Source organism: Paraburkholderia sp. BR13439 (assembly GCF_040948805.1).
Taxonomy (GTDB): Bacteria; Pseudomonadota; Gammaproteobacteria; order Burkholderiales; family Burkholderiaceae; genus Paraburkholderia; species Paraburkholderia youngii.
The window spans coordinates 1-56545 of the sequence record NZ_JBFPKN010000020.1 but is presented as its reverse complement, the minus strand read 5'-3'; the positions used below and the strand labels follow the sequence as shown (position 1 = coordinate 56545).

Genomic DNA, 56545 nt, shown 5'->3' with positions numbered 1-56545 from the left:
CGAACGCGGTGCGCCACGGCACCTGATCGAGCCGTATCGATACGGCGCCGCGCACTTTGTCGCTGGCGACGATGTTCAGGCCGGTGAACTCGGCGAACGCTTTCAGGACCGCGCCGAGTTGCGCATGCTGGAAGTTCAGCGAAATCGGCTTGTTGCCCGCGGGAAGACCCGAGTCGGCACCGGCCGCTGCGTCGGCGAGGCGCGGCCGCGGCGGCAGCGGAACCGGTGGGCCCTCGAGACTGGGCGTGCCGGCGCCGTCGTCGCGGGCGGTAACGGCGGGTTGTTTTGGCGACGGTGGCAGGATCTGGCCGTTGGCGTCGTCGTCGGGGGAAGCGTCGGGCGCTATCGCGGCACGCGGGGCCGGCTCGAGGGTGTCCGGGTCCGAGGTCGCGCTTGACGCAGAAACATAGCCGAACGGATTCGCGGCCTGGCCGATGCCGCCGCTCGGCAGCGGCGCTGTCTCGTGGGCGGGATTGGCCGATACGGGTGGATCGTCGAGCGCCGCGTAAGTCGGCAACGGCGGTAGCAGCGGTGACGTCGCTGCCTGTGCGACCCCAACGCCCAGCGTCGCAGCGACGTAGAGCCCGAAACACAGCCCGCAGACGACACGGACCTCGCGTTCGCCCCGCAACATCGCCACTCTCAATCGCGTGAGTGTGCGCATCATGACGCCTCCGTCTGCATCAGCGTCAGCGTGCGCGTCGCGCCGCCGTTCGCGAGCGTAATGCCTAGCGCGTCGAGCTGCGTGACCCGCTCGACGCCCAGTTGCTGGCCGGCCGCGACAGTCGTCGTGCCGTCTGGCGTGTCGAGCAGGGCGAGCCCGCGGGTACGATCCCGCAGCAAACCGATAAGCCGCAACTCGGAAACATCGCCCGGCTCGCCGCTCGCGGAGATCTGCGGCTTCGCGAACGGATCGAAGAATACGAGGCCTTCGTCGTCGGCGGCGGCCTCGTCGGCGTCAGCGCTTACGCCGGCGCTCGCAGCCGGGGTTGCGGACGCCGGCCGCAGCGCGTCGTACACCTGCAGCGTCGCGGCCACCGCGAGACCTTTGCCGTCCTGCTTGACGGTCACATCGGCGGGAACGATCAGCACCGGCAGTTGCGCGAGCCCGTGGAAAAACGCCATCAGGTGGACGAAGTCCGTGCGCGCGGTGAGCTGCAGCTCGCGCTTGCGCTCGACGCCCTCGCCGCTCGCCGCGCCCGGTTCGACCGCGAGCAACAGGACGCCGCTCTGCGTGGCCAGCTCGGAGACGATGCGCACGTCGTCGGCGGAATTCCACGGCACGGCGCTCGACACCGTGGCCGGCATCGCCGCGGCTGCACGGCGCAGCGACGGCAGCTGCGCTAGCGCGTGCCGCGCCTGCGCGAGACGCTGCGTGCCGAGCGAAAGCGCGGCGCGGCTCGTTTCCAGTCCGGCGAGATCGGCCGTGTTCCAGCCGTACGCGCCGAAGGCGAACACGAGCGCGGCGATTGCCGTCGCGACGAGCCAGCGACGGTGCGAGCTCCAAGCCTCGAGCGGCATACGCGCCCGCTTGACCCAGCGTGAAACGAACGCGGCGCCGTGCGGTGCGCCGCCCGGCTCGAAAAATGTCGTGCTCATCGTGCACCTCCCTTTCGTGCGGCCCTCGACGCGTGCTTCACTTGGAGCGGCGGTTCGCCCCAGCGCAGGCGCGCATCGAATTCCACCGGTCCGCCAATCGCCGGTTCCGCCGATGCGCCGCCCTTCCCCGTCGGCCGACGTAAATCGCGCATCTCCGCGCCCTGCACGCCGTGAATCGCGCCGAGCCGCTTGAGCCACTCAGCCGACGCGATATGGCCGCTCGAAGTCGCCAGCAATTCGGTCTCGTACTCGCGCTGTCGAAACTGCCGCAACACGATGCGCTCGCCGGGCTCGAAGCTCAGCGCGTCGAGCAGATCGCGCAGATGCGCGAGCGGCCTCGCGAGACTCGCGGCGCGCCCCGCGGCTTCGCGTTGCGCCTGTTCGGCCCGCGACAACTTCGCGTGCTCCGCGAGCGGCGCGGCGAGCGGGGTCAACGCCTGCTCGACAGCTGCGCGCCGCGCATCCAACCGCGCCGCGGCAAAGCTCTGCCAACCGGCGACGAGCAGCACGCCCGCGGCACCGACGCACGCCGCCACGGCCCAGTCGCGCATGCAGCGGCGCCGTGCGAGTCGCGCGTTGCGTTGGCGGTACGGCAGCAGATTGAAGCCGCCTAGCCACGGCACAGCGGCACGCTGGTCACACCGATTGGGACTCGCGGCCACGCCAGATGAAAACGACAGAGCGCCCCTCATTCCAGCACCCCACGCAACGCGAGCCCAAACGCGACCGCGCCAGCCGGCTCGTGCAGCAACGCGTCGTCGAGCGGCCGTGCGTGGCTGCCGAGCAGCGCGCACTCGAACGGCAGCGCCGAGCAGCCGAGCACGTCGCCAATCTCGGCGAGCGAAAAGCCGACGCCGTCGAGCAGTTCGATTTCGCCGCCGATCAGCGCGCAGTCGAACTCCGGCCCCTGCGTGAGATCGCGCAACGCGTTGGCGAGATCGGCATGCTCGGGCGCCGGATAGCGCATTTCGCCGACGTTCGCGCCATCGACGACACTCCAGCCGTACACGCCGTCCGTACCGACCCACACAGCCGCGTACGGTTCGTTCGGGTCGAGTTCGCGACTCGCCGCATGGCGCAGTGCGCGCAATGCGGCGTGCGGTTCGCCATCGATAGCGGACAGCGAAATGCCCGCGGTCGCCGCGCATTCGATCCGCGCTTCCAGATGCTGACGCGAGGTCGCGGCGATCTTCACCGAGCGCTGCGGAGACGGCGTCTCGTCGACGTACCAGTCGACCGCGAGTGCATGACGCTCGAGCCCGGCGATGCGCTCGGCTTCGCCCATCACCGCGGGCGCGAGTCCGGCGAGCGCGACGCCACCGTCCTCCGCCTCGCAGTCGCTCTGCGCGGCGAGCCGCGCGAGCGGCACTGTCGTCGTCAGCGTGGCCGACGCAGGCACGGCCATCGCGCAGCGCAGCGCGTGCGTCGCGCAGACGCGCGGCAAGCCGGCGAACGCATCGCGCAATGCCCGCGAAACGGCCTGCCGATCGACGATCTCGGCGCCCGCCATTACGCCGGCCGCGAGCGGCACCGTGCTGATATGTTCGAGATGCAGCGCGCCCCGTGCGCGTTGACTCACCACCACGAGACGCACGTTTTGCGGGCCGACGTCGATGCCGGCGGCGAAACGCTGCCGGCCCTCCCTCACCGCCTGAAGCCATGAATTTCTATAAGCCATACCGCCCTCCCTCTGAACGCGAATAACGAGGGATCATTGTCGGCAGACGCGCGTCCTAACGACATTCAGCCGAATGGCTAACGCGGCTGCGAAGCCGCCCCGAGCGGCATCAAAGCGACTACAGTTGGGACTACAGCGAAGTCGTTCCCGCGCCACCTGGCGTGTGCCGATCGCCCGCCATTCGTAAGACTTCCGAAAGCAGAAAAACCCTGGCGGCTATAATCGCGGGACTGTTTTTCCGGTACTCCTATGCAAGCCACGTCTCCTACGTCTCCGCCGCCCGCGCCGAAAAAGCGCAAACGTCCGTTATGGCTGAAGCTGATCCTCGGCTTTGTCGGCTTGATCGTGGCGGGCATCGCGTGCGTGGCGCTGGTGCTCGGCTATGCGCTCGTCGTCGCGACGCCGAACCTGCCGTCACTCGATGCGCTGACCGACTATCAACCCAAGGTGCCGCTGCGAATCTATACGGCCGACCACGTGCTGATCGGCGAATTCGGTGAGGAGCGGCGCGACATCGTGCACATCCAGGACGTGCCCGACAGCCTGAAGAAAGCGATCCTCGCGATCGAGGACGCGCGCTTCTACGAACACGGCGGCGTCGACCTGACCGGCATCGCGCGAGCCGGCATCGTCGCGCTGACCAACGGCCATGCGACTCAAGGCGCGAGCACGATCACGATGCAGGTCGCGCGCAACTTCTTTCTGTCCAGCGAGAAAACCTACACGCGCAAGATCTACGAGATGCTGCTCGCGTACAAGATCGAGTCAAAGCTGAGCAAGGATCAGATTCTCGAGGTGTACATGAATCAGATCTATCTCGGTCAGCGCGCGTACGGATTCGCGAGTGCGGCGCGCGTGTACTTCGGCAAGGACCTAAAGGACCTGACGCTCGCCGAATCGGCGATGCTCGCCGGTCTGCCGAAGGCGCCGTCCGCGTATAACCCGGTCGTCAATCCGAAGCGCGCGAAGGTGCGCCAGGAATACATCCTGCAGCGCATGTACGAACTGCATTACATCACCCCGGAACAGTACGACGAGGCGAGCCGCCAGCGGCTCGTGGTGAAGGGCATGGGCAAGGAGTACAGCGTGCACGCGGAATACGTCGCGGAAATGGTGCGGCAGATGATGTACGCGCAGTATCGCGAGGAAGCCTACACCCGCGGCCTGAACGTCGTGACCACGATCGACTCGGCCGATCAGGACGTCGCCTATCACGCGGTGCGCAAAGGCTTGATGGACTACGAGCGCCGTCACGGCTATCGCGGCCCGGAGGCGTTCATCGATCTGCCGGCCGACGCCGACGAGCGCGAGCAGGCCATCGACGATGCGCTGCTCGAGCATCCCGACAACGGCGAAATCATCGCCGCCGTCGTCACGGCGGCGAGCCCGAAGGAGGTGCAGGCGGCCTTCATCGACGGCAACGTCGCGACGATTCAGGGCGACGGTCTGCGCTATGCGCAGTTCGCGCTCGGCCCGCGCGCGCAGCCCAATCAGCGCATCCGGCCTGGCGCGATCGTGCGGCTCGTGAAGAATGAAGAGGGCGACTGGTCGATCACGCAATTGCCGCAGGTGGAAGGCGCATTCATCTCGGTGGTGCCGCAGGACGGGGCGATCCGTTCGCTGGTCGGCGGCTTCGACTTCAACAAGAACAAGTTCAATCACGTGACGCAGGCGTGGCGTCAGCCGGGCTCGAGCTTCAAGCCGTTCATCTATTCGGCGTCGCTCGAAAAAGGCCTCGGGCCCGCGACGATCATCAACGACGCGCCGCTCTTTTTCAGCGCCGCCGAAACCGGCGGCCAGGCGTGGGAGCCGAAAAACTACGGCGGCGGCTTCGACGGTCCGATGACGATGCGCACCGCGCTGCAGAAGTCGAAGAATCTCGTGTCGATCCGCATCCTGAACCAGATCGGCCTGAAGTACGCGCAGCAATACATCACGCGCTTCGGCTTCGACGCGGATCGCCATCCCGCCTATCTGCCGATGGCGCTCGGCGCGGGCCTCGTGACGCCGCTGCAGATGGCGGGCGCGTTCTCGGTGTTCGCCAACGGCGGCTACCGGATCAATCCTTACCTGATCGCGGAAGTCACCGATCAGCGCGGCGGCGTCGTCGCGCAAGCGCAGCCGCTCGTGGCCGGCCGAAACGCGCCGTATGCGATCCAACCGCGCAACGCCTATGTGATGAACAGCCTGCTGCAAAGCGTCGCGCAGCACGGCACCGGCGCGAAGAGCAACGTGCTCAAGCGCACCGATCTCGCCGGCAAGACCGGCACGACCAACGATTCCCGCGACGCGTGGTTCGCCGGCTATCAGCACACGCTCACCGCGATCGCGTGGATCGGCTACGACAATCCGCGCAGCCTCGGCGACAAGGAAACCGGCGGCGGCCTCGCGCTGCCGGTGTGGATCGAGTACATGGGACGCGCGCTGAAGGGTGTGCCCGAGTACAAGATGGCACGCCCCGACGACGTCAGCGAAATCGGCTCGGAGCTTTATTTCGACGATTTCACCCCGGGCCACGGGTTCATCGCAACGGTCGGCGTCAGTCAGGCGACGCTCGACGCCCAGGCGAGCGCCGCGGCCGCCGCGCCGGAACAGGTCGGCGAGCAGGAGAAGCAGGACATCATGAATCTGTTCCGCGGGCACTGAGGCAGCGTCGGCGTACCGTTAGAAAGAAAAAACCGCCGCGTTCGTTACGCGGCGGTTTTGTTTTGAGAGCGTCTCGTGCTTCGCGCTAATTGCGCCACGCTCATTGCGCGGCGAACTGCACCGGCTCGCCAGCCTGCTCGGTCGCATACTGCGACAGCGCCGCGAAAAACTCCGAGCCGCTGCGCGTGTCGCGCCATTCGCCGTCGACGAAACGGAAGTGAAAACCACCGGCCTTCGCCGCGATCCAGATCTCGCTCATCGGCGGCTGAAGATTGACGATGATCTTGGTGCGGTTCTCGAATTCGAGCGTCAGAACGTTGCCGCTGCGCTCGAGCTCGATGTCGGCGTCGATGTCGTCGAGCGCGCTCTCGATGGCGGCCAGCACGGCTTCCGCACGGGTCAGGTAATCACTATCGGACATGCTAAACTCCATCGATTATTCATTCAGGGACAGTCATGCGAGTCGTAACTCGGATGCGCGCGGCAGCGCCCGGCCGCGCGATTGTAGCGGTTTTAGCCATTCTCGCAGGTTGTGCGCTCACCGGCTGCGGCCAACGCGGCTCGCTCTATCTGCCAACCGTACCGCCGCTGCCTGCCCCGCCGGCTCACCGCACGCAAACACCGTCGACCGATCAAACGCAACCGGCTAACGGCGCGGCCAACGCGGACTCGATCCCAGACACCTCGGGTACGCCGCTCACGCTCGCCCCCGAAGACCAACTAAAGACGCCGCCCGCTTCGGCGGCATCGGCTCCCGCAGTGCCGCTGCCCGCCTCTGCCGCCCCTTCCGCTCAATAAGACTTTCGCATGACTCGATCCGCATTTGACTACGTCGACGGCGTATTGCACGCCGAAGGCGTGTCCGCCGTTTCCCTCGCCGAGCAGTTCGGCACGCCGCTGTACGTCTATTCGCGCGCCGCGCTCACCGCGGCGTGGAACGCCTATGCGGGCGCCTGCGCCGGGCGTCGCGCGAGTGTGCACATGGCCGTCAAGGCCAATAGCAATCTGGCGATGCTGAACGTATTCGCGCGCCTCGGCGCGGGCTTCGACATCGTGTCGGGCGGCGAACTTGCGCGCGTGCTCGCGGCCGGCGGCAAAGCGGAAAACACCGTGTTTTCGGGTGTCGGCAAGCAGGCGAGCGAAATGCGCGACGCGCTCGCGGCGGGCGTCAAATGCTTCAACGTCGAATCGATTCCCGAGCTCGATCGACTCAACGCGGTGGCGGGCGAGATGGGCAAGAAGGCGCCGGTGTCGCTGCGCGTGAATCCCGACGTCGACGCGAAAACGCATCCGTACATTTCCACTGGCCTCAAGACGAACAAGTTCGGCGTCGCGTTCGAGGATGCACGTGCCACTTATCAGGCGGCCGCGGCGATGGCGAATCTCGAGGTGGTCGGCATCGACTGCCATATCGGCTCGCAAATCACCGAAGTCGCGCCTTACCTCGACGCAATCGACAAAGTGCTGGAGCTCGTGGAGCAGATCGAGCAGGACGGCGTGACGATTCGCCATATCGACGTCGGCGGCGGCCTCGGCATCACATACAACGACGAAACGCCGCCGGAAATCGGCGAGTTCGTGCGCACGGTGCTCGATCGCATCGAAGCGCGCGGCCACGGTCACCGCGAAGTCTATTTCGAACCTGGCCGCTCGCTGGTCGGCAACGCGGGTGTGCTGCTCACGCGTCTCGAGTATCTGAAGCCGGGCGAGGACAAGAACTTCGCGATCGTCGACGCGGCGATGACCGATCTCGCACGCCCCGCGATGTACGACGCGTATCACGCAATCGAGCCGGTCGTGAAGCGCGACGTCCCTGCGCACGTCTATGACGTGGTCGGCCCGGTCTGCGAAAGCGGCGACTGGCTCGGCCGCGAACGGCTGCTCGCGGTCGAGCCCGGCGATCTGCTCGCGCTCCGTTCGGCCGGCGCGTATGGCTTCGTGATGAGCTCGAACTACAACACCCGTGCGCGCGCCGCCGAAGTGATGGTGGATGGTACACAAGCGCACGTAGTTCGCGCGCGCGAAGAGATCAGCCAGCTGTTTGCGGGCGAAACGATTCTGCCGGCGTAAACGTCGGGGCTGGCTGCAGAGCCAACGGTAAATGAAGCGCAGCAACAAAAAATGGCGATGCCTCCTCGGCATCGCCATTTTTCTTTGCAGCAGCGTGCGTGACGCGAAAGGTTCGCGCATTCACCGTCGGCGCGTTGTCATCCTTCGCTCACGTATCCACACCACCAGCCGCCATCCCAGCAGCGCGATCATTACCGCGCCGTAAATCTTCGGCAGCAGCAGATCGTGCTTGCCCGCCTTCATCCACCAGAAATGCAGGATGGCGAGCGCGCCGATCACGTAGATCGCACGATGCAGCGTCTGCCAGCGACGTCCGAGCTTGCGCACCATCGCGCGCGGCGACGTGACCGCAAGCGCGATCAGCAGCACGAACGCGGCGAAGCCCACCGTGATGAAGGGCCGCTTGCCGATGTCCTTCAGTATCTCCGCCACATCGAACCACTTGTCGAACCACAGGTACGTGGTGAAATGCAGCGTCGCATAGAAGAACGTATAGAGTCCGAGCATCCGACGGAAACGCACGAGCGCGGCGACGCCGGTCAGACGGCGCAGCGGCGTCACCGCTAGCGTGATGCACAGGAACACGAGCGTCCACAGGCCCGTCGAGCGGGTGATGAATTCGATCGGATTCGAACCGAGCCGGTCGGTCAGGCCAAACAGCACGAGGCGTGCGAGCGGATAGAGCGCCGCGACGAAGACCGCGACTTTCGCCGGTACGACCCAGCGCGCGCCGCCCGCGGCCCGCGGCTTGGCCGCCGACATCGGCGCCGTGCGCCGTGTCGCAGGCTCGCTGCGGGTGACAGTTTGCGTGTCGGTTGCCATCGCGCTCGCCTTAGAAGTTCTTCTTCAGGTCCATGCCTTGATAGAGCGATGCGACCTGATCGCCGTAACCGTTGAACATCAGTGTCTTGCGCTTCGGCGTAAAAAAGCCGTCTTCGCCGATACGCCGTTCCGTAGCCTGGCTCCAGCGCGGATGATCGACATTCGGATTCACATTCGAATAAAACCCATATTCGTTCGATGCGTACGTGTTCCAGCTGGTCGGCGGCTGCTTCTCGACGAAACGGATTTTCACGAGCGACTTCGCGCTCTTGAAGCCGTACTTCCACGGCACCACCACGCGCACCGGCGCGCCGTTCTGATTCGGCAGCACCTGGCCGTAGAGGCCCATCGTCAGCAGCGTCAGTGGATGAATCGCTTCGTCCATCCGCAGGCCTTCCGAGTACGGCCACTCGAGTATGGGCTGCGACAGCCCGGGCATCTGCGACGGATCGGCGAGCGTGATGAATTGCACGTACTTCGCATTGCCGGTCGGCTCGACGCGTTTAATTAACTCAGAAAGCGAGACGCCGATCCACGGCACCACGATCGACCAGCCTTCGACGCAGCGATGCCGGTACACACGTTCCTCGAGCGGCGCGAGCTTCAGCAGGTCGTCGATGTCATAGACCTTCGGATTCTTGATCTCACCCTCTACGCTCACCTTCCACGGATGCGGCCGCAACGTGCCCGCGCGCTGCGAGGGGTCGGATTTATCGGTGCCGAACTCGTAGAAATTGTTGTAGGTGGTGATGTCCTTGTACGGCGTGATCTTGTCGAGCGCGACGAACCTGGTGTTGGTTTTCGCCGCGAGCTTCTGCGCCTTCGGATCGGGGGACGAGTATGTCGCGAGCGCCTCGCCGCTCACGCCGATCAGGCTGCCGAGCGCCATCGCGCCCGTTGCCTGCAGGATGCGTCGGCGGTTCTCGAACACATGCCGCGGCGCGATTTCGCTGCGCGCGATGTCATCGCCGGTCAGTTGAATTCTGTCGCTTCGCTTGATCCACATCGTGCTGCTCCTTGCCGGCCCGCCGCGTCATGCGCGTTGCGGCGCCATATTGATGATCGCCCGTTTGGGGGCGCCTGTCATCCACGGGTACCTGCTCAGCTGCTTGATTGGTGAACACGGGGGCGCGACGAATATTCCGTCCACCATGAAAAAACCGCCGGTGCAAAAGCACGCGGCGGTTCTTAGTCGGTTCAGCGCGGCGGATCTTACAGCTTGCCGTAGCTATGCAAGCCCGACAGGAACATGTTCACGCCGAGGAACGCGAAGCTCGTGACCAGCAGGCCCGTCAGCGCCCACCATGCGGCGATAGCGCCGCGCAGGCCCTTCATCAGGCGCATGTGCAGCCAGGCCGCGTAGTTCAGCCAGACGATCAGCGCCCACGTCTCCTTCGGGTCCCAGCTCCAGTAGCCGCCCCACGCTTCGGCGGCCCACAGCGCGCCGAGAATCGTCGCGATCGTGAAGAACGCGAAGCCGACCGCGATCGACTTGTACATCACGTCGTCGAGCACGTCCAGCGCCGGCAGACGATCCGCAAGGACGCCGCGTTCCTTCGCCAGATATGCGACGCCGACCATCGCCGACAGCGCGAAGCTGCCATAGCCGATGAAGTTCGCCGGCACGTGAATCTTCATCCACCAGCTTTGCAGCGCCGGCACGAGCGGCTGGATCTGCTGCGCATCGCGCGAGACCGAGTACCACATCAGGAAGCCGACGGCTGCGCTGATCACGAGCAGCACAAACGCGCCGAGCGCGCGCGTGTTGTAGTGCTGCTCGTAGTACAGATAGAAAAGCGCGGTGATCAGGCTGAACAGCACGAACACTTCATACAGATTCGAAATCGGAATATGGCCGACGTCCGAGCCGATCAGGTACGACTCGTACCAGCGCACCATCATGCCGACGAAACCCATCAGCACCGCCACCCACGTCATCTTCGAGCCGATCGCGGCGCCGGTCGGCGAGCGTGACAGCAGCGCGATCCAGTAGAACACGGTTGCGAAGACGAACAGCGCGCTCATCCACAGGATCGCGGACTGGCTGGACAGGAAATACTTGAGGAAGAACGCGTTGTCGGCGCGGCTCAGATCGCCTTGGTAGATCTGGATCGCAAGCAGCGACAGAGCGGCGATTGCCACCATCAGCGGACGCACCGGCTTCCAGCGCCAGCCGAGCACCACGAAAACCGGCACCGAGCACACCAGCACCAGTTTGTCGTAGTAGTTCATGAACGGGTAGTAGCGCGACAGCGCAAGGCCGGCGCCCCCGACCAACGCCAGCGCGAACAGCCAGTCAAAGATACCCAGGCGTTTCAGGAACGGCCGTTCGTCGAATTGCTGGAGTTCGGGCGTGCTGCTCGCGAACGCCTTGTCGGCGCGCGAAGCAGAAGAAGAGGAGGAAACCTGAGTCAAGTCCATGATCTTACCGGGTCGAATCCTGTGAACTTGCCGACGGGGCGGCTGCCTGAGCGGCCGGACGGGCATCGGCTGCTTCGATGAGTTTCGCGCCCAGTGCGGCGCTCACGGCGTCGCGCGTCTGGACGAAGTCCTTCTCGAAGTCTAGCGTCTTACGCGCGCTCGACATCGCCATCACGACGTTCGTGCCGTGGTCCGTATCCTTGAGCCAGAACCACAGACGCCGTTCGCGAACGTAGAACATCGAGAAGATGCCCAATACGAGAAGCAGGCTGCCAAGATACACGACTTTTTTGCCGGGCGCGCGCGTCAACTGAAATACCGAAGCTTGCACCTGCTTGAACGAGTCAAGCTGCAAATAGACCGGCGATCCATACAGAAAGCTGTCGGATATCGCATTAAGCGAGCTCTGGATGAAGCGGCTCGTGTCCGCATTGGCCGGCGCGGCGGGCTCGCCGAGCCGCTGGCGCGACAGTTGCCATAGATCCCACGTTACACCTTCGAGCATCCGAAGCAGCAGGCCCGCGGCCTTTTCCTGCTCGCCTTTCGGTACCGAGCGGTCGATAAACCCAGCGACTGCCTGGAAGCCGCCGAGCGTTTCGCCGTTCGGCATCTTCATGCTGGCGTCGGCGCCCGCAAAAAGGGTCAGCACGCGCAACGCGCTTTCCTCCAGATGTTGCTGCAGCTCCGCATTCGGGCCCGGCACCGAGCGCTGCGCAAACTGATGAGCGGCGATGGCGCGTTGGCTCGGGTCTTCGAGCGTGGCGCGCAGGTTCATCCATTCCTTGAGCGTGCCGCCGCTGTCGGCGGGAATGCGCAGGTAGCGGAACGGATCGTCGGGATTCAGGCGCATGCCGGCGAGGAACATCTTCTCGCCGTTCACGTCGACGGGCAGCATGTAGTTGTTGTACTCGCGCGCCTGTCCATCCTTGCTGCGAATCTTGTACTGCACCGACGGGCCGACGTTGTGCAGGTCGAGCGGCTTCGAGGATTTCGCGCCGGAGCCGAGACGCTCGTCGAACGCTTCCTTCAGCGAGTGCTGCGCAGCGACCCCGCGCGCATCGTTCTGGCCATTGGCGTTGGAGATGTTTTCGACGTTGATCGCGCGGAAGTCGGTGAATTCGACGGTCTGGCCGTCGGCGAGCGGCGTGGCCGAGCTCAACGGCGCGCTGCCGCCGATCGTGCCGCCAAACGGCGCCGGCTTCGCGCTCGGGCCGGACATCGGGAAGGCGGTCATTAGCATCTGCGAGCCGCCGTCCTGGAAACTCGACTGATAAATCGACACGCCGTCGTATTCGAATGGCTTGTTGACCTCGACGCGCGCTGGCACGCGCGCGCCGGTCTTGTGATCGACCACGACGATGTCGCTCGCGAACAGCTTCGGCATGCCGGTCGTGTAGTAATCGACGATGAACTTGTTCAGTTCGATCGAAAACGGCAGGTCCTGAATCAGTGAACCGTTGGGCTGATTCAGGATCGCGGTCGACACGTGCTGCCCCTCGGGCACCCACGCGTAGCCGCGGAACGTCGGGTTCGACTGCGACAGCCGATGCTCGGGCGAAATCTCGCTGATAACGGTGTTCGAGTTGATCGGCGACTTGTCGAACAGCCACATTTGCAGCTTGATCGGCAGATTGCTGTCGAGCAGACCGCCGAGGCAGATCACGACGATCGCGAGGTGCGCGGAGATGTAGCCGAACTTCGTCAGCGCGCCACGCTTTGCGGCGATCAGCGTCGCGCCGTCCGACTCACGCGTGACGAACTTGTAGCCGAGCTTCGCCGACAGTTTCGCGAGCACTGCCGCGGTCTGCGCGCGCGTGCCGTGCACGGCGAACTCGCCCTTGTGATGGAACGCACGCAGGCTGCCTTCGCGAACCTTGTCCTTCCAGCTCTTCGCATCGGCGAGCATCTTCGGCGCATTGCGGATCACGCAGAGCGACACCGACACCATCAGGAAGCCGAGAATCAGCATGAACCACCACGAGCTGTACACCGTGTAGAGGCTCAGCGCGCGGAAGATGTCCGCCCAGAACGGACCGAACTGGTTGACGTAGTTGGGATACGGATCGTCCTGCGTGAGGACGGTACCGATGATGCTGGCGATCGACAGAATCACGAGCAGCGCAATGGCGAAACGCATCGAGCTCAGGAGCTCGATAGCGCTGCGCATGACGCGATTGCCCGACTTCGACTGCAGACCCGACGTGGTGACGCTCATTCAAACTCCGACTGAACAGCAAAAAAGGGTGAAGGGCTGTCGTAGCTACGACACCCTCACCCTTTTCTTGTTTTTCACCGGCCTCGCCGGGCCGGTTGGATTCGCGCGGGCGAACCGCTTAATGCAGACCCGCGATGTAGTCGGCAACCGCCTTGATCTCGTTGTCCGACAAACGCGATGCTATCGCATGCATCGCGTCGCTGTTATTACGAGCGCCCGGACCTTGCGTGAACGCGGTCAGCTGCGTCACCGAGTACTCGGCCCACTGTCCCGACAGGCGCGGATACTGGATCGGAATCCCCTGTCCCGTGGGGCCGTGGCAGGCCGCGCAGGCGGGCACGCCCCGGTCGGCAATCCCACCGCGATAGATCTGCTGCCCCACCGCGACCGTGTTCTTATTGTGCGCATAGCCCGGCTTGGGCGTCTGCGTCGAGAAGTAAGCCGCAACGTTGATCATGTCCTGATCGGAGAGCGCGGCGGCCATGCCTGCCATGATCGCATTATTGCGCGCGGCCTGTTTGGCGCCCGGTTGCGTCTTGAAATCTCGGAGCTGCTTGACGAGATACTCAGGATGCTGGCCCGCCAGCTTCGGATATGCACCGCCGGCACTGTTGCCGTCTGCCCCGTGACAAGACGCGCACACTTGTACCGCGATTGCCTGCCCCCGATTGATGTCCGGCTTTGCCGGATCTGCTGCTCGTGCCTGAATTGCCAAACCTGAAAGACCTGCCGTTACATGAAGCACCATCAGAGTCTTGCACAGTCGATTCATTCGCACACCCTGTCTCGTCTTGTGGGATTTTAGAGGTTCTGCAAAGTACGACGACGGCGACCGAGTGACCGCCAGGAGCCGCCAAGGCACGTGGGGCGGGCTCCCAAGGTTTTCAGTAAACCATCGTATTGTACAATAACTCGCTAATCGCTTAGACGCCAGTCGGGCTTGACCCCGTTCCCGCTGCGGGCTCCGCGGCGTCTCCAATCTGGCTTCCACCATGCCCTTTCTGCTCCACGAATCCCGCTTCTATACCACCGTCAATCATCTGCGTGACCTGCCGGCCACCGCGCAGCCCGAGGTCGCTTTCGCAGGACGCTCGAACGCAGGCAAGTCGACGGCGATCAACGTGCTCTGCAATCAGAAGCGACTTGCGTTCGCAAGTAAGACGCCTGGCCGCACGCAGCACATCAATTATTTTTCGGTTGGCAAGGCAGATGAACCGGCCGGCTATCTGGTCGACCTGCCCGGCTACGGTTATGCGGAGGTGCCGGGAGCGGCGAAGGCTCACTGGGAAGCGTTGCTGTCCACGTACCTGCAATCGCGCTCGCAACTGCGCGGCATGATCCTGATGATGGATTCGCGCCGCCCACTGACGGAGCTCGATCGACGCATGATCGAGTGGTTCGCGCCGACCGGCAAGCCGATCCACACGCTGCTCACCAAATGCGACAAATTGACGCGTCAGGAAAGCACGAACGCGTTGCGCACCGCGCAGAAGGGATTGGCCGAATATCGAGCCGCCGGCTATCGCGGCGAGTTGACCGCACAGCTCTTTTCGGCGCTCAAGCGAACGGGCCTCGACGAAGCGCATGAGCTGATCGAGAGCTGGCTGATCCCCGGCGCGGTGGACGAAGCAGGTGAAAAGCCGGCTGGGGGCTAATCACTATCGATGCCGGAATCCCGCAGTGCGTGTGACGCGTGATATGCCTTGAATACCCGTATGAGAGCGCATTTCCCGCCACCCATAAAAAAACCCGCCGCTTAAACGGCGGGTCAAACAGCCTAATCGAAAAACGACAGGCACCCGCTCAGGGAGGAGAAGCGGGGAGGTCAGCGCTAGGCGCCTTGCTCGATCGGTATGATATACCATTGTCTCGAAAAGTTTCCGGGAGCGGAGCCAGGTGCCATTTGTCCACTCCACCTATCCACGATCTTCGATTCGATATGAGCTTCTACCCGCACTACCGTCCGCGCCGCATGCGCCGTGACGACTTCTCGCGCCGCATGATGCGCGAAAACATCCTCACCACGAACGACCTGATTTACCCGGTATTTATCGTCGAGGGCACCAACGTTCGACAAGCGGTGCCGTCGATGCCGGGCGTCGAGCGCGTGTCGGTCGATCTGCTGATGGGCGTCGCGGCGCAGTGCGTCGAACTGGGCGTGCCGGTGCTGTCGCTGTTTCCCGCGATCGAGCCCTCGTTGAAGACGCCCGACGGCCGCGAAGCGGCCAATCCGGCGGGTTTGATCCCCCGCGCGGTGCGTGAATTGAAGAAGAATTTTCCGGAGCTCGGCGTGCTAACCGATGTCGCGCTCGATCCGTACACGAGCCACGGTCAGGACGGCGTGCTCGACGAAGCCGGCTACGTGATGAACGACGAGACCGTCGAAATCCTCGTCGAGCAGGCGCGTGCGCAGGCGGAAGCCGGCGTCGACATCGTCGCGCCGTCAGACATGATGGACGGCCGCATCGGCGCGATCCGCGAAATGCTCGAGAGCGAGGACCACATCCACACCCGCATCATGGCGTACGCCGCGAAGTACGCTTCGGCGTTCTACGGCCCGTTCCGCGATGCCGTCGGTTCCGCGACGAACCTCGGCAAGAGCAACAAGATGACCTACCAGATGGACCCGGCCAATTCGAACGAGGCGCTGCGCGAAGTGCAGGCCGACATCAACGAAGGCGCGGACATGGTGATGGTCAAGCCGGGCATGCCGTATCTGGACATCGTGCGTCGCGTGAAGGACGAGTTTCAGTTTCCTACCTACGTGTACCAGGTGAGCGGCGAATACGCGATGCTGAAGGCCGCCGCGCAGAACGGCTGGCTCGATCACGACAAGGTCATGATGGAATCGCTGCTGGCATTCAAGCGTGCCGGCGCGGACGGCGTGCTGACGTATTTCGCGCTGGATGCCGCGAAGATCCTGCGATCGCAGAAGTAAATCAACGCGCGGTTTAGCACGCGACTGTCGAGACAACAAAAAGGAGACGAACCTTGGGTTTCGCCTCCTTTTTTTGCTGCTAGTTTGCGCCGGAGCGGCCTTTCAACACTCCGCGGCGTTCGATTACACCCCCGACGCACTCGCCCGATCCAGTGTGCGCAGGAATTTATCCGCCGATTCGTAGCCGACCACCCGCAGCACTTCCTTGCCCTCCTGATCGAAGAAAATAATCCCCGGCGGCCCGAACAGGTTGAAGCGCTTGAGCAGCGCCTGATCGTCGGTATTGTTCGCAGTGACGTCGGCGCGCAGCAGATTCATCTGCTTCAGCTTCGCCTGAACGCGCGGGTCGCTGAAGGTGAATTTCTCCATTTCCCTGCAGCTCACGCACCAGTCCGCGTAAAAATCGAGCATGGCAGGCTGTGCGGCCGTTTTGACGGCATGGTCAAGCTGCTCCGATGAACGAACCGGTGCGAACGTCAAATCGCTTTGCGACGCCGTTGCGACCGCGCTGGAGCCATCTTTCGCGATGCCCGCCTGATTGCCGGCGCGAGCCGCGAGCACGGCCAGCGGGCGCAGCGGGTCCGACGATCCCGCGGCGAGGCCGATTAGAAGCGCGACCGCCCAGACGGCCATCACGACTCCGACCGCCCGGCCGAACCGGTGCCATATCGAGCCGCCCGCGACCGACCTGGAAAACAGGCCGAGTGCGACCGCCGCGATCAGCAGCCAGAGCGCACTCAACAGCATCGTCGCCGGGCCGCCGAGCACCGGCCAAACGATCCACAGCGCCGCGGCGAGCAGAACCACGCCGAAAAACACTTTTACGCTATCCATCCACTTGCCCGCGCGCGGCAGCAGCGTGCCCGCGCCGAGGCCAATAATTAGCAGCGGCAGCCCGAGCCCGATACCCATCGAGAAGAGCGCCGCGCCACCGAGCACGGCGTTCCCGGTGTGCGCGATGAACGCGAGCACCGCAAAAAGCGGTGCGGTCATGCACGCGCCGACAACCAGCGCCGACAGCGCGCCCATCACGGCGACCGCGGTAAATTTGCCGCCCGAGCGTCCCGCTGACACGCTCGACATGCGATCGCGCCAGCGCGGCGGCAGTTCGAGATCCACACCGGCGATCAGCAACAGCGCGAAAATCGTCAGAAGGCCGCCGAACGCGCCCAGCACCCACGGATTCTGCAGCCATGCGCCGAGACTCTGCCCGACGAGTGCCGCCGCGACGCCCAGCACCGTGTAGACGAGCGCCATCCCGATTACATACGCGACCGACAACGCGAAACCACGCCCACGCGTGACGCGCGCCCCCTCACCGATGATGATCGCAGACAGGATCGGAATCATCGGATACGAGCACGGCAGCAGGCTCAGAATTGCGCCCGCAACAAAATAGAGCCCTACGATCGCAAAGAAACCACCTCGCTGTAGCAGCGTCTGCGCGTAGTCGGCGCTGGTCGCGCGTTCGTACCACGGTTCGTCATCAGTGGGCGCGAATTGGTGCGCGGTTGGACCCGCTGCTGCGCGGCCAGCCGGCTGCAGCGCCTCGCCGCTCACGTGATAAACGCGCTCCATCGGGGGGTAGCAGATGCCAGCGTCGGCGCAGCCCTGCGACGTCACCGCGAGATCGAACGCTCCGGCGGCTCGCTTCACCGGAATATGAATCGTCACCTCGTTGCGATACGTCTCGACATTCTTGTTGAATGTCTGATCGAACTTCACGTGACCGTCGGGCAGTTGAGGCTCGCCAAGCGTCGCTGCCCCGTCACGGGTCGCGAAAGCGAAGCGCTCGCGGTACATGTAGTAACCATCCGCGATCTTGTAGGTGACGACGACTTGCCCGGGCTGCTCGGTCGCACTGAACCGGAATGCGACCGACGGGTCGAGGAAGTCGTCCGCGGCGCGCGCGAGCGTGGCGAGTTGCGCGAGGAACACGCAGCCGAGCAGAAAGAATGCGGTGCACAGCGTAGCGAACGCGCGCCGGTCGAGACCGTTAAACATGAAGAGGGCGTTGGGTTTCAGCAGTGATCCACTGGCCGTAGGCGGCCGAGGCCGTCGCTTGCCATGAGAGGATTTCCGGCGTGTCGTAGGGATGGTGAGCCTGAATGTATTGTTCAAGTTCGAGCGCGCGAGCGGCACTGGTCTTGAACAACAGCTGGATTTCCTGCGCGGTTTCGATCGCGCCCTGCCAGTGATAGCTCGAATGCACGCTGCCTAACTGCGTGACGCATGCACAAAGGCGCGCGGCGAGCGCGCTGGCGGCGAGTTTTTCAGCGACGGCCGCATCCGGCACCGTCGTCAGTACCAAGGTCACGTTCACACTCACACCAGGCTCCGGCGACGCAGGATTTCGATGCCGATATCCTATCACCTGGCCATGTCGCCTCGCAGAGCGCCCTGCCGCGCGGCCGCGGCATTTGGTCACTGCGACACGGCTTGCCGCATCGATGAAAAATTCGCCGCCAAATCGGCATAGGGGACGGCCATGAGGCCGTACCCCTGCCACACCACCCGGCGTGCGGGTCGGCACCGGGCGGTTCGGGAAGTTGAGGTCATGAGAGGCGTGGCACACCCAGCCGATCGAAGTATCCGAGAGTCAGCACGCTATTCCGCTATTCAGGAGCTTGTCGCTGTTACGCCACCAGCGGCGACTGTTCGCCGCCACCTGTTGCACCACAGCGGGCGGTGCCCCCAGCGCACGCAGTTCCCCGGTAGATGGTCGGGCCGCGGCGCCATTGCTTACGCTGGATGACACGCAACCGGTGACGCATCCACTTGTCTAGACCCAGCCAGACTCGTGGCGTTTGCGCCAACCGGAAGTACGCCTTCCAGCCCAGCTCATAGGGCCATAACCGTTCCACCACGTCCTTCATGCTGCGCCCGCCGTTACGGCCGGTCAGTTCACGAATGCGGCGTTTGAACGCCAGCAGCGGTTTGGTCGCCACCTTGCGCTTGATGACACCGCCGGACGCTACCCACAGGCTGTAGCCCCTGGCCACCGCGCTTTTGGTCTCGTTGACCTTCAACCGCAGTCGCCCATACAGACGACGCAGCAGCGCCATCACCGGCTCGCCTGCATGGCGGCTGCGAAGGTAAGCATTCGCATCGTCGGCACAGCGCGCGAAGCAGTGGCCTCGCCGCTCCATTTCCTTGTCCACCTCATCAAGCAGCACGTTGGCCAGCAATGGCGATAGCGGGCCGCCCTGCGGCGTGCCCTGTTCTCGCTGCTGAACCACGCCGCCATCCATGATGCCGCTGTTCAGATGCGCCCGGATCAGCCGGATCACCCCGGCGTCCCCAATACGTTTCTGTAGACGGTCAATCAGGATGTCGTGGTTGACCCGGTCGAAGAACTTCTCCAGATCAACGTCCACCACGATTCGCCGGCCCGACTGCACATGCGACTGCGCGGCCAACACCGCGTCGTGCGCACGTCGCCCAGCCGGAAGCCATAGCTGTGCTCGCTGAAGGTGGGGTCCAGAACCGCTTGCAGCACCTGCAGCAGCGCCTGCTTGATCAGCCGGTCCGTGACCGTCGTGATGCCAGGCTCGCGCTCGCCTCCGTCCGGTTTCGGGATCGTCACCCGCCGTAGCGGACCGGGCCGGTACGTCCCCTTCAGCAACTGTTCACGGATCGCGGGCCACGCCGTCACCAGATGGCGCGTCGTCTGGTCAATGTCCAGACCGTCCACGCCAGCGGCTCCCCTGTTGGCCCGTACCCGTTTGAACGCCTGCTTCAGGTTCGCTCTCGTCAGCGCCGCCATCAGCAGCGATGCCCCTGTCTCCCTGGATTCATGGCGCGGGCAACAGGCTTCGTCGCTCACGGGCATGGACGCAGCTTCACCGCGTGTGCCTCCCGCTCGCCCCGCTTGCGCGGGCATCTGACGCAATTCCTGTCGCATCGAGATGTCGCTGGACACTTCTTCCCGTTCGGCCCTTCGTCAGCAGCTTCGGTCTCTTCGACCTGTCCTGTGACTACTACGGCCTCTGCTGACTTCTCGCTCCGGCTCGACGCCGTCGCCCTTTCAGGCATGAGGCGAGATCTCCCCAGGAAAGAACGCACTCCTTCATCGCACAACCGCCGAATCTGCGCCGCTTCGCCTTGGTCACGAGAGCTTTGTGGTTGTTTGCCCACTCGCCCTGCTTCACAGCGCCTTCTATACGGTTCTTGTTCATCGGCTCGCGATTTACGCTCCTCGCTTCCTCCCCACACCCGGTCGCCTTCATGCAGTTGCGCTTCACTTCATTCGCTATGAGCAGCTTATGGCGGGACTTACACCCGCAGGAGTGCGCCCATGCTGGGCGCATAAACAAAAAAGCCAGGCGATGCGCCTGGCTTTTCGTTCAAACCAAAAAGCTTACTCAGCTTCTTGCACTTCCGTTTCTTCAACTTCCGGACGGTCGAGGAGTTCGACCAGTGCCATCGGCGCGTTATCGCCAACGCGGAAGCCGAACTTCAGCACGCGCAGGTAGCCGCCCGGACGGTTTGCGTAGCGCGGGCCGAGCACGTCGAACAGCTTCGTGACCGAGTCACGGTCGCGCAGGCGGTTGAACGCCAGACGACGGTTTGCCAGCGACGGCTTCTTGCCGAGCGTGATCAGCGGCTCGACGACTTTACGTAGTTCCTTCGCCTTCGGCAGCGTGGTCTTGATGACTTCGTGCTCGATCAGCGAGTTGGACATGTTACGGAGCATTGCCAGACGGTGGCTGCTCGTGCGGTTCAGTTTCCGCAGACCATGACGGTGACGCATGTTAATTCCTTCAGTTCAAAGTTTTGGTCCAGCTCTTCTATCGCACTCGTTCTGCAGCATCGGCAGCAAACAGTGAGCGCACGGGCCGGTAGTTAAAAAAGACAAGACGCGGATTTTAAAGGAAAATCCGCGTCCTTGCCAGTCTAGTGCAGCAGTGCAATCGCGGCTTACCCCCGAGCGAGTTGTCCGCTTACTTGTCGAGACCAGCCGGCGGCCAGTTCTCGAGCTTCATGCCGAGCGTCAGACCGCGCGATGCCAGAACTTCCTTGATCTCGTTCAGCGACTTGCGACCGAGATTCGGAGTCTTGAGCAGCTCGTTCTCGGTACGTTGGATCAGGTCGCCGATGTAGTAGATGTTTTCGGCCTTCAGGCAGTTCGCGGAACGAACCGTCAGCTCGAGATCGTCGACCGGGCGCAGCAGGATCGGATCGATCTGCGGTGCGCGCGACGGCGCTTCCGCCGCTGCTTCGGTACCTTCCAGCGCCGCGAACACCGACAGCTGATCGACCAGAATGCGCGCCGATTGGCGGATCGCTTCTTCCGGCGAAATCACACCGTTGGTTTCGATGTTCATCACGAGCTTGTCCAGGTCGGTGCGCTGCTCGACGCGCGCGCTTTCGACCGCGTAGCTCACGCGACGAACCGGCGAAAACGACGCGTCCAGCACGATTCGGCCGATGATCTTGGCCGACTCTTCACCGTAACGACGCACATTGCCCGGCACATAGCCGCGGCCCTTTTCCACCTTGATCTGCACGTCGAGCTTGCCACCCTTCGACAGATGCGCAATCACGTGATCCGGATTGATGACTTCGCAGTCATGTGCGAGTTCGATATCGCCCGCTGTGACCACGCCTTCGCCTTCCTTGCGCAGCGTAACCGTCACTTCGTCACGGTTATGCAGCTTGAAGACGACGCCTTTCAGGTTCAACAACAGGTTGACCACATCCTCTTGCACACCGTCGAGCGTCGAATACTCATGCACGACGCCTGCAATCGTCACCTCGGTCGGGGCATAGCCGACCATCGACGACAACAGCACGCGCCGAAGCGCGTTACCCAAGGTGTGGCCGTAACCGCGTTCAAACGGTTCCATGACCACTTTCGCGTGGCTCTCGCCAAGCGATTCAACTGCAATGATCTTGGGCTTCAACAAACTGGTTTGCATAGGTTTTCCTTTTCAATACCCTCGGCTCGTTACACCGATAAGGCTGACCGGTAACAACCTGAAAATAAACAGCCGAGACGCCCCCTTGCGCAACGCAATCAGGACGCCCCGGCCGTCAATCCGATTACCGCGAATACAATTCGACGATCAGGCTTTCGTTGATGTCGCCAGCGATGTCGCTGCGTTCCGGCTTCTGCTTGAAGGTACCTTCGAACTTCTTCGCGTCGACCGCGACCCAGCTCGGCATGCCGCCTTGTTCAGCGAGCGACAACGCCTCGATGATGCGAGCCTGCTTGCGCTTCTGTTCGCGCACGGCAACGACGTCGCCAGCCTTCACTTGCATCGACGGGATGTTCGTCACGACGCCGTTCACCGTGATCGCCTTGTGGCCAACCAGCTGACGTGCTTCAGCACGCGTCGAGCCGAAGCCCATCCGATACACGACGTTGTCCAGACGCGATTCGAGCAGTTGCAGCAGGTTTTCACCCGTGTTGCCCTTCAGGCGGTCTGCTTCAGCGAAGTAGCGACGGAACTGGCGCTCGAGGACACCGTAGATACGCTTTACTTTTTGCTTCTCGCGCAACTGCGTGCCATAGTCGGACGTACGCGCGCCCGAAGTACGGCCGTGCTGGCCGGGCTTGCTGTCCAGCTTGCACTTGTCAGCGAGCGAGCGGCGTGCGCTCTTCAGGAAGAGGTCAGTGCCTTCACGGCGGGACAGCTTGGCCTTGGGGCCGATATAACGTGCCACGTTGATTCCTTCTGTGATTAATCACGCGAATGCTTCCACTCGCGCTAGTCCGAACCCTTTGGGTCGAACGGTGGGCTTAGTCTATTCAATAACGCGCGCAGCCCGCCGCCGCGCAAGGCGGCAACAGGCGCTCGCAAAACCAGCGTCTTAGATACGACGACGCTTCGGCGGACGGCAGCCGTTATGCGGGACCGGCGTCACGTCGGAGATCGCGGTAATCTTGATGCCAAGACCATGCAACGCGCGCACCGCCGATTCGCGGCCAGGACCGGGGCCCTTGATCCGCACTTCGAGGTTCTTCACGCCGTATTCCATCGCCACTCGGCCAGCCGATTCAGCTGCGACCTGAGCTGCAAACGGGGTCGACTTACGCGAACCCTTGAAGCCCTGACCACCCGACGTTGCCCAGGCAAGCGCGTTGCCTTGACGGTCGGTGATCGTGATGATGGTGTTGTTGAACGACGCGTGAACGTGAACCACGCCCTCGGCGACGTTCTTCTTGACCTTCTTGCGAACGCGTTGCGCCGCGGAGTTGTTCGAAGCCTTAGCCATTACGTTTTCCTGTAACTGTCAGTTCCGCTTACTTCTTCAGCGACTGCGCTGCACGACGCGGACCCTTGCGCGTACGGGCATTCGTACGCGTACGCTGGCCGCGCAGGGGCAGACCCTTACGATGCCGCACGCCACGATAGCAGCCGAGATCCATCAGGCGCTTAATGTTCATCGTCGTTTCACGGCGCAAATCGCCTTCAACGATGAACTTGCCGACTTCTTCACGCAGCTTTTCGAGGTCTGCGTCAGTCAGGTCTTTGACCTTCTTCGAAAATGCCACACCAGCAGCGACGCAAATGTCGCGCGAGCGCGTGCGACCGATACCGTAAATAGCCGTCAGGCCGATTTCAGTATGCTGGTGATTCGGGATGTTAACCCCTGCGATACGAGCCATTGTTTTTCCTCAAACAAAAAGCGCAAGCAAAAGCGCGGCGTTCAGCCTTGACGCTGTTTGTGGCGCGGATCAGAGCTGCAAATCACGCGCACAACGCCTTTGCGCTTGATGATCTTGCAATTGCGGCAAATGCGCTTAACCGATGCCATCACTTTCATGATATTACCCTTTTTTCAAATCACTTCGCCCGGAACACGATCCGCGCACGCGACAGATCGTAAGGCGTCAATTCAACCGTCACCTTGTCGCCCGGCAAGATTCGGATGTAGTGCATCCGCATCTTGCCGGATATGTGTCCCAACACGACATGGCCGTTTTCCAGCTTCACCCTGAAGGTAGCGTTAGGCAGGTTTTCAATTACTTCGCCCTGCATCTGGATCACATCGTCTTTGGCCATAAGTCCTTTCAACGCATCGGGACGCCGCCGCCTTTGAAATTAGCTTTCTTCAGCAGCGATTCATACTGTTGCGACATAACGTACGACTGCACCTGCGCCATGAAATCCATTGTGACGACGACAATGATCAGCAGCGACGTTCCACCAAAATAAAACGGCACGTTCCAGCGCAGCACCAGAAATTCGGGCAGCAGGCAAACGAACACGATGTAGATCGCACCGGCCAGCGTCAGACGCGTAAGGATGCGGTCGATATATCGCGCCGTCTGATCGCCCGGGCGGATGCCAGGGACGAAAGCGCCACTCTTTTTCAGGTTGTCGGCCGTTTCCCTGCTGTTGAACACCAGTGCGGTGTAGAAGAAGCAGAAGAAAACGATCGCCAACGCGTACAGCAACACGTACACGGGTTGACCGGGCTTCAGGGCTTCGGCCACATTGTGCAACGTGTCTGCGAACCAGCTGGTACGCGAACCCGAACTGAACCAGTTCAGGATAGTTGCCGGGAAGAGAATGATCGACGATGCGAAGATCGGCGGAATCACGCCCGACATGTTCAGCTTCAGCGGCAAATGCGAAGACTGCCCGCCGTAAATCTTGTTGCCTACCTGCCGCTTTGCGTAATTCACAAGAATCTTGCGCTGGCCGCGTTCGATGAACACCACCAGATACGTTACAGCAGCAATCAGCGCGACGACGATAATCGCCGAGATGATACTCATCGAGCCGGTTCGCACCAGTTCAAAGAGACCACCGATTGCGTTCGGGAAGCCCGCCGCAATACCGCCGAAAATGATGATCGAGATGCCATTGCCGAGCCCGCGCTCCGTGATTTGCTCCCCCAGCCACATCAGGAACATCGTGCCGGTCACAAGCGTCACGACCGTCGTCAACCGGAAAACCATCCCCGGATCGATCACGAGGCCAGGCTGATTTTCCAGCGCCACGGCAATGCCGAACGCCTGAAATGTCGCCAGCACGACCGTAAAGATCCGCGTGTACTGCGTAATCTTCCGCTGACCTGCCTGCCCTTCCTTTTTCAGCGCTTCGAGTTGCGGCGAGACAATCGCCAGCAACTGCATGATGATCGACGCCGAAATGTACGGCATGATCCCCAACGCGAAAATGGTGAACCGCGAAAGTGCGCCACCCGAGAACATGTTAAACATGCCAAGGATGCCGCCCGACTGGCTTTGGAACAACTTCGCCAGTTGGTCCGGGTCGATACCCGGCACCGGAATATGCGCGCCGATGCGGTAGACGACCAGCGCCAGCAGCAGGAATACTGCTCGCCGACGCAGATCGCCAAACTTCGCCGCGCTGCGACCGGGTTTTGCGAGACTCGGGCTGTTAGCCAAGTACCTTCTCCGATGCAAATGCTAGTGACGGCAAATTACTTGCGCGTTACTCGGCAAACGAGCCACCAGCTGCTTCGATAGCAGCACGTGCGCTCTTCGTCGCACCCAGACCCTTCACAACGACCTTGCGCTTGAGCTCGCCGGTCGCGATGATCTTGGCGCTACGGATCAGCTCGCCGACCAGGCCGGCTTGTTTGAGAGCCAGCAGATCGATTTCGTCAACCGGCAGCTTCTCGAGATCCGAGAGACGCACTTCACCGACGAATTCCTTCGTCAGCGAGGTGAAGCCACGCTTCGGCAGGCGACGTTGCAGCGGCATTTGACCGCCTTCGAAGCCAACCTTGTGAAAGCCGCCCGAACGCGACTTCTGACCCTTGTGACCACGGCCAGCGGTCTTGCCGAGGCCGGAGCCGATGCCGCGACCAACGCGACGCTTTGCGTGCTTCGCGCCTTCAGCCGGCTTCAGGTTATTCAATTCCATTATCAACTCCTTGAGTCCTGGTCAGCCGCTTAGCTGATGACCTTAACGAGGTACGAAACCTTGTTGATCATGCCGCGCACAGCCGGCGTATCCTGCAACTCGCTAACCGAGTTGAGTCGGCGCAGGCCCAAGCCACGCACCGTTGCGCGGTGCGATTCACGGGTGCCGATCAGGCTCTTGACGAGCTGGACCTTGACAGTTTTATCAGACATGGTGTCCACCTTTAGCCCAGAATTTCTTCGACGGACTTACCGCGCTTCGCAGCGATGTCGCCCGGCGTGGACTGCTTGCGCAGGCCGTCGAGCGTCGCACGAACGAGGTTATACGGGTTCGTCGAACCGTGGCTCTTGGCCACGACGTTCTGCACGCCCATCACGTCGAACACTGCGCGCATCGGACCGCCAGCGATCACGCCGGTACCGTCCTTCGCCGGAGCGAGGAGAACCGTTGATGCGCCGTGCTTACCATGCACTTCGTGTTGCAGGGTACCGTTCTTCAGCGGCACCTTGAACATGTTGCGGCGAGCCTGTTCCATCGCCTTCTGGACAGCGACCGGCACTTCCTTCGCCTTGCCCTTGCCCATACCGACGCGGCCATCACCGTCGCCAACCACGGTCAGTGCAGCGAAGCCGAGAATACGGCCACCCTTCACGACCTTGGTCACGCGGTTGACCGAGATCATCTTTTCACGAAGGCCGTCGTCGCGTTCGTCAGCCTGAACTTTAGCTTGCATCTTTGCCATGACGAATTCTTCCCTTAGAACTTGAGTCCGGCTTCGCGCGCCGCATCAGCCAACGCTTTCACGCGGCCGTGGTAACGGAAACCCGAACGGTCGAAGGCGACGGATTCGATGCCGGCAGCCTTAGCCTTTTCTGCAATGCGCTTGCCGATCAGGGTTGCAGCAGCAACGTTGCCGCCCTTGCCCGATTGATCGGCGAGTTGCGCACGCACTTCGGCTTCGAGTGTCGACGCGCTGGCGAGCACCTTGGTGCCGCACGGCGAGAACACTTGCGCATAGATGTGCGTGTTCGTGCGATGCACGGCGAGACGCGCGACCTGCAGCTCAGCGATCTTGATACGCGTCTGACGAGCGCGGCGCAGGCGAGATTGAGTCTTATCCATGATTGCGCACCCTTACTTCTTCTTCGTTTCTTTGAGGATCACAACCTCATCGGCGTAACGCACGCCCTTGCCCTTATAGGGCTCCGGCGGACGGTAGCCGCGCACTTCTGCAGCGACTTGACCGACTTGTTGCTTGTTGATCCCCTTGATCACGATTTCGGTTTGCGACGGGGTTTCTGCCTTGACGCCAGCCGGCATCTGGTGCACCACCGGGTGCGAGAAACCCAACGACAAGTTCAGCTTGTCGCCTTGCGCCTGTGCGCGATAACCGACGCCAACCAGCGTCAGCTTGCGCTCGAAACCCTTCGTCACGCCGTACACCATATTCGCAACCAGTGCGCGCATAGTGCCCGACATCGCATTCGCTTCGCGGCTTCCGTCGACCGGCTCGAACTTCAGCGTGCCGTTGTCGTTAACCACCTTCACGAGACTGTTGGCAGCCTGCGAAATCGTACCCAGCGGACCCTTGACAGTAATGCTGTCGGCGCTCAGGGCCACTTCCGCGCCTTGCAGCGCGATCGGGCTCTTACCTACTCGAGACATGTTTCTCTCCTTTCGGCCTTAAGCGACGTAGCAGATGACTTCGCCGCCAACGCCCGTTGCACGTGCCTTGCGGTCCGTCATCACGCCCTTGGGCGTCGACACGATTGCCACGCCGAGGCCATTCATGACCACGGGGATGTCGTTACGGCCGCGGTACACACGCAGACCAGGCTTCGAGACGCGTTCGATGCGCTCGATGACCGGGCGGCCAGCGTAATACTTCAACACGATGTTCAATTCCGACTTCGCACCTTCGGACTTCACTGCGAAATCATCGATATAACCTTCGTCCTTCAGGACCTGCGCAATCGCAACCTTGACTTTCGACGAGGGCATAGTCACCGAAACCTTCTCGACCATCTGCGCATTGCGGATGCGAGTCAGCATATCGGCGATAGGATCACTCATGCTCATTTATGTTTCTCCTATTACCAGCTCGCCTTGGTCAGGCCAGGGATCTCGCCGCGGAACGCGATTTCACGAATCTTGTTACGCGCCAGGCCGAATTTACGGAACGTCCCGCGCGGACGACCGGTAATTGCGCAACGGTTGCGCTTACGGGTCGGGTTAGAGTTGCGCGGCAGTTGCTGCAGTTCCAGACGTGCTGCGTAATGCTCTTCTTCCGACTTGCTCGTGTCGCCAATGATTGCCTTCAGTGCAGCACGCTTGGGAGCGTACTTGGCGGCGAGGCGAGCACGCTTCTTTTCACGTTCGATCAGTGCCAGTTTAGCCACGGTAACCTCAGTTTCTGAACGGGAACTTGAAGCCGGCGAGCAGAGCCTTTGCTTCGTCGTCAGTCTTCGCAGTCGTCGTGATGCTGATGTTCAGCCCACGCAGTGCGTCGATCTTGTCGTAATCGATTTCGGGGAAAATGATCTGCTCTTTCACACCGATGTTGTAGTTGCCGCGACCATCAAACGCCTTACCCGACACGCCACGGAAGTCGCGCACACGGGGGAGCGCAACCGTCACGAAACGGTCGAGGAATTCGTACATTGCCTGGCCACGCAGCGTGACCATGGCGCCGATCGGATAGCCCTGACGGATCTTGAAGCCAGCAATTGCCTTGCGCGCCTTCGTGATCACCGGCTTCTGACCTGCGATCTTCGTCAGATCGCCAACCGCGTTTTCGATGATCTTCTTGTCAGCGACGGCTTCGCCAAGACCCATATTCAGGGTGATCTTGGTGATGCGCGGCACTTCCATCACGGACTTGTAACCGAACTTTTCGATGAGGCCGGGTACAACCTTTTCTTTGTAAAACTCTTGCAAACGAGCCATTTTTTACTCCGCAGCGTCAGGCGCTCAGCACGGCACCGGTCGTCTTCAGGAAACGGACCTTCTTGTCTCCTTCGACCTTGATGCCTACACGCGATGGCTTGCCATTCGCGTCGACCAATGCGACGTTCGAAATTTGCAGCGGCATCGTCTTGGCTTCCACGCCGCCCGTCGTACCCTTCATCGGGTTCGGCTTGACGTGCTTCTTGACGAGATTGATGCCCTCGACGGTCACGGTCTCGCCGTGAACGGCCAGCACAACGCCACGCTTGCCCTTATCTTTGCCGGTGATGACGATAACTTCGTCACCCTTGCGAATCTTGTTCATCGCGACTCCTTACAGCACTTCAGGCGCCAGCGAAACGATCTTCATGAATCGTTCGCTACGCAACTCGCGCGTGACTGGCCCGAAAATACGGGTGCCGATCGGTTCGAGTTTGGTGTTGAGCAACACAGCTGCGTTGCCGTCGAACTTGATCAGCGAGCCGTCCTGGCGGCGCACGCCCTTGGCGGTGCGAACCACCACGGCGTTGTAGATTTCGCCTTTCTTCACGCGCCCGCGCGGCGTTGCCTCTTTGACGGTCACCTTGATGATGTCGCCAATGCTGGCATAACGACGCTTCGAGCCGCCGAGCACCTTGATGCACATGACTTCACGTGCACCCGTGTTGTCGGCCACTTCAAGCCGAGTTTCGGTCTGGATCATGGTTTATCTTTCCCAACTTAATCCGGTCACACCACCATGGTGCTTCCCGGTCAGTCTTGGTCCCGTCAGCCGATCGGCTGCTTGGGTTAGAACAGCAGCGACGGCAAACGAAACCCGCCATCGCAATCCGGTGAATCCTTCGGCACAGGCTGGCGCCCGGACCGCTTCCCCCACCAACTTCGCCCGCGACGGGGCTCCCATAAAGAGGGAAGACCGAGATTATATCAAATAATCCCGGTCTTGCAAGCGAAACTTACTGCGATTTCAACTACTTCTACTGCTTTGCGACATCAGATGACGCGAGCAGCCTCGACCAGGCGAGCCACAACCCAAGCCTTCGTCTTCGAAATCGGACGAGTTTCCTGGATTTCAACGAGGTCGCCCTCGTTGTACGTGTTCGCGTCGTCATGCGCGTGGTACTTCTTCGAACGCACGACGTACTTGCCGTAGATCGGGTGCTTCACGCGGTGCTCGACCAGCACGGTAACCGTCTTGTCCATCTTGTTGCTGACGACCTTGCCGACCAGCGTCCGCTTGAGCGAGGTTTTTACGCTATCGTTCATTTCTGGTTCGCCTTCTCAGTCAGGACGGTCCGCACACGTGCGATGTCGCGACGAACCTTCTTCAGCTGGCTCGTGTTCGTGAGCTGCTGGGTCGCGAGTTGCATGCGCAGGCCGAATTGCGCCTTCAACAGGTCCGACAGCTCCTTGTTGAGCGCGGCCTGATCTTTCTGGTGAAGTTCGGAAGCCTTCATCATTTGCTCCTTAGGCGCCGAGCTGACGCACGATAAACGTCGTCTTCAGCGGCAGCTTCGCTGCAGCCAGACGGAACGCTTCGCGCGCCAGTTCTTCGGTTACGCCGTCCATTTCGTACAGCATCTTGCCCGGTTGAATCTCAGCGACGTAGTACTCTGGGTTACCCTTACCGTTACCCATACGAACTTCCGCCGGCTTGGTCGAGATCGGCTTGTCCGGGAAGATCCGGATCCAGATGCGGCCACCGCGCTTGATGTGACGCGTCATTGCACGACGCGCCGCTTCAATCTGGCGCGCGGTCAGACGGCCACGACCGACAGCCTTCAGGCCGAACTCACCGAACGACACCGCGTTGCCGCGGGTAGCAACGCCGGTGTTACGACCTTTCTGCTCTTTGCGATACTTTCTGCGTTTCGGTTGCAGCATCGTTATTCTCCAGTCTTCCCGTCGCCGCCGGTACCGCCAGCACGACGAGGAGCGCCACGGCGTGCACCTGCCGGGCCACCACCTTCACCATCACGACGCGGACGGCGATCGCCACCCGGACGTGCGTTGCGGCGCGGACGTTTTTCTTCGGCGACTTCTTCGACCACCGGTGCGTCATTGCGGCCGAGCGTATCGCCCTTATAGACCCACACCTTCACGCCGATGATGCCGTACGTCGTCTTTGCTTCCGACGTTGCGTAGTCGATATCTGCACGCAGCGTGTGAAGCGGCACGCGACCTTCGCGGTACCATTCCGTGCGAGCGATTTCGATACCGTTCAGACGGCCTGCGCTCATGATCTTGATGCCTTGCGCACCCAGACGCATCGCGTTCTGCATCGCACGCTTCATCGCGCGACGGAACATGATCCGGCGCTCGAGCTGCTGCGTGATCGAATCAGCGATCAGTTGCGCGTCGGTTTCCGGCTTGCGAATTTCTTCGATGTTGACGTGAACCGGAACGCCCATGCGCTTTTGCAGCTCGGACTTCAGCAGTTCGATGTCTTCACCCTTCTTACCGATCACGACACCCGGACGCGAGCTGAAAATCGTGATACGCGCGTTCTTTGCAGGACGCTCGATCACAACGCGGCCGACAGACGCGTTTTTCAGCTTCTTCTTCAGGTACTCACGAACACCGATGTCTTCCTGCAACATCGCCGCGAAATTGTTGTTGTTCGCGTACCAACGCGAAGCCCAATTGCGGCTGACGGCCAAACGGAAGCCAGTCGGATGAATTTTCTGTCCCATCGTATGACCCCTTAATTCCCGACCGTCACAGTGATGTGACAGGATTGCTTCTCGATGCGGTTACCACGGCCCTTGGCGCGCGCGGTAAAACGCTTCAGCGATGCTGCCTTATCGACGTAGATGCTCGTGATCTTGAGCTCGTCGATATCGGCACCTTCGTTGTGCTCCGCATTCGCGATCGCCGACAGCACGACCTTCTTCACGATTCCCGCAGCCTTCTTCGGCGAGAACGTCAGAACGTTCAGCGCCTTGTCGACCGGCAAACCGCGGATCTGGTCAGCCACAAGGCGCGTTTTTTGCGCCGAGATGCGGGCACCGCGATGAATTGCTTTCACTTCCATCTTGATTGCCCCTTATTTCTTGGCCTTCTTGTCGGCCGCGTGACCCTTGAACGTACGGGTCAGTGCGAACTCGCCAAGCTTGTGGCCGACCATGTTTTCCGTGACATACACCGGAACGTGTTGACGGCCGTTGTGAACGGCGATCGTCAGACCGATGAAGTCCGGCAGGATCGTCGAGCGACGCGACCAGGTCTTGATCGGTTTCTTGTCACGCGATGCTGCAGCCGCCTCAACCTTCTTCAGCAAATGGGCGTCGCAGAACGGACCTTTCTTAATAGAACGTGCCATTGCCTACTCCTTAACGCTTGTGACGACGCTGGACGATCATGCTCGTCGTGCGCTTGTTGCTGCGGGTGCGATAGCCCTTCGTCGGCGTGCCCCACGGGCTCACCGGATCGCGGCCTGCCGCAGTCTTGCCTTCGCCACCACCGTGCGGGTGGTCGACCGGGTTCATTGCAACGCCACGCACCGTCGGGCGAATGCCGCGCCAGCGGTTCGCGCCCGCCTTACCGATTTGACGGAGGCTGTGCTCTTCGTTGCCCACTTCTCCGATCGTCGCGCGACATTCAACGTGCACGCGGCGGATTTCGCCCGAACGCAGACGAACCTGCGCGTAGACGCCTTCGCGAGCAAGCAGCATCGCCGACGTGCCAGCCGAACGCGCCATTTGCGCGCCCTTGCCCGGCAGCATTTCGATGCAGTGAATCGTCGTACCGACCGGAATGTTGCGGATCGGCAACGTGTTACCTGCGCGGATCGGCGCTTCCGAACCCGACATCAGTTGCTGACCGACGGTGACCCCCTTCGGAGCGATGATGTAGCGGCGCTCGCCGTCTGCGTACAGAACCAGCGCGATGTTCGCGCTACGGTTCGGATCGTACTCAAGACGTTCGACCTTTGCCGGAATACCATCCTTCGTGCGACGGAAGTCGACGACACGATAGTGATGCTTGTGACCACCACCCTTGTGACGTGTAGTGATGTGACCGTTGTTGTTACGGCCGGCGGTCGACGACTGTGTGTCGAGCAGTGCCGCAAACGGCTTGCCCTTGTGCAGTTCTTTGTTGACCACCTTGACCATCGCGCGGCGGCCCGGCGAAGTCGGCTTAACTTTCACGATTGCCATGATTACTTGGCCTCCGCTTCAAAGTTGATTTCCTGGCCGGGCCTCAGGCAGACGTACGCCTTCTTCACGTCTTTGCGCTTGCCCATGAAGCGGCCAAAGCGCTTGGCTTTGCCCTTCGCGACCAGCACGTTGACGGAGTCGACTTCCACCTTGAACAGCAGCTCGACTGCAGCTTTCACTTCCTGCTTCGTAGCATCCGGCGCGACTTCGAACACAACCTGCTCGTTCTTGTCGGCAACCAGCGTCGCCTTTTCGGAGACCACCGGCGCGAGCAGGACCTGCATCAAACGATGATCGTTCTTGCGAATCTCGCTCATGACAGCAACTCCTCGATCTGGGCGACCGCAGCCTTCGTGATCAGGACTTTCTTGAAGTAGATCAGCGACAGCGGGTCGGCGTAACGCGGCTCGACAACCGCCACGTGGGCGAGATTGCGCGACGCGAGGTACAGGTTTTCGTCAACCGTGTCGGTAATCACCAGCACGGAGTCGAGACCCATCGCCTTGAATTTTTCGGCCAGCAGCTTCGTCTTCGGCGCCTCGAGCGTCAGCTCGTCGACCACCGAGATGCGGCCTTCGCGGGCCAGCTGCGAGAAGATCGAGCAGAGACCTGCGCGATGCATCTTCTTGTTGACTTTGTGCGAAAAGTTTTCTTCCGGCGAATTCGGGAAGATGCGGCCACCGCCGCGCCACAGCGGGCTCGACGACATACCGGCGCGGGCGCGGCCTGTGCCCTTCTGGCGCCACGGCTTCTTGGTCGTGTGCTTGACCTGCTCACGATCCTTCTGCGCGCGGTTGCCGCTACGGGCGTTCGCCTGGTACGCAACCACCACCTGGTGAATCAGGGCTTCGTTATAATCGCGGCCGAACACGACGTCCGACGCGCTAACGCCTGCACCTTCCTGACCATTGGCATTCAGGAGCTTAAGTTCCATTATTTCGCTCCTTTCACGGCACGCGTCTTCACGGCCGGCGTAACGAATACCTTGCCACCCTTCGCACCCGGAACGGCGCCCTTGACCAGCAGCAGCTTGCGGTCAGCGTCGATACGAGCGATTTCGAGGTTTTGCACCGTTACCTTCTCGTCACCCATGTGACCAGTCATGCGCTTACCCGGGAACACACGACCCGGATCCTGCGCCATACCGATCGAGCCCGGCACGTTGTGCGAGCGCGAGTTACCGTGCGAGGCACGGCCCGACGAGAAGTTGTAACGTTTGATGGTACCGGCGTAGCCCTTACCGATCGACACGCCTTGCACGTCGACCTTCTGGCCCACTTCGAACAGCTCGGGACCAACCACGGTGCCGTTCGACAACTCGGCGGCCCTAGCGGGGTCGATCTGAAATTCTTTGAGGATTTCACCGGCTTGAACGCCGGCTTTGGCGAGATGACCTGCCAACGGCTTCGTCACGCGCGATGCGCGGCGCGTACCGAAGGTAACCTGCACGGCCGTGTAGCCGTCGGTTTCAACAGTCTTGATCTGCGTCACGCGGTTGTCGGACACGTCCAGCACGGTGACGGGAATCGAATCCCCCTCAGCCGTGAAGATACGGGTCATGCCAACCTTGCGACCTACGAGTCCAAGGCTCATCGTTTTCTCCATTCCCGACTGCGATTGGTCGGGGCTAATTTACAAAATGTCGGCGCCGTTTCGGGCATGAGACCATGCTGCAGCACGCCGACTTTTTACGCAAATGCGCGAAAAGCTCACTAGTATAGCGAGCCTTTTCGTTTTCCGCAAGCAATCAAAGACTTAGCGCTGCCCGGATCGCCGGACAAGGGCTGAAGCCTTATTGCAGCTTGATTTCAACGTCGACGCCAGCCGGCAAATCGAGCTTCATGAGCGCATCAACGGTCTTGTCCGTCGGGTCGACGATGTCCATCAGACGCTGGTGCGTGCGGATTTCGAGCTGATCGCGCGACGTCTTGTTGACGTGCGGCGAACGCAAAATGTCGAAGCGTTGAATGCGGGTCGGCAGGGGCACCGGGCCACGAACGATTGCGCCAGTCCGCTTTGCCGTGTCGACGATTTCAGCTGCCGATTGATCGATCAGGCGATAGTCGAAAGCCTTCAGGCGGATGCGGATTTTCTGGTTCTGCATGACAAATTCCTTGGAAAGAGCGAGGCGATATTGCACCGCCGAGTAGAAAAAGAACGTAGGCTCGGGCGCTTGCGGAGAGCGAGCGCCCGAGCCCGGGCGCTACATACTGCTACAGCAATCTGCGATGTTACTCGATGATCTTTGCGACGACACCAGCGCCGACCGTACGGCCACCTTCGCGAATTGCGAAGCGGAGGCCTTCTTCCATCGCGATCGGGTTGATCAGCTTCACCGTAATCGACACGTTGTCGCCCGGCATCACCATTTCCTTGTCCTTCGGCAGCTCGATCGAGCCCGTCACGTCCGTCGTACGGAAGTAGAACTGTGGACGGTAGTTGTTGAAGAACGGCGTGTGACGGCCGCCTTCGTCCTTGCTCAGCACGTACACTTCAGCCGTGAAGTGCGTGTGCGGGTTGATCGAACCCGGCTTGGCCAGAACCTGGCCACGCTCCACGTCTTCACGCTTCGTGCCGCGCAGCAGGATACCAACGTTGTCGCCAGCCTGACCCTGATCGAGCAGCTTGCGGAACATTTCCACGCCCGTGCAGGTCGTCTTGGCCGTTGCACGGATACCGACGATCTCGATTTCCTCGCCGACCTTGATCACGCCACGCTCGACGCGGCCCGTCACCACCGTGCCACGACCCGAGATCGAGAACACGTCTTCCACCGGCATCAGGAACGAACCGTCAACCGCGCGCTCCGGCGTCGGGATGTACGTGTCCAGCGCGTCGGCCAGGTTCATGATCGCCACTTCGCCCAGCTCGCCCTTGTCGCCTTCCAGCGCGAGCTTGGCCGAACCCTTGATGATCGGCGTGTCGTCGCCCGGGAAGTCGTACTTCGACAGAAGTTCGCGAACTTCCATCTCGACGAGCTCCAGCAGCTCAGCGTCGTCCACCATGTCGCACTTGTTCAGGAACACGATGATGTACGGAACGCCAACCTGACGCGCCAGCAGGATGTGCTCACGCGTTTGCGGCATCGGGCCGTCAGCAGCCGAGCACACCAGGATCGCGCCGTCCATCTGCGCCGCACCCGTGATCATGTTCTTCACGTAGTCAGCATGGCCCGGGCAGTCAACGTGTGCGTAGTGGCGGTTAGCCGTTTCGTACTCGACGTGCGCGGTGTTGATGGTAATGCCGCGCGCCTTTTCTTCCGGCGCCGCGTCGATCTGGTCGTACGCCTTCGCTTCGCCGCCAAACTTCTGCGTCAGAACCGTCGTGATCGCTGCCGTCAGCGTGGTCTTGCCGTGATCAACGTGACCGATCGTGCCCACGTTCACGTGCGGCTTGGTCCGTTCGAATTTACCTTTAGCCATGTTTCTCTTCTTTCAGTAAGTTAATCGTTGAATGACTTTGCCGCGCGATTACTTCGACTTCGCGTTGATGATCGCTTCCGACACGTTGCGCGGAGCTTCAGCGTAGTGCTTGAACTCCATCGTGTACGTTGCACGACCCTGCGTCAGCGAACGTAGCGACGTCGAGTAGCCGAACATTTCCGACAGCGGTACTTCGGCGCGAACGATCTTGCCGCCACCAACCATGTCTTCCATGCCCTGGACGATACCGCGACGGCCCGACAGGTCGCCCATCACGTTGCCCATGTAATCTTCCGGCGTTTCGACTTCCACAGCCATCATCGGTTCGAGGATGACCGGGCTTGCCTTACGCATTGCTTCCTTGAACGCCATCGAACCGGCCATGCGGAACGCATTTTCGTTCGAGTCAACGTCGTGGTACGAACCGAACGTCAGGTGAACCTTCACGTCAACGACCGGGAAGCCTGCCAGCACACCAGCCTTCAGCGTTTCCTGGATACCCTTGTCGACTGCCGGAATGTATTCACGCGGAATCACGCCGCCCTTGATCTCGTCGAGGAACTCATAACCCTTGCCTTGTTCGTTCGGCTCGAGCGTGATGACTGCGTGACCGTACTGACCGCGGCCGCCCGACTGCTTGACGAACTTGCCGTCAACGTCAGCCGCCGTGCTGCGGATCGTTTCGCGGTAAGCCACCTGCGGCTTGCCGACGGTCGCTTCCACGCCGAATTCACGCTTCATCCGGTCGACCAGAATTTCGAGGTGCAGTTCGCCCATACCCGAAATGATCGTTTGACCCGATTCTTCGTCCGTCTGAACGCGGAACGACGGATCTTCCTGGGCCAGGCGGTTCAGTGCCAGACCCATCTTTTCCTGGTCAGCCTTGGTCTTCGGCTCGACAGCCTGCGAAATCACCGGCTCCGGGAAAATCATGCGTTCGAGCACGATCGGGTTCTGCGGATCGCACAGCGTGTCGCCCGTGGTCGCCTCTTTCAGGCCGACCGCGGCAGCGATGTCGCCTGCGCGCACTTCCTTGATTTCTTCGCGCTGATTCGCGTGCATCTGCAGAATACGACCCAGACGTTCCTTCTTGTCCTTGGTCGCGTTCAGCACCGTGTCGCCCGAATTGACGACACCCGAGTACACACGGAAGAAGATCAGCTGGCCGACGAACGGGTCGGTCATGATCTTGAATGCCAGTGCCGAGAACTTTTCGTCGTCGGCCGCGCGGCGCTCAGCCTTTTCACCGTTTTCCAGTTCGCCGGTAACCGGCGGAATGTCGATCGGCGACGGCAGGAAGTCGAGCACGGCGTCCAGCATGCGCTGCACACCCTTGTTCTTGAACGCGGTGCCGCACAGCATCGGCTGAATTTCGCAAGCGATCGTACGGTCGCGCAGACCCTTGATGATTTCCTCTTCGGTCAGCTCGCCCGACTCGAGGTACTTGTTCATCATGTCTTCGTTCGCTTCAGCCGCGGCCTCGACCATCTTTTCACGCCATTCGTTGCACGTGTCGACGAGTTCTGCCGGGATGTCTTCGTACGAGAACTTGGTGCCTTGGGACGCGTCGTCCCAAATGATCGCCTTCATCTTCATCAGATCGACGACGCCCGTGAAGTTCTCTTCCGCGCCAATAGGCACGACGACCGGAACCGGGTTCGCCTTAAGACGCAGCTTGAGCTGGTCGTAGACCTTGAAGAAGTTCGCGCCGGTACGGTCCATCTTGTTGATGAACGCGAGACGGGGAACCTTGTACTTGTTAGCTTGACGCCACACGGTTTCCGACTGGGGCTGCACACCGCCCACAGCGCAGTACACCATGCACGCGCCATCGAGCACGCGCATCGAGCGCTCGACTTCGATCGTGAAGTCGACGTGACCCGGGGTGTCGATGATGTTGATGCGGTGCTCGGCGCGGTCGCCCGCCATGCCCTTCCAGAATGCCGTGGTAGCAGCGGAAGTAATCGTGATGCCGCGTTCCTGTTCCTGCTCCATCCAGTCCATGGTGGCAGCGCCGTCGTGAACTTCACCAATCTTGTGGTTCACGCCCGTGTAGAACAGAATGCGCTCGGTCGTCGTCGTTTTGCCGGCGTCGATGTGAGCGCTAATACCGATGTTACGGTAGCGCTCGATAGGAGTCTTGCGAGCCACTTTGATCCTCTATTGGGATGGCGCGATGCGAGAGATACCCATCGCGCTGTAACACAAACGGGCGAGGCGCCCTTGAAGCGCACCCGCCCGGAATTTCTTTCCGTTTTTCCGCTAAACCCGGGGTCGGGAAAGCTTAGAAACGGAAGTGCGAGAACGCCTTGTTGGCTTCTGCCATCCGGTGAACTTCGTCGCGCTTCTTCATCGCGCCGCCACGGCCTTCGGCCGCTTCGGAGAGTTCACCTGCCAGACGCAGGGCCATCGACTTCTCGCTGCGCTTCTTCGCGGCTTCACGCAGCCAACGCATCGCCAATGCCATACGACGCGACGGGCGCACTTCGACCGGAACCTGATAGTTCGCACCACCAACGCGGCGGCTCTTCACTTCGACCACCGGCTTGACGTTGTTGAGCGCCACCGTGAACACCTCCAGCGGGTCCTTGCCACCCTTGGTCTGGATCTGTTCGAAAGCGCCGTACACGATACGCTCGGCAACCGACTTCTTGCCGGAGAGCATCAGGACGTTCATGAATTTTGCTACATCAACGTTGCCGAACTTCGGATCCGGCAACACTTCCCGCTTGGGGACTTCGCGACGACGCGGCATGTTTCTTCCTTTACCTTTTCAGTTGGAGCTGATTGCAGCCCCGCGGCCACCAACTAACCCGATTCATCCGTAAGACTAACCAGCCTGGTCGGGTGACCACTTACTCGATAGCACCGGCGATTCCGGCACCATCGCTATTACCGCCTTTGCAGGCGACCTGAAACTACGATTGACGGGCTAATTACTTGCCAGCCTTGGCACGCTTCGCACCGTACTTCGAGCGAGCCTGCTTACGATCCTTGACGCCCTGGGTATCCAGCGAGCCGCGGACCATGTGGTAACGCACACCCGGCAAGTCCTTCACACGGCCGCCGCGAATCAGCACGACCGAGTGTTCCTGCAGGTTGTGGCCTTCACCACCGATATACGAAATGACTTCGAAGCCATTCGTCAGGCGAACTTTGGCGACCTTACGAAGTGCCGAGTTCGGCTTCTTCGGCGTCGTGGTGTACACACGGGTGCACACGCCGCGACGCTGGGGGCAGTCCTGCAAGGCCGGGCTCTTGCTCTTCGTCGTTTCCGACGTGCGGCCTTTGCGAACCAGTTGATTGATGGTTGGCATTGTTTATTCCTGAAATTGAACAAAATCGACGCATCTGTTTCCGGGCAAAGCGGAAACGCCTGCGCATCGAACTTCCGGTTGGCCTACCTACGCACGAACTTAAGCCGCGCGCACGCATCCCAAGAACCGGAACCTAGCATAATATTCCGAAAATACTAAGGGAGTCAACAGGTTGCGATGTTTCGCATCCCTGTCAATCCGGCGAAACAGCCAGATGAGGTCAGTCGGCCGCTACGACGTTTAGCAATTCGTAACCGAAACGGTCAAGTTTACGGGCGCCCATGCCAGGAATCCCACGCAGATCCTCGATCGAATCCGGTCCGAGACGGGCGATTTCCGCAAGCGTCGCGTCATGGAAAATCACATAAGCCGGCACGCCGTCGCTCTTCGCGGTTTCGGTGCGCCACATGCGTAGACGCTCCCAGCGGGCGCGCTCGCGAGGTCCCATGCCGATGGTCGGATCGGCGCGTTCGCTGGTACGCCCCGCCGATTGACGCGTGCGTGTGGGCTTGACGTAGCGCCGCATCGTCACCTTCTGCTCGCCCTTTAGCACCGGCTTGCTCGCCTCCGTGAGCACGAGCGAACCGAAGCCCTCGTGGTCAACCGTCAGGTAGCCGAATGCGACTAGCTGACGGAAGATTGCACGCCACTCCGGCTCACCGAGCGCTGCGCCAATACCAAACGTGGTCAGCTTCTCGTGCCCGCGCTGCAGGATTTTCTCGCTGCGGTTGCCGCGCAAAATATCGATCAGGTGTCCGGCGCCAAAATGAAAGCCGCTCGCGCGCTGCGCGCGAAACACGCACGACAGGGCCATCTGAGCCTCGCGCGTCGCATCCCATGTCGGGGGCGGTTCGAGGCAGTTGTCGCAGTTGCCGCACGGCTGGCTCGTTTCGCCGAAGTACGCGAGCAGGCGCACTCGTCGGCAGGTCGCGGTTTCGCACAAACCGAGCAGCGCATCGAGCTTGCCGGTCTGGACGCGCTTGTGGGCGTCATCGGCTTCGGATTCGTCGATCATCTTGCGCTGCTGCACGACGTCGCCGAGCCCATAGGCCATCCACGCGTTCGACGGCAGCCCGTCCCGGCCCGCGCGGCCGGTCTCCTGGTAGTACCCTTCGACGCTCTTTGGCAAATCCAGATGGGCGACGAACCGCACGTCGGGTTTGTCGATGCCCATGCCGAACGCGATCGTCGCGCACATCACGATGCCTTCCTCGCGCTGGAACATTTCCTGATGCTTCTGGCGCACTTCGAATTCCATGCCGGCGTGGTATGGCAGCGCGCGCATGCCCTTTTCCTTCAGCCACTCGGCGGTCTCCTCGACCTTGCGGCGCGACAGGCAATAGACGACGCCCGCGTCGGTCGTGCCGTCGGCCTTCGTATGCTCGGCGCGGATGAAGTCGAGCAGTTGCGTGCGTGCGTTGTCTTTTTCGGCAATGCGATAGCGAATGTTCGGCCGATCGAAACTCGACACGAACACGCGCGCATCCTCGAGCGCGAGACGGTGGATGATTTCGTCGCGCGTGATCGCGTCGGCGGTCGCCGTCAGCGCAATGCGCGGCACATTCGGAAAGCGCTCGTGCAGCACCGACAGCTGGATATATTCGGGCCGGAAATCGTGTCCCCATTGCGACACACAGTGCGCTTCGTCGATCGCGAAAAGACCGATGCGCGTGCGCTCGAGCAGTTCCTGGAAGCGCGACGTCATCAGCCGCTCCGGTGCAACGTAGAGCAGATCGATGTCGCCGTCGCGAAGCGCCCGCTCGGTGGCCATCGCCTCCGCGCTCGACAGCGTCGAGTTCAGGTACGCGGCCCGCACGCCGACTTCGGTCAACGCGGCCACCTGATCCTGCATCAACGCAATCAGCGGCGACACCACGATGCCGGTGCCAAAGCCGTGTTCGCGCCGCACCAGCGACGGAATCTGATAGCACAGCGATTTGCCGCCGCCCGTCGGCATCAGCACGAGGCAATCGCCGCCATCGGCGACGTGCTCGACAATTTCGCCCTGCTGCCCTCTGAACGCGGGATAACCAAAGACTTCGTTGAGGATTTCGAGCGGACGGGACATGTATTTGACAGAGACGGCGAAGGGAACGGCACGCAGGCGGTGAGACGAATTTTACCAACGCATTCGCGCCGCGCCCGCGCTTTGCGACAACCTTGGCCATCCGGCCTAGGGATGCGCCGGCGCATGGCACCGATGCACGCGCAAAAAATGAGCAAAAAAAAGCCGCTCAGTCGAAACTGAGCGGCTTTCGTGGCTCGTCAGGCAAGGCGGCTTGCGCCGCCAGCGCTTACTCGCCCGAGTGCTGCTGTTCGGCAGCCGGGGCTTCCGGCGTACCGAATTCGAACGACTCTTCCGCTGCGATCTGATCGAAACGCTCGCGGTCGGCCAGTTCCTTGCTCTTGCGCGCCTTGTGGAACGCGAGACCGGTACCGGCCGGAATCAGACGGCCGACGATCACGTTTTCCTTCAGGCCACGCAGGTCGTCGCGCTTGCCCATGATCGCCGCTTCGGTCAGCACGCGGGTCGTTTCCTGGAACGACGCCGCGGAGATGAACGAATCGGTCGACAGCGACGCCTTCGTGATACCGAGCAGCACGTTTTCGTACGTTGCCGGACGCTTGTCTTCCGCGATCATACGGTCGTTCTCGTCGAGCATGTCCGACCGCTCGACCTGTTCGCCCGGGATGAAACGGGTATCGCCGTTGTCCGTGATCTGGACGCGGCGCAGCATCTGACGCACGATCACTTCAATGTGCTTGTCGTTGATCTTCACGCCTTGCAGACGGTACACGTCCTGCACTTCGTCCACGATGTAACGCGACAGCGCCTCGACGCCCTGCAGACGCAGAATATCGTGCGGATCCGCCGGTCCGTCGACGATCATTTCGCCCTTGTTGACGACCTGACCATCGTGCACCAGAACCTGCTTTTCCTTCGCGATCAGGAACTCGTGCTGGTTGCCCTCGAGGTCCGTGATAACGAGACGCTGCTTGCCCTTCGTGTCCTTACCGAACGACGTCGTACCCGTGACTTCCGCCAGGATGCCTGCATCCTTCGGCGAACGTGCTTCGAACAGTTCCGCCACACGCGGCAGACCACCGGTAATGTCGCGCGTCTTCTGCGATTCGGTCGGGATACGTGCAAGCACTTCACCGACCTGCACCTGCTGACCGTCCTTCACGGTGATCAGCGCGCCGACCTGGAAGCCGATCTGCACCGAGTGCTCGGTGTTCGGGATCTTCACTTCCTCGCCGTTCGCATCGAGCAGCTTGACCTGCGGACGCACCGTCTTGGACGCCTGCGAACCACGACGCTTCACGTCGATCACGACGAGCGTTGACAGACCCGTCACGTCGTCGATCTGCTTCGCGACCGTCACGCCTTCTTCGACGTTCTCGAACTTCACCGTACCACCGTACTCGGTGATGATCGGACGCGTCATCGGATCCCACGTGGCCAGTTGCGTGCCGGCCTTGATCTGCGCACCGTCGAGCTGCAGCAGCGTGGCGCCGTACGGCACCTTGTGACGCTCGCGCTCGCGGCCGTGATCGTCGGTGATCATCGCTTCGCCCGAACGCGAGATGACGATCTGCTCGCCCTTCGCATTCGTAACGTAACGCATCGTCGACGTGAAACGCACCGTACCGTTCGACTTCGCTTCGACCGACGAAGCCACCGCCGCACGCGATGCTGCGCCACCGATGTGGAACGTACGCATCGTGAGCTGCGTGCCGGGTTCACCGATCGACTGCGCTGCGATCACGCCGACCGCTTCGCCGACGTTCACCAGCGAGCCGCGGCCGAGGTCGCGCCCGTAGCAGGCCGCGCACAGACCATAACGGGTTTCGCAGGTGAGCGGCGTGCGCACGCGCACTTCGTCGATGCCGAGGCGTTCGATATCTTCGACCGCGTCTTCGTCGAGCAGCGTGCCCGCTTCGAACAGCGTTTCCTGCGATTCCGGGTTGACGATGTCAGCCACCGCCACGCGACCCAGAATACGGTCACGCAGTGCTTCGACCACTTCACCGCCTTCCACGAGCGCCTTCATCGCCACGCCGTTCGACGTGCCGCAATCTTCCTCGACGACGACCAGATCCTGCGTCACGTCGACCAGACGACGCGTCAGGTAACCCGAGTTAGCGGTCTTCAGTGCCGTATCAGCCAGACCCTTACGTGCGCCGTGGGTCGAGATGAAGTACTGCAACACGTTCAGACCTTCGCGGAAGTTCGCCGTAATCGGCGTCTCGATGATCGAGCCGTCCGGCTTCGCCATCAGGCCGCGCATACCAGCCAGCTGACGGATCTGAACCGCGGAACCACGAGCGCCCGAGTCCGCCATCATGTAGATGGAGTTGAACGACTCCTGACGCGTCTGGTTGCCGTCACGGTCCGTGACCGGTTCCGTCGACAGCTGCTCCATCATCGCCTTGCCGACCGCTTCCGACGTTGCCGACCAGATGTCGACCACGTTGTTATAGCGTTCCTGTGCGGTGACGAGACCCGACATGTACTGACGGTCGTATTCCTTCACCTTCTTCGCGGCATCGCCGACGATGGTTTCTTTCTGCGGCGGCACGAGCATGTCGTCGACGCAGATCGAAATACCAGCGCGCGTTGCCAGACGGAAGCCCGACTGCATCAGCTGGTCGGCGAAAATCACCGTCTCACGCAGACCGCACTTTCGGAACGCCGTGTTGATCAGGCGCGAGATTTCCTTCTTCTTCAGCGGCTTGTTCAGCACCGAGAACGGCAGACCCGGCGGCAGGATTTCCGACAGGATCGAGCGGCCGACCGTGGTTGCGTACAGCGTGATCTTCGGCACGAATGCCGGCGCGCCTTCCGACTTGTCTTCGTTGTGGACCATTTCGGTGATCCGCACGTTGACGCGCGATGCAAGCTCGACTTCCTTGTTCTCGTACGCGCGCAGCACTTCCGACACGCCCGTGAACGTCAGGCCTTCGCCCTTGCCGTTCACCGCTTCGCGCGTCGCGTAGTACAGGCCGAGCACGATGTCCTGCGACGGCACGATCGACGGATCGCCGTTGGCCGGGAACAGCACGTTGTTCGATGCGAGCATCAGCGTGCGCGCTTCCATCTGCGCTTCGAGCGACAGCGGCACGTGAACGGCCATCTGGTCACCGTCGAAGTCGGCGTTGAACGCCGCGCAGACGAGCGGGTGCAGCTGGATTGCCTTACCTTCGATCAGCACCGGCTCGAAAGCCTGGATGCCGAGACGGTGCAGCGTCGGCGCGCGGTTCAGCATGACCGGATGTTCGCGGATCACCTCTTCGAGGATGTCCCACACCACCGGCGTCTGGTTCTCGACTTCCTTCTTCGCGGCCTTGATGGTGGTAGCGACACCCATCACTTCGAGCTTGTTGAAGATGAACGGCTTGAACAGTTCGAGCGCCATCAGCTTCGGCAGACCGCACTGATGCAGCTTCAGCGTCGGGCCAACCACGATCACCGAACGGCCCGAGTAGTCGACGCGCTTACCGAGCAGGTTTTGACGGAAGCGACCGCCCTTACCCTTGATCATGTCTGCGAGCGACTTCAGCGGACGCTTGTTCGCGCCGGTCATCGCCTTGCCGCGACGGCCGTTGTCGAGCAGCGAGTCGACGGCTTCCTGCAGCATCCGCTTTTCGTTGCGGACGATGATCTCAGGCGCCTTCAGCTCGAGCAGACGCTTCAACCGGTTGTTACGGTTGATCACGCGGCGATACAGGTCATTCAGGTCTGACGTTGCGAAACGGCCGCCGTCGAGCGGCACCAGCGGACGCAGTTCCGGCGGCAGCACCGGCAGCACTTCGAGGACCATCCAGTCCGGCTTGATGCCCGAACGCTGGAATGCCTCGAGCACCTTCAGGCGCTTCGCGTACTTCTTGATCTTCGCTTCCGAGCCGGTGTTGCGCAGCTCCGTGCGCAGCATTTCGACCTGCTCGTCGATGTTGATCGCACGCAGCAGCTCGCGAATACCTTCCGCGCCCATTTCCGCACGGAATTCGTCGCCGTATTCCTCGACCTTGTTGTAGTAATCCTCTTCGGTCATGATCTGCCGCGCTTTGAGCGGCGTCATGCCCGGATCGATCACCACGTATGCTTCGAAGTACAGCACGCGCTCGATGTCGCGCAGCGTCATGTCGAGCACCATGCCCAGACGCGACGGCAGCGACTTCAGAAACCAGATGTGCGCAACCGGCGAGGCCAGTTCAATGTGGCCCATGCGCTCGCGACGCACCTTCGCAAGCGTCACTTCGACGCCGCACTTCTCGCAGATCACGCCGCGGTGCTTCAGGCGCTTGTACTTGCCGCAAAGGCATTCGTAGTCCTTGATCGGACCGAAAATCTTCGCGCAGAACAGACCATCGCGCTCCGGCTTGAACGTGCGGTAGTTGATGGTTTCCGGCTTCTTGACTTCACCGAACGACCACGAACGGATCTTGTCCGGCGAGGCCAGACCGATCTTGATCGCGTCAAAAACTTCAGGTTGTTGGACTTGCTTGAATAGATCGAGCAAAGCTTTCATCGCTTCTCTCCAGTAGTCCGATTAGTTCCGGTCCAGGTCGATGTCGATACCCAGCGACCGGATTTCCTTCACCAACACGTTGAACGACTCAGGCATGCCGGCATCGATCACGTGATCGCCCTTGACCAGGTTCTCGTAAACCTTGGTCCGGCCCGTCACGTCGTCCGACTTCACCGTCAGCATTTCCTGCAGCACGTACGATGCGCCGTACGCTTCGAGCGCCCACACTTCCATTTCACCGAAACGCTGGCCACCGAACTGCGCCTTACCGCCCAACGGCTGCTGCGTCACGAGCGAGTACGGACCCGTGGAACGCGCGTGCATCTTGTCGTCGACCAGGTGGTGCAGCTTCAGGTAGTGCATGTAGCCGACCGTCACCGTACGTTCGAACATCTCGCCCGTGCGGCCGTCAAACAGACGCACCTGGTTCTTCGACGGCGTCATGCCGAGGTTCTCAGCGATCTCGTCCGGGAACGCCAGATCCAACGCGCGCGACATTTCTTCTTCCGTCGCACCGTCGAACACCGGCGTTGCAAACGGCACACCTTCGCGCAAATTCTTCGCCAGTTCGAGGATTTCGTCGTCGCTAAAGCTGTCCAGCTCTTCGGCGCGGCCCGATTCGTTGTAGATCTTGATCAGGAATTCGCGCAGTTCAGCGATCTTCGCCTGACGCTGCAGCATTTCGCCGATACGCCAGCCGAGACCCTTCGCGGCCCAACCCAGATGCACTTCGAGAACCTGACCCACGTTCATCCGCGACGGCACGCCGAGCGGGTTGAGAACGACGTCAGCCGGACGGCCGTCGGCCATGTACGGCATGTCTTCGATCGGCACGATCTTCGACACGACACCCTTGTTACCGTGACGGCCTGCCATCTTGTCGCCAGGTTGCAGACGGCGCTTCACTGCCAGATACACCTTGACCATCTTCAGCACGCCCGGCGGCAGTTCGTCGCCCTGGGTGAGCTTCTTGCGCTTCTCTTCGAACGCGAGGTCGAACTGGTGACGCTTCTCTTCGATCGAGTTCTTGATCGCTTCGAGCTGGGCCGCTGCTTCTTCATCCGCGAGGCGGATGTCGAACCAGTGGTAGTGGTCCAGATCTTCGAGGTAAGCGCGCTCGATCTTCGTGCCCTTCGCGAGCTTCTTCGGACCGCCGTTCGCAACCTTGCCTTCGAGCATTCGCGCGAGACGCTGGAACGCATCGCCTTCCACGATACGTAGCTGGTCGTTCAGGTCGAGACGATAGCGCTTCAGTTCATCGTCGATGATCTGTTGGGCGCGCTTGTCGCGCTGGATGCCTTCACGCGTGAACACCTGAACGTCGATCACGGTACCGCTCATGCCCGACGGCACACGCAGCGACGTGTCCTTCACGTCAGATGCCTTCTCACCGAAGATCGCGCGCAGCAGCTTTTCTTCCGGCGTCAGCTGGGTTTCGCCCTTCGGCGTGACCTTGCCGACCAGCACGTCGCCCGCTTCGACTTCCGCGCCGATGTACACGATGCCCGACTCGTCGAGACGGCCAAGCTGCACTTCCGCGAGGTTCGAGATGTCGCGCGTGATTTCTTCCGGTCCGAGCTTCGTGTCGCGAGCAACGACATTCAGTTCTTCGATGTGGATCGACGTGTAACGATCGTCCGCAACCACCTTCTCCGAGATCAGGATCGAGTCTTCGAAGTTGTAGCCGTTCCACGGCATGAACGCGATCAGCATGTTCTGGCCGAGCGCGAGCTCGCCCAGATCGGTTGATGCGCCGTCAGCCAGCACGTCACCTCGCGCAACCTTGTCGCCCATCTTCACGATCGGACGCTGGTTGATGTTCGTGTTCTGGTTCGAACGCGTGTACTTGATCAGGTTGTAAATGTCGACACCGACTTCACCTGCGACCGCTTCGTCGTCGTTCACGCGAATCACGATACGGCCCGCGTCGACGTAATCGACCACACCGCCACGCAGTGCCTGAACCGTCGTGCCCGAGTCGACCGCCACGGTGCGCTCGATGCCCGTACCAACGACCGGCTTTTCCGGACGCAGACACGGCACAGCCTGACGCTGCATGTTCGAGCCCATCAATGCGCGGTTCGCGTCGTCGTGCTCGAGGAACGGAATCAGCGAAGCTGCGACCGACACGATCTGCGACGGTGCCACGTCCATGTACTGGATCCGGTCCGGCGTGACCATCAGCGTTTCGCCAGCTTCACGCGACGACACGAGCTCGTCGGTCAGCGTGCCGTCGTCAGCCACCGCCGCGTTCGCCTGAGCGATCACGTAACGGCCTTCTTCGATCGCCGACAGGTAGTCGATCTGGTCGGTCACCTTGCCGTCCGCAACCTTGCGATACGGCGTTTCGAGGAAGCCGTATTCGTTCAGGTGCGCGTACAGAGCGAGCGAGTTGATCAGACCGATGTTCGGACCTTCCGGCGTTTCGATCGGGCACACGCGGCCGTAGTGGGTCGGATGCACGTCGCGGACTTCGAAGCCGGCGCGCTCACGCGTCAGACCGCCCGGGCCCAGCGCGGAAACACGACGCTTGTGCGTGATTTCCGACAGCGGGTTGGTCTGGTCCATGAACTGCGACAGCTGCGACGAACCGAAGAACTCGCGGATTGCCGACGAAATCGGCTTCGAGTTGATCAGGTCGTGCGGCATCAGGTTTTCGCTTTCGGCCTGGCCGAGGCGTTCCTTCACGGCACGTTCGACACGGACGAGACCCGCGCGGAACTGATTCTCCGCGAGTTCGCCGACGCAACGCACACGACGGTTGCCGAGGTGGTCGATGTCGTCGACTTCACCCTTGCCGTTGCGCAGCTCGACAAGGATCTTGATCGTCGCGAGGATGTCGTCGTCCTGCAGCGTCATCGGACCGACGATTTCGTCGCGGCCGACCCGGCGATTGAACTTCATACGACCCACCTTCGACAGGTCGTATGCTTCTTCGCTGTAGAACAGACGGTTGAACAGTGCCTCGACCGCTTCTTCGGTCGGCGGCTCGCCCGGGCGCATCATGCGGTAGATCGCAATGCGCGCGGCCATCTTGTCGGCCGTTTCGTCGATACGCAGCGTCGACGAGATATACGGACCCTGGTCCAGATCGTTCGTGTAGAGCGTCTGGATGTCCTTGATCTTCGCCTCACGCAGCTTCTCGAGCACGGACTCGGTGATTTCGTCGTTCGCGTTCGAGATGACTTCGCCGGTATCGCCGTCGATCACGTTCTTCGCGAGCACACGGCCGAGCAGATAGTCTTCCGGCACCGAGATGAACTTGGTCTTCGCGTTATCGAGGTCGCGAATGTGCTTCGCGTTGATCCGCTTGTCCTTCTGGACGATCACGTTGCCCTCGCGGTCCGTGATATCGAAGCGCGCGACTTCACCACGCAGACGCTCCGGCACGAATTCCATCTGCGCGCCTTCCGGCATCAGCGTGAAATTGTCGAACACGAAGAAGTTTGCGAGGATCTGTTCCGGCGTCAGGCCGATTGCCTTCAGCAGGATCGTGACCGGCATCTTGCGACGACGGTCGACGCGGAAGTAGAGCACGTCCTTCGGGTCGAATTCGAAGTCGAGCCACGAGCCGCGGTAAGGAATGATACGTGCCGAGAACAGCAGCTTGCCCGAGCTATGCGTCTTGCCTTTGTCGTGTTCGAAGAACACGCCCGGCGAACGGTGCAACTGCGAAACGATTACACGTTCCGTGCCATTGATGACGAACGAACCGGTCGGCGTCATGAGCGGGATTTCGCCCATGTACACTTCCTGTTCCTTCACTTCCTTGACGACCGGCTTGCTCGGCGATTCCTTGTCGAGCAGCACCAAACGCACCTTGGCGCGCAGCGCCGAGCAGTACGTCAGACCGCGCTGCTGGCATTCCTTGATGTTGAATGCCGGCGGCGACAGCATGTAGCTGACGAACTCGAGACGCGCGAAGCCGTTGTGCGAAACGATCGGGAAAACAGAAGTAAACGCGGCCTGCAGGCCTTCCGGCTTGCGGTGCGTAGACGACGTATCTGCTTGCAGAAACGTGCTGAATGATTCAAGCTGGGTAGCCAGCAGGAAAGGTACTTGGTGAACGATGGGGCGCTTCGCAAAACTCTTGCGAATACGCTTCTTCTCGGTGAAGGAATATTGCATACGATCTCCGAATCACGGCGGGCATAGTTGTCGAGGCAGGATACCTTGATGAGACAACCCGAGTGTTCACCGACTGAGACCCGATGGCCGTCCGATGGCTTGAACGAGCCTAGAAGCTTGGTGGTTGGCCGCTACCAACCGCTGGCTGACGGCAGCGGATGCCTGTGTTGCCCGCTGCCCGACCAAACTTGCCTTCTGCAGTCGCTTCAGAAGACAAAGAGAAGCGCCGGTCAATGTTACCGATTGGCGATTTTCTTTGGCTTCTGGGATTACGCCCTTGCCGGCATACACCTGCAAAAACGCAGCCCCCACAAAGCACAAAAAGGCCGGCGGTGAAAAACCGCCAGCCTTCGCACAGCGCGTTGAAACTTACTTGATTTCAACCTTCGCGCCGGCTTCTTCCAGCTTCTTCTTGGCTTCTTCAGCTGCAGCCTTGGGCACCGCTTCCTTAACGGGCTTCGGTGCGCCGTCGACCAGATCCTTCGCTTCCTTCAGGCCGAGACCCGTCAGTTCGCGAACAGCCTTAATGACGGAAACCTTGTTTGCACCGGTTTCAGCCAGGACGACCGTGAATTCGGTCTGCTCTTCAGCAGCAGCAGCGCCGCCGCCTGCGCCTGCCGGGCCTGCCACTGCAACAGCAGCTGCCGACACGCCAAACTTTTCTTCGAACGCCTTAACCAGCTCGTTCAGTTCCAGAACCGACATCGAGCCGACGGCTTCGAGGATGTCTTCTTTTGCGATTGCCATTTGAAATACTCCTAAATTGAATTCGGATACAGCCAGCGATCAATTACGCTCGACTGAAGTGCATTACGCAGCGGTTTCTTCGCCTTGTTTCTTTTCTGCCAGCGCGGCCAGGGCGCGCGCAAAGCCCGAAACAGGTGCCTGCATAACGAACAACAGCTTGGAGAGCAGTTCCTCGCGGCTCGGGATGTTTGCCAGCGCTTGCACGCCAGCCTTGTCCATCACCTTGCCTTCGTAGGAACCAGCCTTGATGACCAACTTGTCATTGCCCTTGCTGAAGTCATTGACGACCTTAGCAGCAGCAATTGCATCTTCCGAGATGCCGTAGATCAGGGGGCCAGTCATCTGCTCTGCCAGCGGAGCAAACGGGGTACCCTCAACGGCGCGACGCGCCAGCGTGTTCTTCAACACGCGAAGGTAAACCTGTTGCTCGCGCGCTTTCGCGCGCAGCTTGGTCAGATCGCCAACCGCGATTCCACGATACTCAGCCAGAACCACGGTCTGAGCTTTCGCGACTTGCGCGGCAACCTCAGCGACGACGGCCTGCTTGCTTTCTTTGTTGAGTGGCACGGTTAACCTCCAGATTCGATACACGCAGCGTGCGCCTTGTGTACCGCGTTCAATAACGGCGTCCGACCAGTCAGGAGTATTTCGACCGTCCTAAGCCCGCATTCCTACGGACATCGGACGGCTTCATCACTACAAAACCTTTTCGGGTTCGCCATCTGCGTTGGCCTTACATTAAGGACTCGCCTGCCTGCTGCGTGTCCGCCAACGGTCTTTGACAACCGGTTGCGCAATGCAGACTGCCACCTCGCAACCGCCCAAAGCCCTTAAAAACCGCCCCGATTCGCACCAGAGCGGCCAAATTCATTACTGTGTAGCGATCGACGTTTGGTCGACGCGAACGCCCACACCCATCGTGCTCGACAGCGCGACCTTGCGGAGGTACACGCCCTTGCTCGTTGCCGGCTTCGCCTTTTGCAGCGCTTCGATCAGCGCGTTCAGGTTGTTGCGCAGGGCTGCCGGTTCGAACGAAGCACGGCCGATCGTTGCGTGGATGATACCGGCCTTGTCGACACGGAATTGCACCTGACCCGCCTTGGCGTTCTTGACCGCAGTCGCGACGTCCGGGGTGACCGTGCCAACCTTCGGGTTCGGCATCAGGCCGCGCGGCCCCAGGATCTGACCGAGCGTACCGACAATACGCATCGTGTCCGGCGAAGCGATTACGATGTCGAAGTTCAGGTTGCCGGCCTTGACCTGTTCAGCCAGGTCTTCCATACCGACGACGTCAGCACCCGCGGCACGAGCCTGCTCAGCCTTGTCCCCCTGCGCGAACACAGCGACGCGCACCGACTTACCCGTGCCAGCCGGCAACACGACCGACCCACGAACCACTTGATCCGACTTCTTTGCGTCGATGCCGAGTTGCACGGCGACGTCGATCGACTCGTCAAACTTCGCGCTTGCACATTCCTTCACGAGCGACAGAGCATCCTCAATCGGATACAGCTTCTGACGATCCACTTTGGCTGCAAATGCTTGCAGACGCTTCGAAAGCTTAGCCATTTACACGCCCTCCACGGTGATGCCCATCGAGCGGGCGCTACCAGCGATTGTACGAACCGCTGCATCCAGATCAGCAGCCGTCAGATCGGGCATCTTGGTCTTGGCGATATCTTCGGCTTGAGCGCGGGTGATCTTGCCGACCTTGTCGGTGTGCGGCTTGCTCGAACCCTTGTCGAGCTTCGCCGCCTTCTTAATCAGAACCGTTGCCGGCGGCGTCTTCAGAACGAACGTGAAGCTCTTGTCTGCGAATGCCGTGATCACGACAGGAATCGGCAGACCCGGCTCCATTGCTTGGGTCTGTGCGTTGAACGCCTTGCAGAACTCCATGATGTTCAGGCCGCGCTGACCCAGTGCCGGACCAACCGGCGGCGAGGGGTTGGCTTTACCTGCAGGAATCTGCAGCTTGATAAAGCCGATAATTTTCTTTGCCATTTCGAGAACCTCTTTGGACCGCCGACCTACGTGCGGACGCTCAGTGAGTAGTAGCGCGTGTTCGCCGACAGTTGGCTAATTACGCTCCTCAACGGCCATTACGCGGACCGTAAGCGCGAAATACGGAACGCACCTAGCGATGCGCTCCGTAAAACTTTGACTACAACTTTTCGACCTGACCGAATTCCAACTCGACCGGCGTTGCCCGGCCGAAGATCGTAACGGAAACACGGACTCGCGACTTTTCGTAGTTCACTTCTTCGACGCTGCCGTTGAAATCTGTGAACGGGCCTTCTTTTACCCGCACCATCTCGCCTACTTCGAACAGGGTCTTCGGACGCGGTTTCTCCACGCCCTCCTGCATCTGCGACATGATTTTTTCAACTTCCCGAGGGGAAATCGGACTCGGGCGGTTGCGCGCCCCGCCTACAAAACCGGTCACCTTCGCAGTGTTCTTCACGAGGTGCCACGTTTCATCTGTCATTTCCATCTCGACTAAAACGTAGCCGGGAAAAAAACGACGTTCCGTCACTGATTTGTGACCACCCTTTACCTCAACAACTTCTTCTGTGGGAACGAGGATCTGCCCGAACTGATCCTGCATGCCAGCCCGCTCGATGCGCTCCTGGAGCGCTCGCTGCACACTCTTCTCCATACCTGAGTATGCGTGCACCACGTACCAACGCTTGCCACTCGGGGATGCCGGAGTATCACTCATATCATTTCCAACCCAGAATCGCCGAGAAAATCGCCCACTCGATGGATTTATCACAAACCCAGAGAAAGATGGCCATCACGACTACGAAGCCGAACACTACAAGCGTCGTTTGCGTGGCTTCTTTGCGAGTCGGCCAAACGACCTTACGGACTTCTTTATACGAGTCTTTGGCGAAAGCGATGAAACCCTTGCCCGGCGCCGAGAGAAGCCCGACTGCGACACCCGCGATCGCACCAATGGCCAAGGCAGCTCCGCGGATGTACCATTCCTGGCCACTAAGCCAGAAGAACCCCACGAACCCGGCCAAGACCAGCAACACACCGGCGATCAACATCAACTTGTCGCCGGATGTATTTACAGTTTCGACGGAAGGATTCGCCATAACACCTTAACGAAGCGCCACTACGACGCGATAGTTGGCAGGGGCAGAGGGAATCGAACCCCCAACCTTCGGTTTTGGAGACCGACGCTCTGCCAGTTGAGCTATACCCCTAAACCATTTGGGGTTGACGACGCCGCCAACCCCGATACAACCGATTATCGAGAACTGTCTGGCGTTACTCGATGATCTTTGCGACGACACCAGCGCCGACCGTACGGCCACCTTCGCGAATTGCGAAGCGGAGGCCTTCTTCCATCGCGATCGGGTTGATCAGCTTCACCGTAATCGACACGTTGTCGCCCGGCATCACCATTTCCTTGTCCTTCGGCAGCTCGATCGAGCCCGTCACGTCCGTCGTACGGAAGTAGAACTGTGGACGGTAGTTGTTGAAGAACGGCGTGTGACGGCCGCCTTCGTCCTTGCTCAGCACGTACACTTCAGCCGTGAAGTGCGTGTGCGGGTTGATCGAACCCGGCTTGGCCAGAACCTGGCCACGCTCCACGTCTTCACGCTTCGTGCCGCGCAGCAGGATACCAACGTTGTCGCCAGCCTGACCCTGATCGAGCAGCTTGCGGAACATTTCCACGCCCGTGCAGGTCGTCTTGGCCGTTGCACGGATACCGACGATCTCGATTTCCTCGCCGACCTTGATCACGCCACGCTCGACGCGGCCCGTCACCACCGTGCCACGACCCGAGATCGAGAACACGTCTTCCACCGGCATCAGGAACGAACCGTCAACCGCGCGCTCCGGCGTCGGGATGTACGTGTCCAGCGCGTCGGCCAGGTTCATGATCGCCACTTCGCCCAGCTCGCCCTTGTCGCCTTCCAGCGCGAGCTTGGCCGAACCCTTGATGATCGGCGTGTCGTCGCCCGGGAAGTCGTACTTCGACAGAAGTTCGCGAACTTCCATCTCGACGAGCTCCAGCAGCTCAGCGTCGTCCACCATGTCGCACTTGTTCAGGAACACGATGATGTACGGAACGCCAACCTGACGCGCCAGCAGGATGTGCTCACGCGTTTGCGGCATCGGGCCGTCAGCAGCCGAGCACACCAGGATCGCGCCGTCCATCTGCGCCGCACCCGTGATCATGTTCTTCACGTAGTCAGCATGGCCCGGGCAGTCAACGTGTGCGTAGTGGCGGTTAGCCGTTTCGTACTCGACGTGCGCGGTGTTGATGGTAATGCCGCGCGCCTTTTCTTCCGGCGCCGCGTCGATCTGGTCGTACGCCTTCGCTTCGCCGCCAAACTTCTGCGTCAGAACCGTCGTGATCGCTGCCGTCAGCGTGGTCTTGCCGTGGTCAACGTGACCGATCGTGCCCACGTTTACGTGCGGCTTGGTCCGCTCAAACTTACCCTTGGCCATTTTCGACTCCTAAGAGGATTTTCCGTACGTTGCGCCGGGCGCAAACAATCACCGATTACTTCTGGTGCCCATGGGCAGGATCGAACTGCCGACCTCTCCCTTACCAAGGGAGTGCTCTACCACTGAGCCACATGGGCGCTACATCTGTGCTGCTGGAGCGGGTGAAGGGAATCGAACCCTCGTCGTAAGCTTGGAAGGCTTCTGCTCTACCATTGAGCTACACCCGCAAGGATCATGGATTCCCAACAACTGCTGCTGCAACTTGCATTCTGGTGGAGGAGGTTGGATTCGAACCAACGTAGGCGTAAGCCAACAGATTTACAGTCTGCCCCCTTTAGCCACTCGGGCACCCCTCCGCAGAGAACTGATGATTATGGGGGAACAACATCCTTTTGTCAAGACCTGCTTGACCGTTCCGATCCCAACGCTCTCACTTATATAGTGATTGGCTGTTAGCTTTCCGTAAACGCAAAAACCCCACCGCTGGGCGGTGGGGTTTCTGGCTTTGGGGGAGCCTGACGATTACCTACTTTCACACGGGCAATCCGCACTATCATCGGCGTGGAGTCGTTTCACGGTCCTGTTCGG

60 protein-coding genes, 4 tRNA genes and 1 pseudogene (1 of these 65 cut by a window edge) are annotated in these 56545 nt (G+C 61.1%); 5 read left to right on the top strand and 60 right to left on the bottom strand.

Translation table 11 applies throughout. The features are described 5' to 3' along the window. The 4 genes in view from pilQ to pilM are tightly spaced (each overlapping or abutting the next) and all read right to left on the bottom strand, a layout consistent with a single transcriptional unit that may run on beyond the window. Positions 1–667, bottom strand: partial view of a type IV pilus secretin PilQ gene (pilQ, locus tag AB3X96_RS31460; protein ID WP_368592732.1) — the beginning only. It extends 1052 nt beyond the left edge of the window; only the first 667 of its 1719 coding nucleotides appear in the window; its start codon is at positions 665–667; its stop codon lies off the left edge, out of view. Continuing rightward, a complete protein-coding gene (locus AB3X96_RS31455; RefSeq protein WP_368592731.1) occupies positions 664–1599 on the bottom strand; it encodes a hypothetical protein in 936 nt (311 codons plus the stop codon). The genes pilQ and AB3X96_RS31455 overlap by 4 nt, the downstream gene beginning before the upstream one ends. Then, complete coding sequence (locus AB3X96_RS31450; RefSeq protein ID WP_368592730.1) at positions 1596–2291, bottom strand: fimbrial assembly protein; 696 nt, start codon at positions 2289–2291, stop codon at positions 1596–1598. Before AB3X96_RS31450 ends, AB3X96_RS31455 begins: the two co-directional genes overlap by 4 nt. Continuing rightward, positions 2288–3277: a pilus assembly protein PilM gene (gene pilM / locus AB3X96_RS31445; protein WP_368592729.1), complete on the bottom strand. Its 990-nt coding sequence runs from the start codon at positions 3275–3277 to the stop codon at positions 2288–2290. The genes AB3X96_RS31450 and pilM overlap by 4 nt, the downstream gene beginning before the upstream one ends. A 249-nt stretch (positions 3278–3526) precedes the next feature. Here pilM and AB3X96_RS31440 point away from each other — a divergent pair, with 249 nt between their 5' ends. Beyond that, positions 3527–5923 carry a penicillin-binding protein 1A gene (locus AB3X96_RS31440; RefSeq protein ID WP_368592728.1) on the top strand — a complete coding sequence of 799 codons (2397 nt, stop codon included), beginning with the start codon at positions 3527–3529 and terminating at the stop codon, positions 5921–5923. 100 nt (positions 5924–6023) lie between these two features. On the opposite strand, the gene cyaY is transcribed toward AB3X96_RS31440, so the two are convergent. Continuing rightward, the gene (gene cyaY, locus AB3X96_RS31435; RefSeq protein WP_176110110.1) at positions 6024–6344 is read right to left on the bottom strand and encodes an iron donor protein CyaY; all 321 of its coding nucleotides are present in this window, start codon (positions 6342–6344) and stop codon (positions 6024–6026) included. A 35-nt stretch (positions 6345–6379) separates the two neighbouring features. Here cyaY and AB3X96_RS31430 point away from each other — a divergent pair, with 35 nt between their 5' ends. Continuing rightward, the gene (locus tag AB3X96_RS31430) at positions 6380–6721 is read left to right on the top strand and encodes a lipoprotein (protein ID WP_176110109.1); all 342 of its coding nucleotides are present in this window, start codon (positions 6380–6382) and stop codon (positions 6719–6721) included. 9 nt (positions 6722–6730) lie between these two features. Next, on the top strand, positions 6731–7993 hold the full coding sequence (gene lysA / locus AB3X96_RS31425; RefSeq protein ID WP_368592727.1) for a diaminopimelate decarboxylase: 1263 nt from the start codon (positions 6731–6733) through the stop codon (positions 7991–7993). A gap of 120 nt (positions 7994–8113) precedes the next feature. Here the strand turns inward: lysA and msrQ are convergent, their stop codons facing one another. From msrQ to AB3X96_RS31400, 5 genes are all read right to left on the bottom strand, one after another. Continuing rightward, positions 8114–8815, bottom strand: a complete 702-nt coding sequence (gene msrQ / locus AB3X96_RS31420; RefSeq protein ID WP_368592726.1) for a protein-methionine-sulfoxide reductase heme-binding subunit MsrQ — start codon at positions 8813–8815, stop codon at positions 8114–8116. 10 nt (positions 8816–8825) lie between these two features. After that, complete coding sequence (gene msrP / locus AB3X96_RS31415; protein ID WP_368592725.1) at positions 8826–9821, bottom strand: protein-methionine-sulfoxide reductase catalytic subunit MsrP; 996 nt, start codon at positions 9819–9821, stop codon at positions 8826–8828. A 206-nt stretch (positions 9822–10027) separates the two neighbouring features. Further along, positions 10028–11236, bottom strand: coding sequence for a c-type cytochrome biogenesis protein CcsB (ccsB, locus tag AB3X96_RS31410; protein ID WP_368592724.1), 1209 nt, complete (start codon positions 11234–11236; stop codon positions 10028–10030). Between the two features lie 4 nt (positions 11237–11240). Then, positions 11241–13451 (bottom strand): cytochrome c biogenesis protein ResB, encoded by a 2211-nt coding sequence (locus tag AB3X96_RS31405; RefSeq protein WP_368592723.1) that lies wholly within the window; start codon positions 13449–13451, stop codon positions 11241–11243. Between the two features lie 118 nt (positions 13452–13569). Then, complete coding sequence (locus AB3X96_RS31400; protein ID WP_026228372.1) at positions 13570–14223, bottom strand: cytochrome c; 654 nt, start codon at positions 14221–14223, stop codon at positions 13570–13572. Positions 14224–14443: 220 nt separating this feature from the next. Here AB3X96_RS31400 and yihA point away from each other — a divergent pair, with 220 nt between their 5' ends. Continuing rightward, on the top strand, positions 14444–15106 hold the full coding sequence (gene yihA, locus AB3X96_RS31395) for a ribosome biogenesis GTP-binding protein YihA/YsxC (RefSeq protein ID WP_368592722.1): 663 nt from the start codon (positions 14444–14446) through the stop codon (positions 15104–15106). A gap of 284 nt (positions 15107–15390) precedes the next feature. Further along, positions 15391–16389 carry a porphobilinogen synthase gene (gene hemB, locus AB3X96_RS31390; RefSeq protein ID WP_368592721.1) on the top strand — a complete coding sequence of 333 codons (999 nt, stop codon included), beginning with the start codon at positions 15391–15393 and terminating at the stop codon, positions 16387–16389. 123 nt (positions 16390–16512) lie between these two features. Here the strand turns inward: hemB and dsbD are convergent, their stop codons facing one another. The 50 genes and pseudogenes from dsbD to AB3X96_RS31140 all read right to left on the bottom strand — a co-directional run bounded on the left by dsbD (position 16513) and on the right by AB3X96_RS31140 (position 56313). Then, positions 16513–18393: a protein-disulfide reductase DsbD gene (dsbD, locus tag AB3X96_RS31385; RefSeq protein WP_368592720.1), complete on the bottom strand. Its 1881-nt coding sequence runs from the start codon at positions 18391–18393 to the stop codon at positions 16513–16515. Next, positions 18386–18712 (bottom strand): divalent-cation tolerance protein CutA, encoded by a 327-nt coding sequence (cutA, locus tag AB3X96_RS31380; protein ID WP_368592793.1) that lies wholly within the window; start codon positions 18710–18712, stop codon positions 18386–18388. The genes dsbD and cutA overlap by 8 nt, the downstream gene beginning before the upstream one ends. 232 nt (positions 18713–18944) lie before the next feature. Continuing rightward, positions 18945–20299 (bottom strand): annotated as a pseudogene (gene ltrA, locus AB3X96_RS31375) (group II intron reverse transcriptase/maturase). 450 nt (positions 20300–20749) lie between these two features. Beyond that, a complete protein-coding gene (gene rplQ / locus AB3X96_RS31370; protein WP_013090750.1) occupies positions 20750–21142 on the bottom strand; it encodes a 50S ribosomal protein L17 in 393 nt (130 codons plus the stop codon). A 190-nt stretch (positions 21143–21332) separates the two neighbouring features. Further along, positions 21333–22310 (bottom strand): DNA-directed RNA polymerase subunit alpha, encoded by a 978-nt coding sequence (rpoA, locus tag AB3X96_RS31365; protein ID WP_007730697.1) that lies wholly within the window; start codon positions 22308–22310, stop codon positions 21333–21335. A gap of 124 nt (positions 22311–22434) precedes the next feature. Further along, complete coding sequence (rpsD, locus tag AB3X96_RS31360; RefSeq protein WP_013090752.1) at positions 22435–23058, bottom strand: 30S ribosomal protein S4; 624 nt, start codon at positions 23056–23058, stop codon at positions 22435–22437. Positions 23059–23205: 147 nt separating this feature from the next. Continuing rightward, positions 23206–23610 carry a 30S ribosomal protein S11 gene (rpsK, locus tag AB3X96_RS31355; RefSeq protein ID WP_006052224.1) on the bottom strand — a complete coding sequence of 135 codons (405 nt, stop codon included), beginning with the start codon at positions 23608–23610 and terminating at the stop codon, positions 23206–23208. A 28-nt stretch (positions 23611–23638) separates the two neighbouring features. Next, positions 23639–24004, bottom strand: coding sequence for a 30S ribosomal protein S13 (gene rpsM / locus AB3X96_RS31350; RefSeq protein ID WP_008923332.1), 366 nt, complete (start codon positions 24002–24004; stop codon positions 23639–23641). Between the two features lie 41 nt (positions 24005–24045). Beyond that, positions 24046–24162, bottom strand: a complete 117-nt coding sequence (gene rpmJ, locus AB3X96_RS31345) for a 50S ribosomal protein L36 (protein ID WP_004199844.1) — start codon at positions 24160–24162, stop codon at positions 24046–24048. 20 nt (positions 24163–24182) lie between these two features. Next, entirely contained in the window at positions 24183–24401 is a 219-nt protein-coding gene (gene infA, locus AB3X96_RS31340) for a translation initiation factor IF-1 (protein WP_004521905.1), read from the bottom strand. 8 nt (positions 24402–24409) lie between these two features. Then, positions 24410–25756: a preprotein translocase subunit SecY gene (gene secY, locus AB3X96_RS31335; RefSeq protein WP_013090753.1), complete on the bottom strand. Its 1347-nt coding sequence runs from the start codon at positions 25754–25756 to the stop codon at positions 24410–24412. Positions 25757–25802: 46 nt separating this feature from the next. Further along, the gene (rplO, locus tag AB3X96_RS31330) at positions 25803–26237 is read right to left on the bottom strand and encodes a 50S ribosomal protein L15 (RefSeq protein WP_018420156.1); all 435 of its coding nucleotides are present in this window, start codon (positions 26235–26237) and stop codon (positions 25803–25805) included. A 29-nt stretch (positions 26238–26266) separates the two neighbouring features. Continuing rightward, positions 26267–26449 (bottom strand): 50S ribosomal protein L30, encoded by a 183-nt coding sequence (gene rpmD, locus AB3X96_RS31325; RefSeq protein ID WP_008923335.1) that lies wholly within the window; start codon positions 26447–26449, stop codon positions 26267–26269. Between the two features lie 11 nt (positions 26450–26460). Continuing rightward, the gene (gene rpsE / locus AB3X96_RS31320; protein WP_009888402.1) at positions 26461–26979 is read right to left on the bottom strand and encodes a 30S ribosomal protein S5; all 519 of its coding nucleotides are present in this window, start codon (positions 26977–26979) and stop codon (positions 26461–26463) included. 14 nt (positions 26980–26993) lie between these two features. Further along, positions 26994–27359 carry a 50S ribosomal protein L18 gene (rplR, locus tag AB3X96_RS31315; protein WP_008923336.1) on the bottom strand — a complete coding sequence of 122 codons (366 nt, stop codon included), beginning with the start codon at positions 27357–27359 and terminating at the stop codon, positions 26994–26996. Positions 27360–27371: 12 nt separating this feature from the next. Next, positions 27372–27902, bottom strand: coding sequence for a 50S ribosomal protein L6 (gene rplF / locus AB3X96_RS31310; RefSeq protein WP_176110100.1), 531 nt, complete (start codon positions 27900–27902; stop codon positions 27372–27374). Positions 27903–27920: 18 nt separating this feature from the next. Beyond that, entirely contained in the window at positions 27921–28316 is a 396-nt protein-coding gene (rpsH, locus tag AB3X96_RS31305) for a 30S ribosomal protein S8 (RefSeq protein WP_006052216.1), read from the bottom strand. 14 nt (positions 28317–28330) lie between these two features. Continuing rightward, the gene (gene rpsN / locus AB3X96_RS31300) at positions 28331–28636 is read right to left on the bottom strand and encodes a 30S ribosomal protein S14 (RefSeq protein WP_090802162.1); all 306 of its coding nucleotides are present in this window, start codon (positions 28634–28636) and stop codon (positions 28331–28333) included. 7 nt (positions 28637–28643) lie between these two features. Next, positions 28644–29183 carry a 50S ribosomal protein L5 gene (gene rplE / locus AB3X96_RS31295; protein WP_176110099.1) on the bottom strand — a complete coding sequence of 180 codons (540 nt, stop codon included), beginning with the start codon at positions 29181–29183 and terminating at the stop codon, positions 28644–28646. A gap of 16 nt (positions 29184–29199) precedes the next feature. After that, a complete protein-coding gene (gene rplX, locus AB3X96_RS31290) occupies positions 29200–29508 on the bottom strand; it encodes a 50S ribosomal protein L24 (RefSeq protein ID WP_008923340.1) in 309 nt (102 codons plus the stop codon). 9 nt (positions 29509–29517) lie between these two features. Beyond that, positions 29518–29886: a 50S ribosomal protein L14 gene (gene rplN, locus AB3X96_RS31285; RefSeq protein ID WP_006998478.1), complete on the bottom strand. Its 369-nt coding sequence runs from the start codon at positions 29884–29886 to the stop codon at positions 29518–29520. A 290-nt stretch (positions 29887–30176) separates the two neighbouring features. After that, a complete protein-coding gene (gene rpsQ, locus AB3X96_RS31280; RefSeq protein ID WP_007180129.1) occupies positions 30177–30449 on the bottom strand; it encodes a 30S ribosomal protein S17 in 273 nt (90 codons plus the stop codon). Further along, positions 30446–30640: a 50S ribosomal protein L29 gene (gene rpmC / locus AB3X96_RS31275; RefSeq protein ID WP_007180130.1), complete on the bottom strand. Its 195-nt coding sequence runs from the start codon at positions 30638–30640 to the stop codon at positions 30446–30448. Before rpmC ends, rpsQ begins: the two co-directional genes overlap by 4 nt. Positions 30641–30650: 10 nt before the next feature. Further along, the gene (rplP, locus tag AB3X96_RS31270) at positions 30651–31067 is read right to left on the bottom strand and encodes a 50S ribosomal protein L16 (RefSeq protein WP_008923342.1); all 417 of its coding nucleotides are present in this window, start codon (positions 31065–31067) and stop codon (positions 30651–30653) included. Positions 31068–31069: 2 nt separating this feature from the next. Then, complete coding sequence (rpsC, locus tag AB3X96_RS31265; RefSeq protein ID WP_176110098.1) at positions 31070–31876, bottom strand: 30S ribosomal protein S3; 807 nt, start codon at positions 31874–31876, stop codon at positions 31070–31072. An 11-nt stretch (positions 31877–31887) separates the two neighbouring features. Continuing rightward, positions 31888–32217, bottom strand: coding sequence for a 50S ribosomal protein L22 (gene rplV, locus AB3X96_RS31260; RefSeq protein WP_007730533.1), 330 nt, complete (start codon positions 32215–32217; stop codon positions 31888–31890). A gap of 12 nt (positions 32218–32229) precedes the next feature. Then, positions 32230–32505: a 30S ribosomal protein S19 gene (gene rpsS, locus AB3X96_RS31255; RefSeq protein WP_006998484.1), complete on the bottom strand. Its 276-nt coding sequence runs from the start codon at positions 32503–32505 to the stop codon at positions 32230–32232. A gap of 10 nt (positions 32506–32515) precedes the next feature. Then, positions 32516–33343, bottom strand: a complete 828-nt coding sequence (gene rplB / locus AB3X96_RS31250; RefSeq protein WP_008923344.1) for a 50S ribosomal protein L2 — start codon at positions 33341–33343, stop codon at positions 32516–32518. Between the two features lie 2 nt (positions 33344–33345). Further along, entirely contained in the window at positions 33346–33660 is a 315-nt protein-coding gene (rplW, locus tag AB3X96_RS31245) for a 50S ribosomal protein L23 (RefSeq protein ID WP_368592719.1), read from the bottom strand. Continuing rightward, positions 33657–34277, bottom strand: a complete 621-nt coding sequence (gene rplD, locus AB3X96_RS31240) for a 50S ribosomal protein L4 (RefSeq protein WP_008923346.1) — start codon at positions 34275–34277, stop codon at positions 33657–33659. The genes rplW and rplD overlap by 4 nt, the downstream gene beginning before the upstream one ends. Next, positions 34277–34936 (bottom strand): 50S ribosomal protein L3, encoded by a 660-nt coding sequence (gene rplC / locus AB3X96_RS31235; protein WP_368592718.1) that lies wholly within the window; start codon positions 34934–34936, stop codon positions 34277–34279. Before rplC ends, rplD begins: the two co-directional genes overlap by 1 nt. Positions 34937–35135: 199 nt before the next feature. After that, on the bottom strand, positions 35136–35447 hold the full coding sequence (gene rpsJ / locus AB3X96_RS31230) for a 30S ribosomal protein S10 (protein ID WP_006998489.1): 312 nt from the start codon (positions 35445–35447) through the stop codon (positions 35136–35138). 127 nt (positions 35448–35574) lie between these two features. Next, on the bottom strand, positions 35575–36765 hold the full coding sequence (gene tuf, locus AB3X96_RS31225; RefSeq protein WP_013090760.1) for an elongation factor Tu: 1191 nt from the start codon (positions 36763–36765) through the stop codon (positions 35575–35577). A 48-nt stretch (positions 36766–36813) separates the two neighbouring features. Then, entirely contained in the window at positions 36814–38916 is a 2103-nt protein-coding gene (fusA, locus tag AB3X96_RS31220) for an elongation factor G (RefSeq protein WP_013090761.1), read from the bottom strand. Between the two features lie 133 nt (positions 38917–39049). After that, entirely contained in the window at positions 39050–39520 is a 471-nt protein-coding gene (rpsG, locus tag AB3X96_RS31215) for a 30S ribosomal protein S7 (protein WP_006053291.1), read from the bottom strand. Positions 39521–39701: 181 nt separating this feature from the next. Then, positions 39702–40082 (bottom strand): 30S ribosomal protein S12, encoded by a 381-nt coding sequence (gene rpsL, locus AB3X96_RS31210; RefSeq protein ID WP_006053290.1) that lies wholly within the window; start codon positions 40080–40082, stop codon positions 39702–39704. Positions 40083–40302: 220 nt separating this feature from the next. Then, entirely contained in the window at positions 40303–42150 is a 1848-nt protein-coding gene (recQ, locus tag AB3X96_RS31205; protein WP_176110096.1) for a DNA helicase RecQ, read from the bottom strand. A gap of 226 nt (positions 42151–42376) precedes the next feature. Further along, positions 42377–46615, bottom strand: coding sequence for a DNA-directed RNA polymerase subunit beta' (gene rpoC, locus AB3X96_RS31200; RefSeq protein WP_176110095.1), 4239 nt, complete (start codon positions 46613–46615; stop codon positions 42377–42379). Positions 46616–46636: 21 nt separating this feature from the next. Continuing rightward, positions 46637–50743, bottom strand: a complete 4107-nt coding sequence (rpoB, locus tag AB3X96_RS31195) for a DNA-directed RNA polymerase subunit beta (RefSeq protein ID WP_368592717.1) — start codon at positions 50741–50743, stop codon at positions 46637–46639. Between the two features lie 369 nt (positions 50744–51112). Beyond that, the gene (gene rplL / locus AB3X96_RS31190; RefSeq protein WP_368592716.1) at positions 51113–51490 is read right to left on the bottom strand and encodes a 50S ribosomal protein L7/L12; all 378 of its coding nucleotides are present in this window, start codon (positions 51488–51490) and stop codon (positions 51113–51115) included. A 63-nt stretch (positions 51491–51553) separates the two neighbouring features. Beyond that, the gene (gene rplJ, locus AB3X96_RS31185) at positions 51554–52057 is read right to left on the bottom strand and encodes a 50S ribosomal protein L10 (RefSeq protein ID WP_176110093.1); all 504 of its coding nucleotides are present in this window, start codon (positions 52055–52057) and stop codon (positions 51554–51556) included. A gap of 303 nt (positions 52058–52360) precedes the next feature. Next, positions 52361–53059 carry a 50S ribosomal protein L1 gene (gene rplA, locus AB3X96_RS31180; RefSeq protein WP_368592715.1) on the bottom strand — a complete coding sequence of 233 codons (699 nt, stop codon included), beginning with the start codon at positions 53057–53059 and terminating at the stop codon, positions 52361–52363. Continuing rightward, positions 53060–53491, bottom strand: a complete 432-nt coding sequence (rplK, locus tag AB3X96_RS31175) for a 50S ribosomal protein L11 (RefSeq protein WP_008922976.1) — start codon at positions 53489–53491, stop codon at positions 53060–53062. Positions 53492–53651: 160 nt separating this feature from the next. Further along, positions 53652–54209, bottom strand: a complete 558-nt coding sequence (gene nusG / locus AB3X96_RS31170) for a transcription termination/antitermination protein NusG (RefSeq protein ID WP_075303275.1) — start codon at positions 54207–54209, stop codon at positions 53652–53654. 1 nt (position 54210) lies between these two features. After that, positions 54211–54591 carry a preprotein translocase subunit SecE gene (gene secE, locus AB3X96_RS31165; protein ID WP_368592714.1) on the bottom strand — a complete coding sequence of 127 codons (381 nt, stop codon included), beginning with the start codon at positions 54589–54591 and terminating at the stop codon, positions 54211–54213. Positions 54592–54626: 35 nt separating this feature from the next. Beyond that, positions 54627–54702, bottom strand: a tRNA-Trp gene (locus tag AB3X96_RS31160). Between the two features lie 64 nt (positions 54703–54766). Next, complete coding sequence (gene tuf, locus AB3X96_RS31155) at positions 54767–55957, bottom strand: elongation factor Tu (RefSeq protein ID WP_013090760.1); 1191 nt, start codon at positions 55955–55957, stop codon at positions 54767–54769. Between the two features lie 62 nt (positions 55958–56019). After that, a tRNA-Thr gene (locus AB3X96_RS31150) sits at positions 56020–56094 on the bottom strand. Positions 56095–56110: 16 nt separating this feature from the next. Continuing rightward, positions 56111–56184, bottom strand: a tRNA-Gly gene (locus AB3X96_RS31145). A 43-nt stretch (positions 56185–56227) separates the two neighbouring features. Continuing rightward, a tRNA-Tyr gene (locus AB3X96_RS31140) sits at positions 56228–56313 on the bottom strand. Between the last annotated feature and the right edge of the window lie 232 nt (positions 56314–56545).

Bases quoted from the DNA above. Each gene is read 5' to 3' on its own strand.
- rplW (WP_368592719.1), bottom strand. From the start codon at position 33,660: ATGAGCGAGATTCGCAAGAACGATCATCGTTTGATGCAGGTCCTGCTC.
- AB3X96_RS31455 (WP_368592731.1), bottom strand. From the start codon at position 1,599: ATGAGCACGACATTTTTCGAGCCGGGCGGCGCACCGCACGGCGCCGCG.
- ccsB (WP_368592724.1), bottom strand. From the start codon at position 11,236: ATGGACTTGACTCAGGTTTCCTCCTCTTCTTCTGCTTCGCGCGCCGAC.
- rpmD (WP_008923335.1), bottom strand. From the start codon at position 26,449: ATGTCTGATAAAACTGTCAAGGTCCAGCTCGTCAAGAGCCTGATCGGC.
- rpsK (WP_006052224.1), bottom strand. From the start codon at position 23,610: ATGGCTAAGGCTTCGAACAACTCCGCGGCGCAACGCGTTCGCAAGAAG.
- rplX (WP_008923340.1), bottom strand. From the start codon at position 29,508: ATGAACAAGATTCGCAAGGGTGACGAAGTTATCGTCATCACCGGCAAA.
- rplO (WP_018420156.1), bottom strand. From the start codon at position 26,237: ATGGAATTGAATAACCTGAAGCCGGCTGAAGGCGCGAAGCACGCAAAG.
- rpmC (WP_007180130.1), bottom strand. From the start codon at position 30,640: ATGAAGGCTTCCGAACTTCACCAGAAAGATCAGGCCGCGCTCAACAAG.
- rplF (WP_176110100.1), bottom strand. From the start codon at position 27,902: ATGTCTCGAGTAGGTAAGAGCCCGATCGCGCTGCAAGGCGCGGAAGTG.
- rpsE (WP_009888402.1), bottom strand. From the start codon at position 26,979: ATGGCAAAGATGCAAGCTAAAGTTCAGGCTGACGAACGCGACGACGGC.
- rplV (WP_007730533.1), bottom strand. From the start codon at position 32,217: ATGGAAGTGAAAGCAATTCATCGCGGTGCCCGCATCTCGGCGCAAAAA.
- rplQ (WP_013090750.1), bottom strand. From the start codon at position 21,142: ATGCGTCACCGTCATGGTCTGCGGAAACTGAACCGCACGAGCAGCCAC.
- AB3X96_RS31440 (WP_368592728.1), top strand. From the start codon at position 3,527: ATGCAAGCCACGTCTCCTACGTCTCCGCCGCCCGCGCCGAAAAAGCGC.
- dsbD (WP_368592720.1), bottom strand. From the start codon at position 18,393: ATGTTTAACGGTCTCGACCGGCGCGCGTTCGCTACGCTGTGCACCGCA.
- rplD (WP_008923346.1), bottom strand. From the start codon at position 34,277: ATGGAACTTAAGCTCCTGAATGCCAATGGTCAGGAAGGTGCAGGCGTT.
- rpmJ (WP_004199844.1), bottom strand. From the start codon at position 24,162: ATGAAAGTGATGGCATCGGTTAAGCGCATTTGCCGCAATTGCAAGATC.
- pilM (WP_368592729.1), bottom strand. From the start codon at position 3,277: ATGGCTTATAGAAATTCATGGCTTCAGGCGGTGAGGGAGGGCCGGCAG.
- rpoB (WP_368592717.1), bottom strand. From the start codon at position 50,743: ATGCAATATTCCTTCACCGAGAAGAAGCGTATTCGCAAGAGTTTTGCG.
- rpsG (WP_006053291.1), bottom strand. From the start codon at position 39,520: ATGCCGCGTCGTCGCGAAGTCCCCAAGCGGGAAGTGTTGCCGGATCCG.
- rpsQ (WP_007180129.1), bottom strand. From the start codon at position 30,449: ATGAACGATAGCGTAAAAACCTCGCTCAAGCGGACGCTGGTCGGCAAG.
- msrP (WP_368592725.1), bottom strand. From the start codon at position 9,821: ATGTGGATCAAGCGAAGCGACAGAATTCAACTGACCGGCGATGACATC.
- tuf (WP_013090760.1), bottom strand. From the start codon at position 36,765: ATGGCTAAAGGTAAATTCGAACGGACCAAGCCGCACGTGAACGTGGGC.
- rplK (WP_008922976.1), bottom strand. From the start codon at position 53,491: ATGGCAAAGAAAATTATCGGCTTTATCAAGCTGCAGATTCCTGCAGGT.
- AB3X96_RS31400 (WP_026228372.1), bottom strand. From the start codon at position 14,223: ATGAATCGACTGTGCAAGACTCTGATGGTGCTTCATGTAACGGCAGGT.
- nusG (WP_075303275.1), bottom strand. From the start codon at position 54,209: ATGAGTGATACTCCGGCATCCCCGAGTGGCAAGCGTTGGTACGTGGTG.
- AB3X96_RS31430 (WP_176110109.1), top strand. From the start codon at position 6,380: ATGCGAGTCGTAACTCGGATGCGCGCGGCAGCGCCCGGCCGCGCGATT.
- rpsJ (WP_006998489.1), bottom strand. From the start codon at position 35,447: ATGCAGAACCAGAAAATCCGCATCCGCCTGAAGGCTTTCGACTATCGC.
- rplL (WP_368592716.1), bottom strand. From the start codon at position 51,490: ATGGCAATCGCAAAAGAAGACATCCTCGAAGCCGTCGGCTCGATGTCG.
- rpsH (WP_006052216.1), bottom strand. From the start codon at position 28,316: ATGAGCATGAGTGATCCTATCGCCGATATGCTGACTCGCATCCGCAAT.
- AB3X96_RS31450 (WP_368592730.1), bottom strand. From the start codon at position 2,291: ATGAGGGGCGCTCTGTCGTTTTCATCTGGCGTGGCCGCGAGTCCCAAT.
- infA (WP_004521905.1), bottom strand. From the start codon at position 24,401: ATGGCCAAAGACGATGTGATCCAGATGCAGGGCGAAGTAATTGAAAAC.
- yihA (WP_368592722.1), top strand. From the start codon at position 14,444: ATGCCCTTTCTGCTCCACGAATCCCGCTTCTATACCACCGTCAATCAT.
- secE (WP_368592714.1), bottom strand. From the start codon at position 54,591: ATGGCGAATCCTTCCGTCGAAACTGTAAATACATCCGGCGACAAGTTG.
- rpsM (WP_008923332.1), bottom strand. From the start codon at position 24,004: ATGGCTCGTATCGCAGGGGTTAACATCCCGAATCACCAGCATACTGAA.
- cyaY (WP_176110110.1), bottom strand. From the start codon at position 6,344: ATGTCCGATAGTGATTACCTGACCCGTGCGGAAGCCGTGCTGGCCGCC.
- rplE (WP_176110099.1), bottom strand. From the start codon at position 29,183: ATGGCTCGTTTGCAAGAGTTTTACAAAGAAAAGGTTGTACCCGGCCTC.
- rpoA (WP_007730697.1), bottom strand. From the start codon at position 22,310: ATGCAAACCAGTTTGTTGAAGCCCAAGATCATTGCAGTTGAATCGCTT.
- rplN (WP_006998478.1), bottom strand. From the start codon at position 29,886: ATGATCCAGACCGAAACTCGGCTTGAAGTGGCCGACAACACGGGTGCA.
- lysA (WP_368592727.1), top strand. From the start codon at position 6,731: ATGACTCGATCCGCATTTGACTACGTCGACGGCGTATTGCACGCCGAA.
- rpsS (WP_006998484.1), bottom strand. From the start codon at position 32,505: ATGGCACGTTCTATTAAGAAAGGTCCGTTCTGCGACGCCCATTTGCTG.
- hemB (WP_368592721.1), top strand. From the start codon at position 15,391: ATGAGCTTCTACCCGCACTACCGTCCGCGCCGCATGCGCCGTGACGAC.
- rplR (WP_008923336.1), bottom strand. From the start codon at position 27,359: ATGGATAAGACTCAATCTCGCCTGCGCCGCGCTCGTCAGACGCGTATC.
- rpsL (WP_006053290.1), bottom strand. From the start codon at position 40,082: ATGCCAACCATCAATCAACTGGTTCGCAAAGGCCGCACGTCGGAAACG.
- recQ (WP_176110096.1), bottom strand. From the start codon at position 42,150: ATGTCCCGTCCGCTCGAAATCCTCAACGAAGTCTTTGGTTATCCCGCG.
- rpoC (WP_176110095.1), bottom strand. From the start codon at position 46,615: ATGAAAGCTTTGCTCGATCTATTCAAGCAAGTCCAACAACCTGAAGTT.
- rplB (WP_008923344.1), bottom strand. From the start codon at position 33,343: ATGGCAATCGTGAAAGTTAAGCCGACTTCGCCGGGCCGCCGCGCGATG.
- rplA (WP_368592715.1), bottom strand. From the start codon at position 53,059: ATGGCTAAGCTTTCGAAGCGTCTGCAAGCATTTGCAGCCAAAGTGGAT.
- rplC (WP_368592718.1), bottom strand. From the start codon at position 34,936: ATGAGCCTTGGACTCGTAGGTCGCAAGGTTGGCATGACCCGTATCTTC.
- rplP (WP_008923342.1), bottom strand. From the start codon at position 31,067: ATGCTGCAACCGAAACGCAGAAAGTATCGCAAAGAGCAGAAAGGTCGT.
- AB3X96_RS31405 (WP_368592723.1), bottom strand. From the start codon at position 13,451: ATGAGCGTCACCACGTCGGGTCTGCAGTCGAAGTCGGGCAATCGCGTC.
- msrQ (WP_368592726.1), bottom strand. From the start codon at position 8,815: ATGGCAACCGACACGCAAACTGTCACCCGCAGCGAGCCTGCGACACGG.
- rpsC (WP_176110098.1), bottom strand. From the start codon at position 31,876: ATGGGACAGAAAATTCATCCGACTGGCTTCCGTTTGGCCGTCAGCCGC.
- tuf (WP_013090760.1), bottom strand. From the start codon at position 55,957: ATGGCCAAGGGTAAGTTTGAGCGGACCAAGCCGCACGTAAACGTGGGC.